At 46.3% G+C, this 57,671-nt stretch carries 49 protein-coding genes; 13 read left to right on the forward strand and 36 right to left on the reverse strand.

What is annotated here, in order from left to right; genetic code table 11:
* Positions 1 to 480: 480 nt before the first annotated feature.
* Positions 481 to 1,737 (reverse strand): tyrosine--tRNA ligase, encoded by a 1,257-nt coding sequence (tyrS, locus tag CES81_RS04780; protein ID WP_089089352.1) that lies wholly within the window; start codon positions 1,735 to 1,737, stop codon positions 481 to 483.
* A gap of 346 nt (positions 1,738 to 2,083) precedes the next feature.
* On the opposite strand from tyrS, the gene CES81_RS04785 reads away from it, so the two are divergent.
* The 4 genes from CES81_RS04785 (at position 2,084) to CES81_RS04800 (ending at position 7,859) form a co-directional block, all read left to right on the forward strand.
* A complete protein-coding gene (locus tag CES81_RS04785; RefSeq protein WP_180949730.1) occupies positions 2,084 to 2,875 on the forward strand; it encodes a YdcF family protein in 792 nt (263 codons plus the stop codon).
* 125 nt (positions 2,876 to 3,000) lie between these two features.
* Positions 3,001 to 3,900 carry a phosphogluconate dehydrogenase (NAD(+)-dependent, decarboxylating) gene (gene gnd, locus CES81_RS04790; protein WP_089120890.1) on the forward strand — a complete coding sequence of 300 codons (900 nt, stop codon included), beginning with the start codon at positions 3,001 to 3,003 and terminating at the stop codon, positions 3,898 to 3,900.
* A 110-nt stretch (positions 3,901 to 4,010) separates the two neighbouring features.
* Positions 4,011 to 7,097, forward strand: coding sequence for a YfhO family protein (locus CES81_RS04795; protein ID WP_180949731.1), 3,087 nt, complete (start codon positions 4,011 to 4,013; stop codon positions 7,095 to 7,097).
* Positions 7,098 to 7,193: 96 nt separating this feature from the next.
* A complete protein-coding gene (locus CES81_RS04800; protein WP_089120892.1) occupies positions 7,194 to 7,859 on the forward strand; it encodes a histidine phosphatase family protein in 666 nt (221 codons plus the stop codon).
* Between the two features lie 75 nt (positions 7,860 to 7,934).
* Here the strand turns inward: CES81_RS04800 and CES81_RS04805 are convergent, their stop codons facing one another.
* The 9 genes from CES81_RS04805 to CES81_RS04845 all read right to left on the reverse strand — a co-directional run bounded on the left by CES81_RS04805 (position 7,935) and on the right by CES81_RS04845 (position 16,585).
* Positions 7,935 to 8,168 carry a hypothetical protein gene (locus tag CES81_RS04805; protein WP_089089347.1) on the reverse strand — a complete coding sequence of 78 codons (234 nt, stop codon included), beginning with the start codon at positions 8,166 to 8,168 and terminating at the stop codon, positions 7,935 to 7,937.
* A 5-nt stretch (positions 8,169 to 8,173) separates the two neighbouring features.
* Positions 8,174 to 8,410, reverse strand: a complete 237-nt coding sequence (locus CES81_RS04810) for a hypothetical protein (protein ID WP_089089346.1) — start codon at positions 8,408 to 8,410, stop codon at positions 8,174 to 8,176.
* A gap of 197 nt (positions 8,411 to 8,607) precedes the next feature.
* The gene (locus CES81_RS04815) at positions 8,608 to 9,780 is read right to left on the reverse strand and encodes a MalY/PatB family protein (protein WP_180949732.1); all 1,173 of its coding nucleotides are present in this window, start codon (positions 9,778 to 9,780) and stop codon (positions 8,608 to 8,610) included.
* A gap of 43 nt (positions 9,781 to 9,823) precedes the next feature.
* Positions 9,824 to 10,687 (reverse strand): PfkB family carbohydrate kinase, encoded by an 864-nt coding sequence (locus CES81_RS04820; protein WP_089120894.1) that lies wholly within the window; start codon positions 10,685 to 10,687, stop codon positions 9,824 to 9,826.
* Between the two features lie 3 nt (positions 10,688 to 10,690).
* Entirely contained in the window at positions 10,691 to 11,197 is a 507-nt protein-coding gene (locus tag CES81_RS04825; protein ID WP_225356347.1) for an ECF transporter S component, read from the reverse strand.
* Between the two features lie 263 nt (positions 11,198 to 11,460).
* Positions 11,461 to 12,936: a glycoside-pentoside-hexuronide (GPH):cation symporter gene (locus CES81_RS04830; RefSeq protein ID WP_089120895.1), complete on the reverse strand. Its 1,476-nt coding sequence runs from the start codon at positions 12,934 to 12,936 to the stop codon at positions 11,461 to 11,463.
* Positions 12,936 to 13,202 carry a hypothetical protein gene (locus tag CES81_RS04835; protein WP_089089341.1) on the reverse strand — a complete coding sequence of 89 codons (267 nt, stop codon included), beginning with the start codon at positions 13,200 to 13,202 and terminating at the stop codon, positions 12,936 to 12,938. Before CES81_RS04835 ends, CES81_RS04830 begins: the two co-directional genes overlap by 1 nt.
* A 546-nt stretch (positions 13,203 to 13,748) precedes the next feature.
* A complete protein-coding gene (locus CES81_RS04840; protein WP_089120896.1) occupies positions 13,749 to 15,086 on the reverse strand; it encodes an aspartate aminotransferase family protein in 1,338 nt (445 codons plus the stop codon).
* Positions 15,087 to 15,154: 68 nt separating this feature from the next.
* Positions 15,155 to 16,585: an APC family permease gene (locus CES81_RS04845; RefSeq protein ID WP_089089339.1), complete on the reverse strand. Its 1,431-nt coding sequence runs from the start codon at positions 16,583 to 16,585 to the stop codon at positions 15,155 to 15,157.
* 231 nt (positions 16,586 to 16,816) lie between these two features.
* On the opposite strand from CES81_RS04845, the gene CES81_RS04850 reads away from it, so the two are divergent.
* Both CES81_RS04850 and CES81_RS04855 read left to right on the forward strand, forming a co-directional pair.
* Entirely contained in the window at positions 16,817 to 17,263 is a 447-nt protein-coding gene (locus CES81_RS04850) for an NUDIX hydrolase (RefSeq protein WP_089120897.1), read from the forward strand.
* 64 nt (positions 17,264 to 17,327) lie between these two features.
* On the forward strand, positions 17,328 to 18,176 hold the full coding sequence (locus CES81_RS04855) for an aldo/keto reductase (RefSeq protein ID WP_089120898.1): 849 nt from the start codon (positions 17,328 to 17,330) through the stop codon (positions 18,174 to 18,176).
* A gap of 92 nt (positions 18,177 to 18,268) precedes the next feature.
* Here the strand turns inward: CES81_RS04855 and CES81_RS04860 are convergent, their stop codons facing one another.
* On the reverse strand, positions 18,269 to 19,123 hold the full coding sequence (locus tag CES81_RS04860; RefSeq protein WP_089089336.1) for an SPFH domain-containing protein: 855 nt from the start codon (positions 19,121 to 19,123) through the stop codon (positions 18,269 to 18,271).
* 572 nt (positions 19,124 to 19,695) lie between these two features.
* On the reverse strand, positions 19,696 to 20,454 hold the full coding sequence (gene fabI / locus CES81_RS04865; RefSeq protein WP_089120899.1) for an enoyl-ACP reductase FabI: 759 nt from the start codon (positions 20,452 to 20,454) through the stop codon (positions 19,696 to 19,698).
* Positions 20,455 to 20,641: 187 nt separating this feature from the next.
* Here fabI and CES81_RS04870 point away from each other — a divergent pair, with 187 nt between their 5' ends.
* Entirely contained in the window at positions 20,642 to 21,283 is a 642-nt protein-coding gene (locus tag CES81_RS04870) for an SDR family oxidoreductase (RefSeq protein ID WP_089120900.1), read from the forward strand.
* A gap of 77 nt (positions 21,284 to 21,360) precedes the next feature.
* Here CES81_RS04870 and CES81_RS04875 read toward each other — a convergent pair whose 3' ends face one another.
* From CES81_RS04875 to CES81_RS04915, 9 genes are all read right to left on the reverse strand, one after another.
* Positions 21,361 to 22,659 carry a pyrimidine-nucleoside phosphorylase gene (locus CES81_RS04875; RefSeq protein WP_089120901.1) on the reverse strand — a complete coding sequence of 433 codons (1,299 nt, stop codon included), beginning with the start codon at positions 22,657 to 22,659 and terminating at the stop codon, positions 21,361 to 21,363.
* Between the two features lie 109 nt (positions 22,660 to 22,768).
* On the reverse strand, positions 22,769 to 23,476 hold the full coding sequence (gene deoD, locus CES81_RS04880) for a purine-nucleoside phosphorylase (protein ID WP_089089332.1): 708 nt from the start codon (positions 23,474 to 23,476) through the stop codon (positions 22,769 to 22,771).
* A 12-nt stretch (positions 23,477 to 23,488) separates the two neighbouring features.
* Positions 23,489 to 24,679 carry a phosphopentomutase gene (locus CES81_RS04885; protein ID WP_089089331.1) on the reverse strand — a complete coding sequence of 397 codons (1,191 nt, stop codon included), beginning with the start codon at positions 24,677 to 24,679 and terminating at the stop codon, positions 23,489 to 23,491.
* Positions 24,680 to 24,692: 13 nt separating this feature from the next.
* On the reverse strand, positions 24,693 to 25,343 hold the full coding sequence (gene deoC / locus CES81_RS04890; protein ID WP_089120902.1) for a deoxyribose-phosphate aldolase: 651 nt from the start codon (positions 25,341 to 25,343) through the stop codon (positions 24,693 to 24,695).
* 376 nt (positions 25,344 to 25,719) lie between these two features.
* Positions 25,720 to 26,268, reverse strand: coding sequence for a TetR/AcrR family transcriptional regulator (locus CES81_RS04895; RefSeq protein WP_089120903.1), 549 nt, complete (start codon positions 26,266 to 26,268; stop codon positions 25,720 to 25,722).
* Between the two features lie 98 nt (positions 26,269 to 26,366).
* Positions 26,367 to 27,590: an MFS transporter gene (locus CES81_RS04900; RefSeq protein WP_089120904.1), complete on the reverse strand. Its 1,224-nt coding sequence runs from the start codon at positions 27,588 to 27,590 to the stop codon at positions 26,367 to 26,369.
* A gap of 94 nt (positions 27,591 to 27,684) precedes the next feature.
* Entirely contained in the window at positions 27,685 to 28,476 is a 792-nt protein-coding gene (locus CES81_RS04905) for a DUF975 family protein (RefSeq protein ID WP_225356348.1), read from the reverse strand.
* A gap of 136 nt (positions 28,477 to 28,612) precedes the next feature.
* On the reverse strand, positions 28,613 to 28,939 hold the full coding sequence (locus CES81_RS04910; RefSeq protein WP_089089353.1) for an AzlD domain-containing protein: 327 nt from the start codon (positions 28,937 to 28,939) through the stop codon (positions 28,613 to 28,615).
* Positions 28,926 to 29,633, reverse strand: a complete 708-nt coding sequence (locus CES81_RS04915; protein WP_089089327.1) for an AzlC family ABC transporter permease — start codon at positions 29,631 to 29,633, stop codon at positions 28,926 to 28,928. The genes CES81_RS04910 and CES81_RS04915 overlap by 14 nt, the downstream gene beginning before the upstream one ends.
* 169 nt (positions 29,634 to 29,802) lie before the next feature.
* On the opposite strand from CES81_RS04915, the gene CES81_RS04920 reads away from it, so the two are divergent.
* On the forward strand, positions 29,803 to 30,813 hold the full coding sequence (locus CES81_RS04920) for an aldo/keto reductase (RefSeq protein WP_089120905.1): 1,011 nt from the start codon (positions 29,803 to 29,805) through the stop codon (positions 30,811 to 30,813).
* A 67-nt stretch (positions 30,814 to 30,880) separates the two neighbouring features.
* Here the strand turns inward: CES81_RS04920 and CES81_RS04925 are convergent, their stop codons facing one another.
* The 6 genes from CES81_RS04925 to CES81_RS04950 form a co-directional block, all read right to left on the reverse strand.
* A complete protein-coding gene (locus CES81_RS04925; protein WP_089120906.1) occupies positions 30,881 to 33,106 on the reverse strand; it encodes an alpha-galactosidase in 2,226 nt (741 codons plus the stop codon).
* Between the two features lie 319 nt (positions 33,107 to 33,425).
* The gene (locus CES81_RS04930; RefSeq protein WP_089120907.1) at positions 33,426 to 35,333 is read right to left on the reverse strand and encodes a sugar MFS transporter; all 1,908 of its coding nucleotides are present in this window, start codon (positions 35,331 to 35,333) and stop codon (positions 33,426 to 33,428) included.
* A gap of 132 nt (positions 35,334 to 35,465) precedes the next feature.
* A complete protein-coding gene (gene ppdK, locus CES81_RS04935) occupies positions 35,466 to 38,084 on the reverse strand; it encodes a pyruvate, phosphate dikinase (RefSeq protein ID WP_089120908.1) in 2,619 nt (872 codons plus the stop codon).
* Between the two features lie 336 nt (positions 38,085 to 38,420).
* Positions 38,421 to 39,032: a helix-turn-helix transcriptional regulator gene (locus tag CES81_RS04940; RefSeq protein ID WP_089089322.1), complete on the reverse strand. Its 612-nt coding sequence runs from the start codon at positions 39,030 to 39,032 to the stop codon at positions 38,421 to 38,423.
* Between the two features lie 227 nt (positions 39,033 to 39,259).
* Entirely contained in the window at positions 39,260 to 40,237 is a 978-nt protein-coding gene (locus CES81_RS04945) for an aldo/keto reductase (RefSeq protein ID WP_089120909.1), read from the reverse strand.
* Between the two features lie 240 nt (positions 40,238 to 40,477).
* The gene (locus CES81_RS04950) at positions 40,478 to 40,996 is read right to left on the reverse strand and encodes an AP2 domain-containing protein (protein ID WP_089120910.1); all 519 of its coding nucleotides are present in this window, start codon (positions 40,994 to 40,996) and stop codon (positions 40,478 to 40,480) included.
* Positions 40,997 to 41,497: 501 nt separating this feature from the next.
* Between CES81_RS04950 and CES81_RS04955 the strand changes: the two genes are divergently transcribed.
* Positions 41,498 to 41,956, forward strand: a complete 459-nt coding sequence (locus CES81_RS04955) for a MerR family transcriptional regulator (RefSeq protein WP_089089319.1) — start codon at positions 41,498 to 41,500, stop codon at positions 41,954 to 41,956.
* A 74-nt stretch (positions 41,957 to 42,030) separates the two neighbouring features.
* On the opposite strand, the gene CES81_RS04960 is transcribed toward CES81_RS04955, so the two are convergent.
* The 3 genes from CES81_RS04960 to CES81_RS04970 form a co-directional block, all read right to left on the reverse strand.
* Positions 42,031 to 42,984 (reverse strand): aldo/keto reductase, encoded by a 954-nt coding sequence (locus CES81_RS04960; protein ID WP_089120911.1) that lies wholly within the window; start codon positions 42,982 to 42,984, stop codon positions 42,031 to 42,033.
* A gap of 89 nt (positions 42,985 to 43,073) precedes the next feature.
* Entirely contained in the window at positions 43,074 to 44,036 is a 963-nt protein-coding gene (locus CES81_RS04965; RefSeq protein WP_089120912.1) for a beta-galactosidase small subunit, read from the reverse strand.
* Positions 44,017 to 45,912, reverse strand: coding sequence for a glycoside hydrolase family 2 TIM barrel-domain containing protein (locus CES81_RS04970; protein ID WP_089120913.1), 1,896 nt, complete (start codon positions 45,910 to 45,912; stop codon positions 44,017 to 44,019). Before CES81_RS04970 ends, CES81_RS04965 begins: the two co-directional genes overlap by 20 nt.
* A 279-nt stretch (positions 45,913 to 46,191) precedes the next feature.
* On the opposite strand from CES81_RS04970, the gene CES81_RS04975 reads away from it, so the two are divergent.
* Entirely contained in the window at positions 46,192 to 47,115 is a 924-nt protein-coding gene (locus CES81_RS04975) for an AEC family transporter (protein ID WP_180949733.1), read from the forward strand.
* 59 nt (positions 47,116 to 47,174) lie between these two features.
* Here the strand turns inward: CES81_RS04975 and CES81_RS13385 are convergent, their stop codons facing one another.
* Positions 47,175 to 47,423, reverse strand: coding sequence for a hypothetical protein (locus CES81_RS13385; protein ID WP_125924055.1), 249 nt, complete (start codon positions 47,421 to 47,423; stop codon positions 47,175 to 47,177).
* 137 nt (positions 47,424 to 47,560) lie between these two features.
* Complete coding sequence (locus CES81_RS04980; protein ID WP_089120915.1) at positions 47,561 to 48,223, reverse strand: DNA alkylation repair protein; 663 nt, start codon at positions 48,221 to 48,223, stop codon at positions 47,561 to 47,563.
* A gap of 219 nt (positions 48,224 to 48,442) precedes the next feature.
* Here CES81_RS04980 and CES81_RS04985 point away from each other — a divergent pair, with 219 nt between their 5' ends.
* Complete coding sequence (locus CES81_RS04985; RefSeq protein ID WP_089089313.1) at positions 48,443 to 49,129, forward strand: DUF554 domain-containing protein; 687 nt, start codon at positions 48,443 to 48,445, stop codon at positions 49,127 to 49,129.
* A gap of 157 nt (positions 49,130 to 49,286) precedes the next feature.
* The gene (locus CES81_RS04990) at positions 49,287 to 49,904 is read left to right on the forward strand and encodes a hydrolase (RefSeq protein WP_089120916.1); all 618 of its coding nucleotides are present in this window, start codon (positions 49,287 to 49,289) and stop codon (positions 49,902 to 49,904) included.
* A gap of 103 nt (positions 49,905 to 50,007) precedes the next feature.
* Here the strand turns inward: CES81_RS04990 and icd are convergent, their stop codons facing one another.
* The 4 genes from icd to CES81_RS05010 form a co-directional block, all read right to left on the reverse strand.
* Positions 50,008 to 51,288, reverse strand: coding sequence for an NADP-dependent isocitrate dehydrogenase (gene icd, locus CES81_RS04995; protein ID WP_089120917.1), 1,281 nt, complete (start codon positions 51,286 to 51,288; stop codon positions 50,008 to 50,010).
* Entirely contained in the window at positions 51,289 to 52,383 is a 1,095-nt protein-coding gene (locus CES81_RS05000; RefSeq protein WP_089120918.1) for a citrate/2-methylcitrate synthase, read from the reverse strand.
* Between the two features lie 16 nt (positions 52,384 to 52,399).
* The gene (gene acnA / locus CES81_RS05005; protein ID WP_089120960.1) at positions 52,400 to 55,030 is read right to left on the reverse strand and encodes an aconitate hydratase AcnA; all 2,631 of its coding nucleotides are present in this window, start codon (positions 55,028 to 55,030) and stop codon (positions 52,400 to 52,402) included.
* A 348-nt stretch (positions 55,031 to 55,378) separates the two neighbouring features.
* Complete coding sequence (locus CES81_RS05010; RefSeq protein ID WP_089089587.1) at positions 55,379 to 56,092, reverse strand: hypothetical protein; 714 nt, start codon at positions 56,090 to 56,092, stop codon at positions 55,379 to 55,381.
* Positions 56,093 to 56,607: 515 nt separating this feature from the next.
* On the opposite strand from CES81_RS05010, the gene CES81_RS05015 reads away from it, so the two are divergent.
* Complete coding sequence (locus tag CES81_RS05015) at positions 56,608 to 57,624, forward strand: ketopantoate reductase family protein (RefSeq protein ID WP_089120919.1); 1,017 nt, start codon at positions 56,608 to 56,610, stop codon at positions 57,622 to 57,624.
* Positions 57,625 to 57,671: the final 47 nt, after the last annotated feature.

The raw sequence follows: 57,671 nt of genomic DNA on the forward strand, positions 1-57,671 counted from the left end.
AGCGAAATTGACTTCGCAAATTACATTTGATATCAGCCGAAACTGATATACCCTGCACATTTGTGAAACAAAACTTTGTTCAGTTTTCAAAGGTCTACCAAGCAAATCCTTTTTCGAATCAGCTTTTTAATTGTACCTGATCACCTCAAGAAAGTCAATAAAAACTTTCTGTATCAACATTCCTTATCGAAATGTCTCTCGCTGAGGCAACTTATTAAGAATATCATCATCACCATCAATTGTCAACACATAACTTTTAAAACTTTGAACCGGTACATGTGCTTCACATCTCTCGCGACAACAGATAACATCATACCAAGTATTCCCGGCTTGGTCAATTACTTTTTTAAATTAATTAAAAATCAAGCCTGCCTCACTCTTTCAATAACCAGGTCTCGAAGATACAGCGATAAACAACTTCATATTAATAACAAAAAAATCGACTCGTTTTCACGAATCGATTCCCCAGTTAAAAGACTATTATTTAACTCTGGCTAAGAAGTAACGCTTCTTACCGCGACGTACAATCACAAACTTGCCATCAAAATGGGTGCTTGGATCAATTTCAGCATTGACGTCCGTTACTTTTTCACCGTTAATACGAATCGCCCCGTTATTGACGTCTTCACGAGCTTGACGGCGAGACGGTTCAATGGCGGTCACATCAACCAGCCACTCAACAATATTGCGCTTATCACTCGTTACATCAACTGAAGGCATGTTCTTGAAACCCTGTTCGATTTCACTAACGGATAAATTAGCCACATCCCCTGAAAAAAGTGCTTTGGAAATATTCTCAGCTTCAGTAACGGCCGCCTGCCCGTGGACAAATTCAGTCACTTCTTCAGCCAGCCGGCGCTGAGCCTCTCTTTTTTCAGGCTGCGTATCAACTTTCTTAGCTAAATCATCAATTTCATCCTGACTCAGGAAAGTAAAGTACTTCAAGTATTTAACAACGTCCCGATCATCTTGGTTCAGCCAGAACTGGTAGAACTCATAAGGTGTCGTCTTTTCTGGATCGAGCCAAACAGCGCCGCCAGCAGTTTTGCCAAACTTCGTCCCATCCGCCTTTAACATCAGTGGAATGGTCAGACCAAACGCCTTTGCTTCTGGCCCCTCAATTTTATGAATCAAGTCAATCCCAGCAGTGATATTCCCCCACTGGTCCGCACCCCCAACCTGAAGTTGAACGTCTTCGGCTTGATATAAATGAAGAAAATCAACTGACTGGAGGATTTGATAAGTAAATTCAGTAAACGAAATACCTACTTCAAGCCGTGAAGCAACGACTTCTTTAGCCAGCATGTTATTAACGTTGAATAACTTACCGTAATCCCGTAAGAATTCTAGCAGAGACATCTTTGAAAGCCAATCGTAGTTGTTAACGATCTTAAAGCTGCCATCCTGACCAAATAAATGTTCCATTTGTGCGGTAATGGCCGCTTCATTGTGATGAACTTGTTCCATAGATTGCAAAACACGTTCGGACTTCTTACCACTGGGATCCCCGATTGAACCAGTACCGCCACCGATAACAATGTAAGGCCGGTGTCCAGCTAACTGGAATCGTTTCAAAATCATAAAGGGAATTAGGTGTCCCACATGCATTGAATCTCCGGTAGGATCGATCCCTACATATAAACCAACCGACTTATTTTTAACCAAGTCAGACAGCCCTGCTTCATCCGTTTGCTGATTAATCGCGCCACGCCATTTAAGTTCATCTAAAATTGTCACAGTTAAACCTCCTCAAGATATTAAAAAAGTCCCCACCAGTCATTGACTAATAGGGACGAAATTGAATTCCGCGTTACCACCCAAGTTACGTTGCCACTATGGCAGCGTCGCTCGACATCGATATCGGCATGACCCGCCAGTGATTAACTGGATCGCTCCACACTGTAATTCGGTCAGCCGGGACGCTTGACTTGCAGCATTCGTCAAGTTTCTAAATCGTTGCCCATCGCCTACTTCGGTGCTTCATAGCTGTCATTAATACTACAAATCCTGTCAGCAAAAGTCAAGCTGCAGTCTGGGAGCCGTTTAATCTATAATAGAAGAAACAACCAAAGGAAGTGATTGTTTGCTCATCATTCTAACACTTATTACCCTGGCCAATTTGGCAGCTATCTTACCCTTAGTGCGGGGACAGCATGACCAACGCCTGGTTTGGGGGCCATTAATCAGCCTGCTGATCGTTTGGGATCTACTGATCTGCCTGCCGCTGATCATCTGGCCTCACCACACGCTAGCAACAGCTTTTAGCGTAGGCTTTTTAACTTGGTATTTAACTGCATCCGCCTACTTCTGGCTGACCAATTGGTATTACCGGCAGACAAGTACCCTAAAGAGACCCGACTACCTCATCATACTGGGTGCCAAGGTCACTTCAAATGGGCCTTCAAAAACGCTAGTCAGACGTCTGCAGACAGCACTTACCTTTTGCGTTTCACAGAAACAACCGCCTAAGCTGGTGTTAACGGGCGGTCAGGGTGGTGATGAGCCTCAAAGCGAAGCGGCTGTCATGGCTAAATATTTAAAACAGTCTCACGTTGACCCAAATCAGCTGCTGTTGGAGCAGCACGCTACTTCTACAGAAACCAACTTTAAGTTTTCAAAACAACTGATTGAAAACGATTGGCACGGGCCGGGTAAGCCCCGCATCCTGGTCGTCACCAGCGACTATCACCTCGTTCGCAGCAAGCTGTTAGCTTGGCGGCAGCGTTTACCGGTTCAGCTTTTAGGCTCCTGGACTACCACTGCCGCCCTGATGCCCGCAATAATGCGGGAAATAGCTGCTTTATTACTGCAATTAAAGTGGCCGTTAATCGTCATTTGGGTGCTGGGAACCCTACTCGTACAGGCCTTTGAATAAGTGAATTTTCACACATGAAAATAAAACTGTAATTTTTTTACATTTTCCCTTGCGAAAGTAAAGGGAATCTTATATACTAATCCTGTTGCAAAATTTCAGGTAAAAAGAAGCGAGGAGTTTTTCTGATGAAATTAGGTTTAATTGGATTAGGTAAAATGGGTATTCACTTAGCCCAAAACATGATTCGGCATAACAATGAAGTTGTTGGTTTCGATTTGAACACTGACTTAGTTGAAGAAGCAGCCACTTACGGCGCTGATAAAGCAACGACACTCAAAGAAATGATTGATCAGTTACCATCACCAAAGATTGTTTGGATCATGGTACCTGCTGGTAAACCAACTGATGCTACCGTTGACGACTTAGCCGGTGCTTTAGGCAAGGGCGACATCGTTATTGACGGCGGTAACACTTTCTGGAAAGATTCACTCCGTCACAACCGTCTTCTAGGCGCAAAGGGCATCCACTACTTTGACTGTGGCTCTTCAGGCGGCTGGAGCGGCGCCCTTAACGGCGGTAACTTCATGATCGGTGGCGACGAACCAGAAGTCTTCGAAACGATCCGCCCATTATTTGAAGATATCTCACAAAAAGATGGTTATCTCTACACTGGTAAAGCCGGTTCAGGTCACTACTTGAAGATGGTTCATAACGGTATCGAATACGGGATGATGGAAGCCATCGGTGAAGGTTTTGAAGTTCTCCAAGCCTCCGACTTCGATTATGACAACCGTGCCGTTGCTAAGGTATGGAACAACGGGTCAGTTGTTCGCAGCTGGTTAATGGAATTGGCTGAGGCAGCCTTTGAAAAGGATCCTAACTTAGATGCCATCAAGGGCCGTATGCACTCTAACGGTGAAGGCCAATGGACTGTTGAAGACGCAATGGACCACGCTGTACCAACACCAGTTATTTCAGCTGCTGTTATGACACGGTTCCGTTCAATGCAAGATGACACCTTCAACGGTAAAGTCGTTTCTGCCTTACGTAACGGTTTCGGTGGTCACGCAATGGACAAAAACTAATTTTAAACCAATGATGAAAAGGCCACGCAATTGCGTGGCCTTTTTTACTTCGCATCATCAGATTGAATATGCGATAATGAGTTATTACATCAAACTGGGGAGAGTTTACTTTGAAACATAAAACTAATCGGTTACCAGTGTGGTTCATCTACACACTGGCGTTTATCATCATCGCAGCGGTTTCCTTTGGTGCACTCCGCGCTACCGGCCACTCTACCATTTGGAATCTAGATGGCATTGCCCAGCACTACCCCATTTTAAAAGAATTCTACCGTATCCTGCAGGGTACCGCTCATCAATCGTTGTTTAGCTGGTCTTGGAATTTAGGCCTCGGTGCTGATCAAATGACCACTTTTGCCTACTACTTAGTCGGCGACCCGTTTAGTTACTTAATTGTACTATTTCCCGTCCACCAAATTGAGCTGGGCTATACGTTATTGACCATTCTTAGGCTGTACGTTGTTGGTCTCTCCTTTATCGTACTAGCCAAACATTTCCACTTTAAACCCGTTGGCCAGATTATCGGTGCCTTGATCTACACCTTTAACGGTTTTGCCTTCTATGTCAGTTATCACCACCCGTTCTTCTTGCTGCCAATGATTTTCTTCCCCCTGCTTTGCCTCACGGTTGACTGGGTCTTACAGGGAAAATCATGGTGGTGGCTAGGAACCATCACCGCGGCTATTTTAGTCTGCAACGTCTACTTTGCTTATTTAATGGCCTTTGGTGCACTGATTTTTCTGATCATTAGATACTGCGATTTAAAGCAAAAGGGTGCCCTGATCCCGAAAGTATGGCAACTATTGCTGCGCTTCTTAATGTCGATGGTCCTTGCGCTTCTGCTGGCCGCCGTTATTTTACTGCCGAACGTCATGGCCATGATGAACAGTTCGCGAATGGGCGGATCGATTTTTGCCAATAACCTGTTCTGGTACCCCGAAATTTACTACCGCACACTGCCTGATAACCTCCTAACCTCCAACGGTAATATCTACTACTGGGCATTGATCGCAACTAGTGGGCTCTCATTGATTGCCATGATTTGGACGTTGCGTCGGTTCAAACGTTATCTGGCGCTCAATATCACGTTGATTTTAATTGCACTTGGCCTGCTTTTTCCAGCCGTAGCTGCCACCTTAAACGTACTGAGTACCCCTTCCAATCGCTGGTTGATGATGGCTCAGTTAGTCTTTGCCTTAGTTGCCGCTACCTTAGTCGACCACCTGGCTGACTATAGCGTCCGGGATTTTCTCTGGCTGACCGGTATCATTGCTGGTTTAATTATCGTCATTTGGGTAGCCAATGGTTACTTATTTAAGTTTCGGCAGATTCAGCTGCTGACCTACCTGATCTTCATGCTGTTTGTTTGGCTGTTTAGCCTGCTGCTTTTAAAACCGCAACTTGCTAAACCGCTAAGATGGGGATTACTAAGTCTGGTGATGCTGAATGCCATCGCTACTGGGTTAAGCTTTTACGACGACAATTACAGTGGTGCCCCAGAAAATGAGCTCCCTGCTAACACTGCTAATCAATGGTCAAAATGGTACTACGACATTGCTGATCAGTACCTGCATCAGCATGATAAGCACTTTTACCGGACTTCCACGACTAACGATTACTATACAATGACAACCGTCGGCAACAACCTCCCGATGCTGCTGAACACGCACACCATCAGTTCGTACTATTCGGTTCAAAACGGTGATGTGAACCACTTCAATCAGCAACTCGCCAACGTTCAAAACAGCATGAACAACCCTACCAGTGAAGCCGACACCCGTGGTTCTATTCTTTCCCTGCTTAACGTAAAATACCTCTTTGCTCGGGAAGATGACATGCTGAATCATAAGGCGATGCCCTACGGCTTCCAGCAGTTAAAAACCAAGCGCGGCCAACCCGTCATTATTGCAGACCACCCGGTCTATACTGTGGGCAACGGAACTGGCACAGCAATTTTAAAGAACCGCTATGCCTTACCGCTGGTTTATACCCAAAGTTCGCAGATCACGCCAACCGTCTTTCAGAAACTAACCGCGCTGCAACGGCAGGAAGCCTTACTCGAAGGTGCTAGTGTCAAAAAAGCGGTCCCAGGAGTGGCAAAAACACAGCCGAAAACCGCAACTCAGCACGTGGGCTACAAGGTTCAACTAACCAGTCTGCCGGTCCTGAAGATCCCGGACTTGATCAACTACCGGCTGCAGCATAATACCAAGCACTCCCAATCAGCGGCACTGGGCAAACAGCCTCTCCCCCCTAAGGAAGCGGCTAACTACGCTGCGGCAACCGGCCTTGATAAGCCTTCAACTAAGGCGGACAGGCTATTAGCCCAAAATCAAGTGATTATCGATAACAATACTGAAGCCAACCGAAATGGCCTTCACGAAATGACCAGCGACGTACTTGGGCAGCAGCAAACCTACGCACTGAAGCTGAAGCACCCCAAACAAGTCCAAGGCAGTGAACTTTACTTGGACCTCTCCGGCATTTCAACTACTTTTCCCGATACTGCCAAACGGCTGAATCACTATGCCATGAAAGCTAAATTTGCTGGTACGCCGCTGCCGAAGGGCCAGCAGAAAAATAACTGGCGGACGATCATTAACAACCCCCTCTTTAATGCTTACACGATGACCATTAAAACCAGCCGTGGCAAAACGGTCTACAACCAGTTTGGTATCAATAACCTTTCCGACTACGAGCCTAAAAACCACCTGCTGATCAACCTGGGTTATGCCACTCATTTGCGGAAGACCATTAACCTTTCATTTACTAGTGCGGAAAAAATTCACTTCAAGCACGTTAAAGTCATTGCCGTCCCGTACGCTGCCAAATATCGCCAGCAAACGACCAACCTGCAAAAGACCGGTCTGCTTCACCAGCACGTCACTAACAACGAGGTCAGTGGCACTTCTGTCGGTGCCGGCAAGCGAATCCTCACTACCAGCATTCCTTACAGTAAGGGCTGGCAGCTGAAGATTGATGGGCAAGCGGCAAAAACACAGCTGGTTAACTCTGGATTTGTGGGTGCCACCCTTCCGAGCGGTACCCATCGAATCAAACTCACTTATCGTACTCCCGGGCTAAAAGCCGGCTTCTGGTTATCGATCATCGGCGTGACCTTAGCAGTACTGTCCGGCGGTTGGCTGATGATTAAGCACCATGCACGTCAAAAAGCTATTTCCCCCCGGCGTCACTAACCGTTAAAGCGGATCAATCAACGTTTGGAAAGGCTTGCATAAATTGATATAATGAACGTGAATGAAACATATTTTTGCATTCTGGGAGGGTTTACTGTGAAAACATTTACTGCGTACTTCGTTCGGCACGGGCAAACAATGCTGAACCACTATAATAAAATTCAGGGCTGGATCGATTCCCCACTAACTGAAAAGGGAATTGCCGATGCTAAACGTGCCGGCCAGCAGTTAAAGAATATCGACTTTGCTGCTGCGTACAGCAGTGATTCGGGCCGAGCAATTGAAACGGCGTCTTACATTTTAAAGGCCAATAAGGAAAACATTAATATTATCAGTTACCAGTATCCCGAATTTCGTGAGCAGTGCCACGGTTACTTCGAAGGTAACGATGCTAACCAAATGTGGCAGTTTGTTGGTGAACAGGTTCAGTTAACTTCTGAATCCGCCGTGCTGGGTAAATACGGCTTGGAAAAAGCCCGCGACCTGATCCACAAAGCTGACCTTTATGGTGAAGCGGAGAGCAACGCCATGTTTTGGGAACGGCTAGACCGTGGCTTTAATAAATTACGTGACAATACCCATGACGGCGACCAAATACTCGTCGTCTCACACGGTATGACCATTCGGTCGATCATTGACCGCTACGCACCCGAACTGGATGAAGGGGTCCCGACCATTAACGGCAGCATTTCAAAGTTAACCATTACGGATAACGATATCAAAGTCGACTTCTTTAATAAAACCGATTTTGTTGCCAAATAATGAATTTATTTATTTCACCAAAAGAAGACCTGCTAGCCAGCTTGCAAACTGGTTAGCAGGTCTTCTTTTTCTGATTTAGGCTTCAGCTACTTGACGCTTCTGAACCGCCGTTTCAGCCTGTGTCTTCACTTTGCTTTTGGCAACCACTACCCGGCCCATTAATTCTGCCACCTTAAACCGGTCGCTGGGATGATGATCCATCACGGTTACCATCACGGTACGTTCATAAATGTGTTCCACTCGCCCCACAAAACTGCAAGTAAGGTTACCATTGGGTTCACAGGTTACGATATCATTGATTTTAATCATGTTGATCATCCTTTCCGTCGTTGGCACTGAACGATTGTCATTGCCTTAGCATCATTTGCTTCAACTACCAGTTTATATTGGTTCTGTTCAACTATGCGGCGATCATGAAAGTGAAAGTTCATCACCTCAACGACAAGCCGACTGCCAAATACTTGATTTACCCGACCAAGAAATGGCTTACTCATTTCTGCATGCTGACATCTTACTAGTCGACCTGCACTGATTTCAGGTGCTTCACTCATTCACGCCGCCTCCTTTTCTTCTATGTATTTAAATTATCAAACCAATAAGAAATAGTTTCGAATAAATTATGAACATTCCTTGAAACCGTTTTACAGTTCAATGACAAACCAGACATAAACTAAAAAATGCCTGATTTACGGCTATATCAACCGAAAAATCAGACACTCTGTTTATTATGTTTTATTTATATTAAACGCTACTTTTTTCTTACAGCTTGATCAAAAGTCTTCAGCCGATGCATGGCATCTTCCAAAACTGATCGATCCACCGCAAAGTTAAGCCGCATGAAGCCACTGCCCGTTTTGCCGTAATCAATGCCCGGATTCAAGCAGAGATGACCAAGTTCGCGGAGCTTTGCGTCAAGTTCATCATCCGTGAGACCATAGGCCATAAAGTCCAGCCACATGAGATACGTTCCTTCTGGGTACATTGGTCGAATCATGGGAATGTTCTCCCGCAAGTATCCATAGGCGAAGTTCCGGTTTTCTTCTAGATAACCGTTCACCTCCGTTAACCATTGCGCACCCTGTTCGTAAGCAGTCCGTGTGGCAACTAAACCCAACGTGTTAACTTCTTCAGTAGCTTCAGCAGCTGCCGCTTGTTTAAGCGTGGCCAATAGTTGTGGATTTTTAACCGCCAAGAAAGCGCACTTCAGCCCCGCCAAGTTAAATGCTTTAGTGGCTGATTTCAAGAGTACTGTCTGGTTAACAGCCTCTTCACCCATTAAATCAGACAGCATTGAAACGGGCCGATTATCGGAAAAAACAACGTCATCATGAATCTCATCTGCCAGCACCAAAACATGGTGAGCATTAGCAATATCTTGAATCCGCTGTAATTCTGTAGTGGTCCAGACACAACCGCCAGGATTATGCGGGTTGCAAACGACAATTGCCTTAGCCTGAGAATCACTCATCACCTGGTCTAACCGGTCAAAATCAATCACATACTGCCCTTCCCGCTGAACGAGCGGAAATTCAACAAACTGACGCTGATTATTGATCACTAACTGCCGGTATGGTGGGTAATATGGCGACATCACAATAATACCGTCATTAACTTGGGTCAAATGGCGAATTGCCAATGACAGTCCGACTGCAATACTTGGCAGCATAATCAGCTGCTCGCGTTTAAGCCTGACGCCGTGTCGTTCTTTTTGCCAGTGAATAATGGCATCGTAGAACCCCGTGCTTGGCATGATATAACCCAGCACTTTTTTATCTAAGACCCGCTGAATCGCTTCTCTAATGAACTGAGGGGTCGCAATATCCATATCAGCAATAGTCATTGGTAAGAGTTGATCATCGTTCTTAGTGACTGACCACTTCACGTTATGATCCTGCCGTCGATTGACGTTAGTATCGATCATATGCAGTTCCTCTTCTCTCACATATTGATTTGAATCCATCAGCTTACGGATCAAGCTGGGGCATGACTTCTTGTGCCAGCCAAGCCAGCAAAAGACTTAGCTGCATGCCGAAGCGGCGTTGATAACCAGCCTCTGACGTTTGATCCAGAGAAATCGTATCGCCCTTTACCGCAAGCTTAACCGCGGCATCAAGGTCGACGTCATGCACGAGAGCAGCACTTAGTAACGCGGAGAAAACATCACCGCTGCCGTAAAAGTGTCCTGCTCTCAGCTTTGTAGCAATCGTGTGCTGTTTGCGGCCCTCCTGATAAGCAGTTAAAATCTCACGCTCACTAGGAATACCCGTGATCACAATCTTTGTTTTATCGCCGACCAGCGTGTTTAAGGCAGCAAACACGGCTGCAATATCAGCTCGCTTAGGCTGATGAGCATTTATTGGCCGGTCAGCTAATAATTGTGCCTCAGTCCAATTAGGCGTAATCACATCCGCATGGCTCACCAGTTTGCGCATCAACGTGACATAGGTTGCTGGTAATCCCGGATAAAGCTCCCCATCATCACCCATTACGGGGTCAACGATCAGCGGGTGCAACTGCTGAGCAACGACTAAGTGCGTTAACTGAAAGAGTAAATCAGTTTGTCCCACATAGCCAATCAGCCCACCAGAAAGCTGAATCTTTTCACGCTGCCAGTGCGCCATGGTCTCCTCGACCCAAGACGCTGAGTACTGTTTTGCGGGAGTACCGAAGCCCTCCGTCTGTGTAGACAACACCTGAGTTGGCAAAATTGCTGCTGGTACTCCCAGAGCTGCCAAAATTGGCACGGCAACACCCAGGGACATCGTACCGATAGCAGAAAGGTCTTCAGCAACTAAAAATGGCTGGTTGTGTAAGGCTCGAGCTAGCATTGACTAGCCAATCAACCTGGGTAAACGGCTTTCCAGCGGAATGGAAACCACGTAAGCCACAACACCGCCAACAATTCCCTGAATAAAGTTGGTTGGCACACCGATCAAGCCGACTTTAAACCCGTAAAGTAAACTATCCGTTGCCCAATAGCCTGCTACCATGACGAGCACACCAATGGTCATAGCAATGATCTTGGCCGACTTTGACTTCTTACCGCCGATCCAGCCAGCGACAAAGCCTTCAAGCCCGTGAACAATAAACGAAAAAATCATGTATTGCGTGTATCCTGAAATCAAATCAAGCAGTAAGCCGCTAAAGGCCCCAACAACTGCACCCTGAGTTCGACCAAGTAGAAGTGCCGCAATAAAGATCCCCGCATCACAGAGGTTAACGTTTCCGTGTGTCATGGGAACCGGAATTAAGAAGAACCTTGAAATGACGACGGTTACAGCAATCAGCATTGCTAAGTAAACTACTTCTCGGGTTGAAATATGGCGTTTCTTTTCCATTCTGCTTCGCTCTCTTTTCTTCATAAATTTTAATCCACTTATCACATTACATGCACATTACACCACACATGTCTTTAAAACACAAGGCAGCATCCTTTTCCTATTATAGCAAGCCTACACAGCTATTTGTACTAATTTCATTTAAAAATGGCACAATTGCCTCATCTACTCCTAATGGTTCTCAAGCCCGAATTGTCACGTTAAACAAAAAAAGCCGTAATGCCACCATCTCTGTAGTGGTCATTACGACTTTCAATCAACGTTTATTGTGCGTCAGGCGCATCGTTAGAAGTTTTACCTTCTTTAGCAGCCTTTTCAGCTTTTAACTTCGTTTCAAGTTCGTCGACAATTTGCTTATGCTTGTCTTCAGTCAACTTAACTTTCGTGTAGTAGACGAGAGCGGCAACGGCAACCAAAGCCATTGGGCCGAAGAACATGTAAGTCTTAAAGCCCATCAGTTGTGCGTGGCTAATGCTGCTTGGCGCAGCGTTACCAGTCATACCTGAGTGGACGGCGGCGATACCGACAACTCCGTTAGCAACCGCACCGGCCAGCTTATCGATCAATGGCCGAATAGAAAGGGTAACGGATTCGTTCCGAGTACCGTTCTTCCATTGACCATATTCAACACTATCAGTGATGGTCATCAATGCGGCCAAGAAAATCATTGGGTATGGGAAGAAGAAGACGGCGACGGAAACTAATACGGCGAGTAAGCTGTGTCCTGCAAATAAGAACAGAATATAGCCGACTAACATCATGCAAATACCACCGACATAAATCGCTTTCCGGTGAACTTTCTCAACAATCACTGGGAAGAGTGATACGGAGATAACACCTAAGACCGCCATGATCCAGCCAGCAAAAGTGAATTTGTTTGACTGACCCAATACATAGGTGAAGTAGTAAGCCAATAGTGAGTTAGTAACAACGTAACCTAAAGCAAATAGGAAGTATGAAGCTGCCAACCACATCAACTGGTCGTTTTTACCTAACGCTTTGAAAATACCAATCACACCAGTACGTTCGGTGTTTTGACGAATTAAACTCGTATTTTCATGAGTTCCCAAGGCCGTGCATAAAGCACCACCAAATGAGAAGATTGCAATGACAACGGCAAAGCCAATCCAACCGGCTTGCGTCTTCGTTTGACCACTTGTTCCTGAGAACACGTGTGAGAAGAACACAATCAGTGGGAAAATCATAATTGGAACCGCTTGGGCACCAATTGTTGACCCTAAACGACCAGTCGTACCAAAGTTATTACGAACCTTTTCATCAACACTCAAAGCAGGGAGCATCGACCAAAGTGCGATATCTTTAAACGAGTAGAAGACATCCATGATGACATAACAAATACCAAACAAAACAACGTAAAGCATTGGGTTTGAATTAGTCAAGCCACCAAAATCCGTAAAAATAAGGACTAAGAAAATAGCACTGATCCCAGCACCAACAAGCAACCATGGCTTAAACTTACCATATTTGGTCTGGGTGTTATCAATAACCCCACCAATGATTGGATCAAACACGATTTCAACTAACCGAATGATCATCATCATGGTAGTGATAATCAGAATCATATGAGACTTGACACCTTTAGCAGCCCCATTAAATAATTCACTGGTAATAAACAACATCAAATAAGTACTTAATGTCGCATAGAACGCATCATGCCCGAAGGCCCCTAATGCGTATGATGTATACTGTTTAGCATGACTTTCTTTTTTTTGTTCCATTATTCGCCACTCCCTGAACCTTCGTAACGATGCTCAATAATCTTAGAGAGAATCTTACTACGCTGTTCGGACTTAGCAACATCAAATCGAGTCTCTTCGAGATCATTAAAGTCTTGTGCCAACAACAATGCTTCCAAATAAAGCGTTAACTGACGCTTGATATAAATCTTATCTTCTTCGTCATCGCGCTTCGGATTACCACCAAGAACCGCTTGTGCAAATGCTTCAGGACTTAGTGTGATCTTATCACTGCTCTTACTAGCCATTACTCATGCCTCCTAAGTTTTGGCTGTTCGATAAAAACAAACGATAAAATAAATAATCAGGATATATTTCAAACTCAACAATCGTCATTTGTTTTTACAAACACAGACCAATTATTTTTGCTACCCTTCCTCGATAGCCTACGGACATTCTAGCACAATTTGCCGATGACTGTAAACGCTTACTTAAATTTCAATAAACTTTTACCCAACTTTTAGTCAATTTGTTGGTAAAAATCCCTTTGTACGGGTATATCAAGGCCTTTTCAATCATAAATATTTTTTATTTAACGCTGAAAGCGCGGCTGCTTTCTATGAAAGATCTGAAAACGACAAGCCGCGACATCACTCGGTAGATTCCAGGATTTAACACCCCAAAAAGTTCTTCCGATGGTCTTGCTTGGGAGACGCTTTGGGGTGTTAAATGGCCGGAAGTAGCCGAAAGTAAATCTTAAACTGTGTTTTAGTTAAGAAACCTGATTGCAGGTTTCTCAATAGCGACTCATAGCACAACCTCTTGTCCTTGTGCTAACCTTCCTCAATGACCGACTACCAGCCAATTTCATCAACATTACTAGGCAATGAAAGTTTGTCCGCTGCTAGTTCACTAAAAGCTTGATCAAGAATCTTAAAAGCCGCTTGAAGCTGTTCATCGGTAATGACCAGCGGTGGCTGAAATCTTAATACATTTGTTTTTAAAAAGATCATGATCGCACCTAATTCAAATACCCGATAAACAAGCTTAGCGGTAGCTTCAGAATCCGGCTTGCCCGTCACCGAATCAACGATGTCAATACCGCCATCAAGGCCGTACATCCGCACATCAGCAATAAAACTGAACTTTTGCTTTTCGTCTTCAAAGAAGGCCGCCGCTTTTTTACCAAGCCGAATACTGCGTGCCAGTAAGTGTTCGTCTTCAATTACATCAATCGTTGCCATAGCAGCTGCCGCAGTCACTGGATTACCGGCTGTCGTATAGGCGTTTGCGGGCGAATCCAGGGAATTCATGATTTCCCGACGGCCAATGACCGCACTCAGGGGTAACCCTGACGCAAGTGATTTACCAACTGACATTAAATCCGGTTCCAGGTCAAAGTGCTGAATTGACCACCACTTTCCCGTCCGCCCCATACCTTGATTCACTTCATCAACGGCAAATAAAATGCTGTTTGCCTTGGCAAAATCATAAACTTGGTGCATAAAGGCAGCTGGTGCTTTAACAATACCGCCGTCGCCTTGAATGGGTTCAATCAAAATAGCCGCTACTTCTTCAGCAGGTAAATAAGTTTCAAACGGCAACTTAAACGCGTCAAACATACGGTTCACAAAAGCCGCTTCCGGTTCACCAGACAGCCGTTTCCATGGATCCGGATACGGTACTTTGATAATATCTGGCAGTAACGGGCCAATTTTCCTGCTCATATTCAAGCTAACTGACGACAAGCTAAGTGACCCGTACGTTGAACCATGATAGGCACCCGTGAAACTGACGATATACGGCCGGCCCGTATAAGCGCGAGCAAATTTAATAATCGCATCATTGGCGTCGGAACCCGAGTTGCCCCAGCCAAGTGCAGTTGGTCCGCTAATCGGGGCTAACGCCGCTAAGCGCGGGGCAAGCTTAGCCGCGGGATCATTGGCAAAGTATGCTGGTGTGTACTGCAGCAATTTAGCTGCCTGGTCTTGAACCGCTTTAACGACGTGGGGATGTGAGTGCCCGGTGTTGGTTGCCGAGGCACTGGCTAGCAGATCAATATAAGTCTTGCCATCAGCATCAGTAACGGTGGCCCCCTTCCCAGACTCAATCACGATGTTGAAATACTTCACCCGCGCTGCTTTTGACAGTGCCGGTGCTTCGGCGTTTAAGATACGCTCATTTTCAGTCATTTTCATTCCTCCATAACAATAGCTGAAATAAAGGCCCCAAAAAGCAGCGCTTTGGGGTCTTCATTTTACTATTTCTGTGTTTTATTCAATGACGAGTGCTTCGTCCCGTAGAACAGATAAACCAGCAGACCGCAGACAAACCAGATCAAGGCGTAAATTTTAGCGTCTTTATCAAGTCCCCAGAACACTGCTAGTGCACCTAAGAACGCAATGAACGGCAATACTGGATAAAACGGCATCTTAAACGACGGATCCGGGATATCCTTTCCTTCGCGAGGACGCAGTTTATAGATTCCCAATGACACAAACATAAAGGCAATCAAAGTCCCTGCAGAAATTAACTGTGACAGGAATGCAAATGGAAACAGCGACCCGATGACCACACCGACAATAGTGATGGTTGATAGCGCATGGTTGGGCAGCTGTTTATCATTCAAAACTCCCAGCCACTTTGGCAGCAGGCCGTCACGTCCGAATGAGTAAACCAATCGTGAACCAGCCAGCATCATCCCGATTAACGCCGTAAACATCCCTACGACAGCAATTGCTTGAACGACCGTTGCAACCAAAGTATGACCACTTTGGCGAAGTGCCCAGCCAACGGGTTCAGCGTTATTAGCGTAATCACTGTAATGGAACATCCCAACCAGTACCAGTGAAACGGCAACGAACAAAAGGACTGCAATCACCAATGACCCCATAATCCCACGAGGCATCGTCTTTTGCGGATCCTTGGCTTCGGCTGAATTAGCAGCAACGGAATCAAACCCGATGTAAGACAGGAAAATCATTGAAACACCGGCGTAAATTCCTTGCCAACCACCGAACTGATTACCGTTAACAACTTTATGAGCCGGAATAAATGGAACGTAGTTTTGCGGATGGAGTGCGGTAGCCCCAACCACGATAAAGAGTAAAATAGCTAAAACCTTTAAAACAACTAACGTATTTTGAACACGAGCGGCTGTAGAAGCGCCTCGTGAAAGGAGAAAAGCAACCATCAACACAACGACAACCGAGGTGATATCAATGATACCGCCATTAGTTCCGAATGGATTGGCTAGCGCTTTAGGAAAGGTGACGCCCAAGGGCTGAATTAAACCGCGAAAGTTAGCGGAAAGTCCTGAACCAACGAAGGCCACCGCAATGAAGTATTCGGCTAACAGCGCCCAGCCGGCAATCCAGCCAAACCCTTCGCCGAACACCACGTTGATCCACGAATAAGCGGATCCGGCAAACGGCATTGCAGCAGCCATTTCAGCGTATGCAAACGCAACTAAGCCAGCTACCACTGCTGCAGCTAGAAACGAAAGTGCAACGGCTGGGCCAGCATGTTGGGCAGAAACAACACCAGGCAAGGTAAAAATAGAAGTGGAAACGATTGTTCCGACCCCTAATGCCAAGATATCCTTAACCCCCAGTACACGGGCTAAATGAGAGTCCTTGTCCTGATATACGGCCGGATCTTCCTGACGTAAGAATTTACTCTTCAAACTCATATAATTCCTCCTGTAGCGGTAATAAGCCGCCTATGTATTTAAACCTTTCAAACCATTCCTCCAGGGAACATTAGAAATAAATGAGTATATTTTAACAATTATTTTAATATTGTGCAAGTCTTTTCCGGCTCTTCAGCGCTCACGAAACTTAATCAAAGCGCTTTAATTTACAAGTGATTTCACCCATAATAGGATTAATATTAAAGGTGACTACTTTTATGAGGTGATCCTATGGGGTATATTCTAAATTTAAGAAAACAGGTCGGCCATGAACCGCTAATTTCAACCGGATCAGCTGCCCTGGTCTATAACGCCAGTGCGCAGTTATTGTTTGTTCACCGCAGCGACACTCATTTATGGGGACTGCCGTCCGGGTCAAAAGAAATTGGTGAGTCGCTGGCAGAAACCGCCAGTCGGGAAGTATTCGAAGAAACCGGCGTGCACGCCGTCAACTTCAAATTTATCACCATTCTGAGCGGGCCGTCGATGGCTTTCCGCTACCCAAATGGGGATCAAATTGATGCGGTAATTGCGGTTTATCAAGCTTTTACCCAGGACCAGCAACTCACCCCTCAAACTGGCGAAACCGACAAAGTGGCCTTTTTCAATCTTGATCAGCTGCCAGCACAGGTCACCGATTTTTCACGCCAAATTTTAGAGGCAGCTGAGTTGGTATAATGCTGCTAAAAATTCTACAATAAACATTGAGTGTATGATTTCTAATCATGAGGAGGACGATTTGATGCAAACAGTCACCATCGCAGGCAGTGAGGTTCCCGCCATTGGGCTGGGTACTTGGAATATGGGCGATGAACCTTCGTTACAAACACAGGAAATTAACGCGATTCACGCCGGCTTAGCAGCTGGTGCAAAGGTCATCGATACCGCAGAAATGTACGGTTCGGGCCGGGCAGAAACGTTAGTGGGCAAAGCCATTAAAGACGTTCCCCGCGACCAACTGTATTTAATTTCAAAAGTGTTGCCGACCAACGCTTCCAAAAATCGTATGGAGCGCAGTTTGGATGCCAGTTTAAAGCGCTTGGGCGTCGATGAAGTTGACCTTTATCTCTATCATTGGCGCGGCCAGATCCCGCTTTCCGAAACGGTCGCTGAATTACAGCGGCTAACCACCATTGGTAAAACAAAGGCCTGGGGCATTTCAAACTTTGATGTCACTGATCTTGAAGAACTTTGGCAACTACCTGATGGCCCCAAAGCGGCCGCCAATGAAGATTTGTTTAATTTAGGCAGCCGGGGTGTAGAATACAGCCTTTTGGGCTGGCAAGCCGACCACCATCTACCATTTATTGCGTACAGTCCCGTTGGTGCTCCGGGTCAGTTGGATACCCATCTGGGAAGCGATCCAGACGTTCTCAAAGTTGCTAAACGGCACCATGCCACGGCTTATCAAATCCTGTTAGCATGGGTCGTTTCCCACCAACAGGTTCTGGCAATCCCGCAAAGCAGCAATCCCGATCATGCAAAGGAAAACGTGCTAGCTGGTGATATCCAACTCACCGCTGATGATAGGCGGGTTTTGGATAAAGCTTATCCGGCACCAACCGAAAAACTGCCCTTAGACGTGCTGTAAAAAGGGCAATAGCGATGAAAAAACGCATTAGCCAGTTTCGACACTGGTTAATGCGTTTTTTGATATCCGATTTGATTATTACGTGTATCTCTCTATTCCGTTTCACTCGTACTAATAACTGGTTGCGTCCCACGTTCTGAAATGATGGTTACCATCACGTTGTTAATCAATTGTAGTTTCCGGTCATCGGTCAGCTTTAAATCCGTATCCTTTTCTAGCCTTGCAATGGCATCTTCGGTAATTGAAACCGCCCCGTCTACAATGATTTTCCGCGCTGATAAGATAGCGGACGATTGCTGGCGCTGTAACATCGCACTGGCAATTTCAGTTGCGTAAGCCAAGTGGGTCAGACGCGTTTCCATCACTTTAACACCGGCAATTTTAAGCCGTGATTGCAATTCTTCGGTTAATTTATTAGAAACTTCGGTGGGATTGCTGCGCAGGGTTAAAGTTTCCTGATCGTTAAAGGCATCGTAAGGAAATTCAGAGGCCACGTGTCGGATAGCTGACTCACTTTGAATCTCGACAAACTGTTCATAATCATCAACATCAAACAAAGCTTTACTGGTATCAATAACTTTGAACACGATGACCGCCGCAATTTCAACGGGGTTACCGCGAGAGTCATTAACCTTCAGCAGGTTGCTATTAAAGTTACGAACCCGTAATGAAACCGTCTGTTTATTGGTTAATGGGACGGTCATGAATAGGCCCGCCGTCCGAATCGTCCCGATATACTTGCCAAAGAAAGTCAGCGCTTTGGCCTCATTTGGTGAAATAATGGTCAGTGAACTGCCGCCAACCAAGGCAATCAGGATCAAAACAACACCCGAAATAAGGCTAACTGCCGTTTCCTGTGTAAGTAGCCAAGCGCCACCCACTAAAAGTAAAATTGCCACGATGAGTCCGAGATACCCGTTAACGTGAAAAACGTTTTTTTCAGTCATGGTAAACCTCCTCCAATCTGTTGCGTTTATTATACTTCAACGACATTAATTTTTAAAAAAAAGGCTTTTCGAAGTGTAAATTCTTTGCTTTTTTAATTTTCAGATTATAATTTGGTTAGAGTGAACGTATTGAGTACTGCTCCCCCTACCCTTCAACTAAAAAAAGTTGCGCAGTGACTCCCGCTTGGTACGCTGACTCACCTACTCACTAAAGAATTGGGTAGTTACTCGTCTGGCGAAATCTCTCCGTTTCGCTGGATTTTTTAGTGTGTGAAAATCAGCGTATAGATAGCGGAGCATAAGGCCCCACAACCGAATTCCCCGAACTTGGGAATTTGGTTGTGGGGCCTTATGTGCAGCTGTCTGCTGATTTGAACACGATTCGGCTACATAAAAGTGGTGCACAGTTGAATTTTCCTCTCTATAAAGTAAACCGGTATTCCCCGAACTTGGGAATTGGGTGGAGGGGCCTTATGTGCAGCTATCTGCTGATTTGAACACGATTCGGCTAGATGAAAGCAGTGCGCTGTTGCATATTTTCCTCTGTAAAATAAACCGGCAACCTCCGCTAATTAAATCAAATGGGTACCTTTATCAACGTAAACCGTATCCCCGACCAATCCGGTGCTGAGATCACTCAGCAAAAACGCCGCTGTATTACCGACTTCTTGAATCGTCACGCCAACTCCGTTAACCGCCCGTTCGTTGGAAAGACTGATTAATTTACTGTAATCCTTAACCCCGGTAACGGCCAACGTCTTGATCGCACCAGCAGAAATGGCGTTAACCCGAATGTTTTGACTCGCTAAGTCACGGGCAAGGTAACGCACGGTGGCTTCCAGCCCGGCTTTGGCAATCCCCATAATGTTGTAGTTAGGAATGGCCCGTTCAGAACCCATGTAAGTCAACGTCACGATTGAACCGCCTTCGTTCATGATTTTGCGGCCGTACTTCGCTACCGAGATCAGCGAATAGACACTGATGCTCTGTGCTGTATTAAAGCTCTCCAAACTAGCATCGGTTGTCTCACCCTTTAAATCCTCAGGATCGGCGTAGGCGATAGCGTGAATGATCCCGTCAATCTTACCGACTTGCTCATGAATCGAGTTGAACGCACTTTCGACGTTCGCAGGATCACTAACATCGCAGGGAACTTTCGTGACGCTATCGTCAATAAACCGGTTTAAGCTCTTCAGCATCCGATCATTTTGGTAAGTTAAAATGATTTCCGCACCCTGTGCCTCTAACGCTTGAAAACAGCCATAAGCCATACTGCGCTTATTAGCTACCCCCATGATCACAATTTTTTTACCCGTTAAAATGCCACTCATGACAATACCTCTTTTGTTAAGATTTTGAAAATGAATAATGCCATTAACTACTTTTGCTATAATACCCATTTTACCTTATCTAGACGTTCAAAAACAAGTGGCGGACAACGCCCCCATATCTGTCCGTTAAATTTTATGCACAACTCATTATAATGAAACTTGTAAATCAGATAGGAGTGAATGAAAAATGACAAAGGTATTAATTCTAGGTGCAAACGGTAAGATTGCTAAGTTAGCAGAGGCACAATTATTAGCGCAAACGGATCACCAGCTGACCCTGTTCCTGCGTCATGCCAATCGTCTGAGTGTTTCGGATACTGCCCGTGAAACGGTGGTCGAAGGTGACGCCACGGATCAGGCTAGCTTGGAAAAAGCCATGAAGGGCCAAGATATCGTATATGCTAATCTGGGTAATCACGATATTGAAAAGCAGGCCAAAACGGTAGTTGCTGCTATGAAAGCAGCCGGATTGAAGCGTTTGATCTGGATCTCAACTCTGGGAATTTATGATGAAGTGCCCGGCAAGTACGGTCAGTGGAACCACCAAATGCTGGATGGCGGCTATTTGGAAACCTACTCCGCAGCTGCTAAAGTCATCGAAGCTTCCGGTTTGGACTACACCTTAATCCGTCCAGCCTGGTTATCGAATAAGGACATTGTCAGCTATGAGACAACGCAAAAGGGTGAGCCGTTTAAGGGTACCGAAGTCTCCCGGAAAAGTATTGCCGACTTTATCGTCTCTTTGATCAATGACCCAACTAAAGAAATTGGTCACTCAGTAGGTGTTGACCAGCCCGGAACTGATGGCGACAAACCGTCGTTTTATTAACTTTAAATTGAACTGAACCAAAATAAGGACTAAGGACGGCTGAAGCGCCGTGCTTAGTCCTTATTTGTGCAGTTAGCCTATTTTACGATCTCGTGAATCAACGTTATCGGTTCAGCTGAATCAGCAATTTCGATATTGTCGTACAGCAGTTCTTTAACTTTTTCAATATCTTCCTGGTTGGCATAAATGGTTAATAACGGTTCGCCTGCTTCAACCGGGTCACCGACCTTTTTCTTAAGTTCGATACCAACCGCGTAGTCCAGCGGATCATCCTTGGTCTGCCGGCCGCCGCCAAGCAGCATGCTGGCAATGCCGATTTCATCAGCGGTCATCTGGGCAACCACCCCGCTGGATTTTGCTGGTAAATCGATCTTGTACTTGGCCTGCGGCATAATCGTTGGGTCATCCACCACACGTTCGTCACCGCCCTGGGCAATGACCATCTGACGAAAGCTCTCCAGCGCCTTACCGTTAGCAACGACTTCTTCGAGCATCTGACGTGCTTCCGCCAGCGTTTGGGCCTTTTGGGCTAAAACTACCATCTGACTACCAAGGGTCAAGACCAAATCGGTAATATCCGCTGGTCCCTGTCCCTTTAGAATATCAATGGTTTCTTGAATCTCCAAAGCATTGCCGACCATCCGGCCCAGCGGCTGATTCATGTCAGAAATCAGTGCCATACAGTCCATGCCGGCATTTTGACCGATGGATACCAACGCCTTTGCTAAAGCACGGGCTTGCTCTTCCGTCTTCATGAAAGCACCGGAACCAGTCTTAACGTCCAGTACCAACGCATCGGTTCCCGAAGCAATCTTCTTGCTCATAATGGACCCCGCAATGAGCGGAATGGAATCAACGGTATCCGTCACGTCTCTTAGGGCATATATTTTTTTATCGGCTGGCGCAATGTTACCCGTTGCGCCAACAATGGCTAAGTGAATGTCTTTCACCTGCTGCTTGAACTGTTCTTCTGACAGCTCCACTTTAAAGCCCGGAATCGCTTCCAATTTATCCAAAGTCCCACCAGTATGGCCAAGTCCCCGACCAGAAATCATGGGAATCGGAATCCCCAGCGCCGCAATCATCGGGGCTAACGGCAGACTGGTTTTATCACCCACGCCACCCGTAGAGTGTTTATCCACTTTAATCCCAGGAATGTCTGATAAGTCAAGCTGATCACCAGATTTCAGCATCTGCATCGCCAGTTCAGCCTGCTCACCATCCGCCATACCGTTAAAATAGATGGCCATCAGTAAGGCACTGGTTTGGTAATCAGGAATACTGCCATCCACCACACCATCTACGAAAAATTTGATTTCGTCATTGGTTAACTCGCCACCGTTTCGCTTGTGGTCAATCACATCTACCATTCTCATTATGAGTTCCTCCTCAGATCATTAGTCTCACTTCATTAACAGAAAGGGGCGGCAGTTAGACGCCCAAAAAGCCTAACTGCTACCCCCGTTTTATATCGTTGAATGCAACTTATAGTTTAATGGCCGTTTCCAGTGCCACCGTCATCATTTCACTAAACGAGCTCTGACGATCTGCTGCTGAGAGTGCTTCACCGGTGGTCAGATTATCACTAACGGTATTGATCGACAGTGCCTGAACACCAAATTTTGCAGCCAGCATATACAGCGCAGCGGTTTCCATTTCCGTTCCCAAGACGCCATAATCGATCAGTTGCTGATAATCGATCTCATCATTATAGAAACGATCCGCACTAAAGATATTGCCGACTTTGACGGCAACACCCGCATCTTTAGCTGCTTGATAAGCCGTTAACAGCATATTGAAATCAGCAGTCGGTGCATAGATTACCCCAGCTTTAAACGTATTTTGAATAATGGCAGAATCGGTACTGGCTGATTCTGCAATCAGGATATCGCGAATTTTTACTGATTCACCGAAACCGCCGATGCTGCCGATCCGCATCAGATGTTTGACACCGAAAAAGCGAATCAGTTCGTTCGTGTAGATTGAAATCGACGGGATCCCCATACCGGTTCCTTGAACGGAAACTTTATGGCCCTTATAGGTTCCGGTATAACCAAAGGCGTTTCGGACTGAATTATACTGAACCACATCGTCTAAAAAATTATCCGCAACGTACTTTGCGCGTAAGGGGTCACCCGGAAGCAGTACCGTTTCAGCGATATCGCCCATTTTAGCACCAATGTGTGTACTCATAATCTCTTCCTCCTATTCCAATGCTTCTAAGAACGACGTCCCAGTTGCATTGCCGCTAACATTAAAGTTATCCAGAATGGTGGCACCAAAGTCCGCATACGTGCGCCGAATACCCAGGGAGCCGTTTTGCTTGAACTGCGGTGAATAAACTAGGAGCGGCACGTATTCACGAGTATGATCAGTGCCTTTGTAGCCGGGATCGTTACCGTGATCGGCCGTGATCATCAAGAGATCACCGTCCTGCAACGTGGCTAACAAATCTCCCAACTGTTCATCAAAGGCCATCAGTGCCTTGCCATAACCTTCTGGGTTTCGACGGTGACCATACATCGCATCAAAATCAACGAGGTTGGTAAAGCTGAAACCGGTAAAATCCTTTTCCGCGTTCGCCAGCGTGTGTTTCATGCCATCGTCGTTACTAGTGGTATGGACACCCTCTGTAATGCCTTGACCAGAGAAAATATCGTTGATTTTCCCCACTGCTAAAACGTCTAGCCCGGCATTCTTAAGCCGGTCTAAATCCGTTTCACCAGTCGGGGCTAACGTAAAGTCATGCCGGTCCGATGTCCGGGTAAAGTGATCTTTATCTGGTCCAACGTATGGTCTGGCAATGATCCGCCCAATCCGGTATGGCTTATCGATCGTAATCGAGCGTGCATACTCACAAATTTTGTATAATTCTTTCAGCGGAATAACGTCCGTGTGAGCAGCAATCTGCAGAACCGAATCACCAGAGGTATAGACGATCAAATCCCCGGTCTTCATCTGCTGTTCACCATAGTCGTGGATCACTTCAGTGCCGGAATAGGGTTTATTGACGATCACGTGCCGACCGCTAAAGTCCTCAATTTTTTTAATCAGTTCAGCTGGGAAGCCCTGCGGAAAGAATCCAAGCGGTTCGGTGACGGGCAAACCCATCATTTCCCAGTGACCATCCATACTGTCTTTGCCGACTGAAACCTCATGCATTTTGCCAAAGTAGCCGATCGGATTGCTAGCGGGTTCAACCCCCTTGATTGGATTATCAGGACGAATGTTTGATAGTCCCATTTTAGCTAGGTTAGGCAGGTGCAGCTTTCCCTGATAAAACTCCCCGATGTGGCCAAGCGTATCCGCGCCCACATCATCAAATTTATTGGCGTCGCTGGCTTCACCAATTCCAACAGAGTCAATGACAATTCCAAATATTCGTTTAAAAGTCATGGTTGCAACCTCCTTAACCTTCTGTCACAATCTTGACGCTGGCACTGGCACCAATTCGGGTGGCACCGGCATCAATCATGGCTTCCGCTTCCGCTTTAGAATGAACACCGCCGGAAGCTTTCACGCCTAATCGGTCACCGACAACCTCACGCATCAGCTTAACGTCTTCAACTTTGGCGCCTGCCGTTGAGAATCCCGTAGACGTTTTCACAAAGTCGGCCCCGGCCTTTTCCGCCAACTGACAGGCCCGAACTTTTTCATCGTGCGTTAGCAGCGCGGTTTCAATAATAACTTTAAGCAGCTTACTTTCGCTGTGAACGGTATCCGCCAACGTTTTGATATCAGCTAGAACGGCATCATCATGACCAGCTTTAAGTTCACCGACATTGATCACCATATCCAGCTCGTCAGCGCCATCTTTAATGGCCTGTTTAGCTTCAAAAGCCTTACTTTCTGTCGAAGTGGCCCCCAGTGGGAAACCAATCACAGTACAGGTGTTCACGTCCGAATCCTTTAACGCAGCTGCAGTGTGCTTGACCCAATAGGGATTGATACATACTGAAGCAAAGTCGTACTTAATGGCTTCTGCAATAACTTTATCTACATCCGCCTCAGTGGCGTCCGCGTTTAAAATGGTGTGGTCGATATACTTGGCTAATTTCATGGTAGGCACTCCTTCATCAATATTATGAATGCAATTAGTTTACTGTAACCGTTTTCATAATATCATGTCACCATTCTCGTGTACACGAATATGCTAAAATATAGCAAACTTTGTGCATTTTCTCATTAGTTGTTAAGAAATTTTGAGGCCGTGACATAACTCGGTAGATTCCAGAATTTAACACCCCAAAGCGTTCTTCCGATGGTCTTGATCGGGAGGACGCTTTGGGGTGTTAAATGGCCGGAATCTGAGTTATGGAGCGGGTTAAGGCTATATTAAAGGCGTGAACAAAAGTAAATCTGACGTTGTGTTTTCGTCAAGAAATTAACTGCTATCCTTATCGATATAGACTTAAGTCACAGGTCCTTACCTTTGCTTAATACTGTTTTGATTGAAACAAACTGTCGATTTCCCCAATGGCTGCTTCCAGCTGCCGATGGTTGATTTTCTCCGTTCCTTCAATCACGTACCGTTCTAAGATTCCCATTAACATGCCTTCGATTGCACCGATCATAATATCCCTATTACGCGAACGCTGAATAAACGCAATCACCGGATCATTCTGCGAGCCATTAGCAACCCGCCGATTGATCAGTTCCCAAAGGACCTGGTTCAAAATTTCGTGAAGGTCTGAGCGGCTCTGCCGGCTTGGGGTCAAATTCCTTAAAACCGGCCAATAGTCCTCAACATACTCAACGAACTGAATTAACAACGGCTGGTCGGGCACCCGTTTTTGGATGGTATCTTCGATTTCTGCCATCAATAAACTCTTCTTATCATCAAAATAGCGATAAAACGTACTGCGAGTGATAAAACTCGCTACCGAAATTTCTGAAACACTAATCATGTCGTACGGCTTCTCACTCAAAAGCTCTAAAAAGGCACTTAATATCTGGCGCCGAGTTCTCTCCTGTGCTTTACCCATGGTTAATTCTCCAATTCTCTCTTAATATTGATTGCCATTATCAATCAATTCTAGGGGAATTGTACTCATTTCGTTACCGTTATTCAAGCAAAATGCCCTTAATCACGGGCTTTCTTCACTGATTTATAATCTGCCCTATAAGCCCAGATGACGATCCCCAGGTTAATAAGAACTAGACCAGTCGTCATTAGAAAGACGTAACGATAATCCAAAACACCCGCAACTCCAGCTGCCAGCATCGGCCCAATAACCGAACCAATTGCTTGAGCAGACTGATTATAACTAAAAATCCGACTCACTGATTCCTTGGGTGTTGCTAGCGTCATCACCGTCTGTGTGATTGGCAATAAGGCGGCATCCGAAATACCCACCAAGAATCGGAGAACACCCAAACTCGTGACACCTTGAACGAAAAACATGGGCAAAAACATGGCTGCACAAAAAATCAACCCGCCAACCAGCACTTTCCGCGGACCAATGTGATCGCCCAAAGCCCCTAACCGTGGTGCCGCAATTAGCGTTGCAATCCCGGGTAAGGCAGCAATCACCCCACTGATCAGGGCAACGTTCCCGTGATTATGCATCAGTTCTTTGACGAATAAACTAATGATCGGGTTGATTGAAGTGGTTGCGGCTTGAATCAGCATTGAAGAAATAATCATGGCCCAGACTACCCGAACGTGTTTAATTCCGGTAAAAGCACTTCGTTGCGCATACTTCGGGTTTTCCAAGGGGTGAAAGTCTTCCTTGACGAAAAACAGGGTGACAAGAGAGGCAATCAGCATCATGCCGCCAAACATGAAAAACGGGATGCGATAACCAAATATCCCAGCAATATAGCCCCCAATGATGGGACCTACCAGCATACCGCCCACACTACCGGTCGTTAACGTTCCCATTGTTTGACCGCTTTTATGCGTTGGTACTTCACTGGCCATTAACGCGTAGGCGTTATTAATGTATCCCGAAAAAGCCCCCTGAATGACGCGCAAAGCAATCAAAACCCAAACGGTCGGTGATAGCCCCGTTAAGGTAGCCGTAATGGTCATTCCAACAGCTGCCCGCATCAGCATCGGCTTTCGGCCAGTCCTATCCGCTAATTTTCCCCAGAAAGGTGACACGATTGCTTGACTAAAAAACGTCCCGGAAAATGCCAGCCCAGCATACAGCGTTAATTGCCACTTTGGAAAATTGCCCATTTCACTGATAAACAGCGGTAAAAACGGCAGGCTCATGCTCGACCCGGCACCGGTAATAAAATTGCCCAGCCACAGTGCGTACAAATTACGCTGCCACTGTGGCATTTTTTCTACTTTTGACATCAAACCATCCTTAACGTGTATTTTGCTACTTCATATTTTAGCACTTCAGCTCATCAAAAAAAGGTGCTGTAACAGCACCTTCATTCACATCTTATTATTCATCGTGTGACTCATCATCGGAATGCGACTTCGCATCCGGATAGAAGGTTTCCGTTGGTGCAGAACTAGCATCGTGCGCATCAGTTTTATCATCGGGTGTGATGACCGTTGGCCCGTCATCCGGCGCTTGAGTTCCTTCAGAAGCCAAACTGACATAGAAGTTAGCAAGGGTCTGATTCATATAAGGATAAACCCAGATAATCGGGATAATAATGAGGCAAGTTAAGCCCCAGCCAATAAAGCTCAAACCCATTACGAAATATTCCCACTTGTGGCCATCCATCATTGTACGACTCAGCGTGATAGCTTCTAAAAAGCCGATTTTTTTGCCCTGATCTAAGTAGTCGCGATAAATAAAGATTGCCTGAGAATAAGCTAAAGCTTTAATGATCCCGGGAATCATCAGCAACAGGCTCCAGAGAATTGTAAAAATACCCGTTAAAACAATCAGCACTAACGAACCCAGAAAATAACTGCCACGGTTAAAAATCGTAAATGACTTGCTAACGGGTTCCGAAAATTCGCCCACCCCACGCTGCAGGTCGATCATGACAAAGGAAACCCCAACTGCTAATAATGATGACACCAAACTTAACAGATTCAGCCAGCTGCTGCCGGCGTCATTGCCTGCCATGTTAAAACTGATGTTTCCAAAACCAACTGCTAAACCTAAAATATAAATGGGTAAAAATAAAAGCAGGTAAAAAGTAAAGTTAGTGTCTAAATACCCCCGAGCATCACTTTTCAGCTTTCGGCGTCGACTTGCCATTGTTGCCTCTTCCATCATAAAATACTCCTCTCGAATTTATCCGTAATCCTAAATAAGTTCAAACGGAACGGACATTCCTTCGAAAGTATACTAATATTACAGGAATGTGTCAATTTGGGATTGTTTCAACGACCAAAAAATGACTACAATCAATTTAGCCAAGGACATTAATAACTGCCAGTGAAATCACACCAACAATCACGATGACCAGCAGGTTTTTACTGATCACCGCACTGATCAAAGTTGGAACGCTAGCAAGTATGTTGGGCACATTAAGACTCGGTAACTGCCCTAAATGCTGAATAAACAAGCTTTCCATCCAAAGAGCTGACATAATACAGATCGGCACAAAGCCGAGAAAATTAACCACGATTGCAGGCAGTTTAAACTCTTTTAACAGCACAAATGGTACCACTCTGGATAACCAGGTGACTAAACCGCTACCTAAAATCACTAGTAAGACATAGCTACTTAGCGACATGCTTCAACACCACCCCAAATCCGCAACCAAGTAACGTCACGATTAATAAAAGACCATTTTCTGGTAACCATTTCATGCCAACGTACATGAATACTGCTACAAACAGAACAACTACCAGTTGGATCGTCAGCTTAATGGTTCGATCCGAAATCATCTGCAAGTACAAAAGACCGATGAACATGGCGACTAACGCAAAGCCGAACCCGTATTTTTCGGGATTGCTGATCAAATTACCCAGCATGCCGCCCACCGCGGAAGTACCTCCCCAAACGAGGTAGGCAAATAAATTGGCCGTATTCAGCCACTTAAAATTAAGCTGATGCTCAGTATAATTGAGCTTGTTCATACTCAGCGCGAAGGTTTCATCCGTTAGCAAGCTGCCGGCCCAAATATTTTTCAGCATGCTTTCATGCGATAAATATGGTGCCACCACCATACTCATTAATATCATCCGTGCATTTACCAAAAAAACTGACAGCACAATGGAGCCAATTCCGGCGTGCATTGCAACTAAACTGACGATGACAAATTCAGCCGAACCCGCATATGTAATTAAAGACATCAGTAGTATTTCTAAAATACTCAAACCATTTGCACGAGCCGTGATACCAAAAGCGATTGCAATACCTATGTAGCCAAAAACGGTGGGAACCGTTTCTCTGAGCGCCGACCTGGCATCTAAATCCCCCGTCATTCTCATCATCTCCTCATTTTATTACATATCTTAAATCATACGGGTTCACTATAAGCGTGTCAATAACCGTTTCACCGGTTTTTATTTGCCTTTAATCCAGCTTTCATCTCCATCTTAAAAGTGCGTTATAATGAAATCGTTTACTGATCTAATTAGGAGGTAATTTTAAATGTATGAAGCAAGCCCTAACCGCTACGACAACATGGTCTACAACCGACTTGGCGACAGCGGCTTAAAGCTATCTGCCATTGGTTTAGGCTTCTGGCATAACTTTGGTTCCGTCGATGCTTACGAAAACATGCGCACCATTGTCCAGCAAGCGTTTGATTTAGGCATCACGTACTTTGATTTAGCCAATAATTATGGTCCTGAACCAGGCAGTGCCGAAGAAAACTTTGGCCGCATCATGGCGACCGATATGAAACCCTACCGTGACGAAATGGTCATTGCCAGCAAAGCTGGTTATGAAATGTGGGATGGCCCTTACGGTAACTGGGGTTCCCGCAAAAGTATCATGGCCAGTGCTGACCAAAGTCTCAAGCGCATGGGATTAGACTACGTGGATATTTTCTACAGCCACCGTCCCGATCCCGAAACCAACGTTGACGAAACTGCTCAAGCCTTAGATAGTTTAGTCCGCGAAGGTAAGGCACTGTACGTCGGCATTTCCAACTATTCCGGTGCGCAAACTGAAGCGATCATTAAGTGCTTTAAAGACATGCACACGCCGTTCGTGGTTCACCAACCACGCTATAACATGTTCAACCGCGGCATTGAAAAAGATCTCTTCCCCGTTTTGAAGAAGTACCATAAAGCCGCTGCCGGTTTCAGTTCACTGTGCCAAGGCCTGCTGACCGATAAGTACCTCAACGGGATTCCCAAGGATTCACGGGCTGCCAAATCAACCAGTCCGTTCCTTGAACCCAGCCAAGTTGAGCAAACCCTTAAAACGGTTAAAGCACTCAACGAAGTGGCTAAGTCCCGTCATCAAACCCTGGCTGAAATGGCGTTAGCATGGAACTTACGTGAACCAGAACTGGCTTGTGTCCTAGTTGGCGCCAGTCGGCCGCAGCAGCTGGTTGACAACGTCAAAGCCCTGGATAACTTAAAGTTCTCCGATGAAGAACTGGCTAAGATCGATGATATTTTGAGCAAACAGCCTGCCGTTGATTGGGCCTAAACCTTTTAAATTAAAAAATAAGTCATAAAAATCCGGTTATCAGTGATTGACTGACAACCGGATTTTTTTATTGAACAGCGTCGATCATGAACCTGCGTGAACTGAAGTCCGCCGAGTTCTTAACGGCCGCGGTATCGTCAAACTCACTGCCGATAACTATCCCGGCATTCATGAGTTCATCACCGTAATACGTCTCCGTACTGTCATTGACCCGGTACTGCTTATCGGGATCAAGTCCCCTGAGATACAATCGCTCGTACGGCGCGTTGGGGTGGTTCAAAACTTGATATCGGGTAGCAATCGCATGCGCCTGTTGTTCATCGACGACCAGCCAGCTCATAACGTTGCCATCACCGTCAAACGGGCTGTCCATCCGGTACAATTTACCGAATTGATACAATGAGCGGTGCTGTTTATAGAAAGCCACCTGTTTTTTGACCTCGTCAGCTTCTTGATCAGACATCTTCGAAATATCTAGTTCGTAGCCAAAAGCGCCGTAAAAGGCTACGTTAGCACGGGTTTCTAGTGGCGTGATCCGCCCCGTCTGCTCGTTAGGCACCGCTGAAACGTGTGCGCCCATCATGGCCTGCGGGTAACCGTAGCTGGTGCCGAACTGAATCTTCATTCGCTCAACCGCATCCGTGTCATCACTCGTCCAAGCCTGCGGTGCGTAATACATCATACCTAGATCAAACCGGCCACCGCCTGACGCGCAGGACTCAAATAAGACATCTGGGTAGGCCTTCGTCAAGCGCTCATACAGGTTATAAACCCCAAGAATATAGCGGTGTGGCATTTCCAACTGCCGGTCAGCTGGTAACGCTGTGCTGTACATTTCCGTGATGTAACGGTTCATGTCCCACTTAATGTAATCGAGCTTGGTATCCTGAATCACTTTGCTCATCATCGCGTAAATCGCATCAACCACTTCTGGGCGGCTAAAGTCCAGCACATACTGGTTACGACCGGGTGTGGCGCGCCGCTTTGGGACGTGAATCAGCCAATCTGGATGTTTTTGGTATAACTCACTATCCATGGAAATCATTTCCGGTTCAAACCAGAGGCCAAACTTCAAGCCCAGGTCATGGACTTCATCGGCAAAAGCGCCGACCCCGTTTGGCAGCTTCTTCGGATCGACGAACCAATCGCCCAGCGATGTGTGATCATCGTTTCGGTGACCAAACCAGCCGTCATCCAGCACAAACATTTCAATGCCCAGTTTCTTAGCCTGTTTAGCAATATTAAGCAGCTTTTCATCGTTAAAATCAAAGTAAGTTGCTTCCCAGTTGTTGACCAAAATTGGCCGTTCCATCCGCCGGTATTTAACGTCGACCAGGTGTTCACCGTAAAACGCCGCCATCTGCTGACTCAGTTGATTCATCCCGTCAGGTGTGTAGGACATGACGGCTTCAGGCGTTTGAAATGCTTTATCCGGGGCAAGCTGCCATTCAAATTCCGCTGGATTAATGCCCACCAGCACACGGCTGACATTCCACTGGTCAACTTCAACTTGGTCTAAGAAATTCCCGGAATAAACCAGGTTAAAGCCAAACACTTCTCCACGATCATCGGTCGTCTGAGGTCGGGCCAGCATCATGAACGGATTTTGCTGCGGACTGGACGTTGTCCTGACCGAATCAATCGCCTGAATACCTGACCGCAGCGGCGTTCGTACCAGGTGCCGTTCACGTGCCCAAGTACCAGCGAACTGAATCAAATCATACTGTTTATCCGGTAAATCAAGCTGAGCACTGAGCGCAGCGTTCAAAGCGACGGGTTCTACCCCGTGATTTTTGAAGTTCGCACTGCGCACAATCACGTCTTGGTGGGGGAAAACAGTGTAGTTAAGCTCCAGATCTAACTGAATTAGTTCATCGGTCAAATGAACGATAAGCGTTTCTGCCCCATCGTCCGTATCGTCAAACGTTGATGGCAGGCCGGCCAATCGCTGCTTCCCCTGTACGACTTCATAGTGGTCGTATTTAAAATCGGTAATGCGGCTGCCGTTAGACTGGGTCACCTGATAGGCCGGTCGGCGGAAATCGCCGGTTCCCGTGTCTGAATATTCCTGTTTCAAATCACCTATCTGAAAACGAGGTTCATCGAGTGAATACGCTGGGGTGTCCGTTTTTAACTCTCGTTTCAAAAGTTCATTGTATTGGGGCTTAACGTGAATTTTCTTACCATAATATACCTGACCTAAGATGCCATGTGCTAATACCTGAAAAATATAACTCGTGTGGTCCGTTTGTAAATGGAATGTTTGGTTGGTTTCGTCAACGTGAATTGCCAATGTTGATGACTCCTTTCGAGTGCGATTAGCGGCGTACTGAAACGATACCGTTGCTATTATTGTAGCGCTTTCATTTTACCTAGTCGAACTAAAGACTTTCTTCTTACCTAGCCTAAACGTGTTCTCCAAGGCAAAAATCTGCATGTAGTGGGCTAGGGACACAATCCCCAAAACCAGGGATTGCTTGCGTTTTTCTCTTACCTAGCTTAAACGTGTTCTCCAAGGCAGGGTCCTGCGTGTAAGGCCAGGGCGACACAAACCCCAAGCCCATGGGTTTATGTCGCCCTGGCCTTACACTCCGGTCCCTAAGCGCCTTGGTTCACACTCTTATTTTTGCCACCCCCTCCCCATGCTTTACCTGACCACTTTTTGTCTCTAGTTCAAACTTTGCTGCCTTATCCGTGATCACCATCATTACCGTATCATCATAACCCGCCTTTTTAATCGCCGGCTGCCAAAATTCTATTAGTAAGTCACCCTTTTTCACTTTTTGGTCCTGCTCCACATACTGGACGAAGCCCGTCCCCTGCATATTGACCGTGCCGATTCCAATATGAATCAACGTCGCAACGCCTTGCTCTGAGACCAACCCGATGGCATGCCTCGTTGGAAACGTCACCTTGACCGTACCGCTAAACGGTGCGTAGATTCGTCCGTCCGCCGGTTTGATGGCGAAACCCTGCCCCATTTTACCGGAAGCAAAGTTGTCATCCGCAACCGCACTAAGCGGTTCAATCTCACCGTCGATCGGCGCCGCATACTGATCACTCACATCACCATTAGCAGCGATGAAATCCACGTCCTCACCGAGTGTTTTTTCCCAGGTTTTTTCTAATTCTTCAACGATTTGGGCGTGTTGCTTTTCATCCAACGTCACTTTTTTAAAGAAGATCAGCGTTCCAATCAGGATCAGTGCTGCCGGGAACCCAAACATCATTAATTTAAACACCATGTGACCGTGCGCAGTAATATCCGCGGCTGATGCCCCAGCGGTCATTCCAGCCCAGACCGCCGTTAAACCAACGACCCCGTTAGAAATAGCCCCGCCCATCTTATCGAGTAAGGGTCTTACCGATAGGGTCAACGACTCATCCCGATGACCAAACTTCAACTGACCGTATTCAACGGAATCGGTAATGATCATCAAAACCACTAAGAAAATCAGCGGCTGCGGAATATAAAACAGCACCGCAGCGGTCAATACGAGCGGTAACGAACTTCCCGCTAATAAGAAGATTACAAGAGCAATGATCATGACCGAAATGGAAATGAAAAACACGTTTCGCCGACTAAATTTCTTAGCCATTGGCGGAAAGGCAATCACGGCGAAAACCCCAATAACCGCGTTGATCGAAGCTAAAATACTGAACTGCGACGCATCGCCTAAAATATAGGTGAAGTAGTACAGTTCCAGTGCGTTGGTGATCTGCATACCAGCCGTATACAAAGCATACGTTAGCGACAGCCACATTAATTGATCGTTTCGCGTCAGCACCTTCAGTACACCACGGAAAGTCGTTTTTTCTTTGTTTTTACGCAGCTCAGAATTCTTTTCCTTGGTTCCTAGGCCAACAACCACGGCAGAAATAAAGGAAGTGGCAGCCACCACTAGCGCAAAGGCAAACCAGCCGCGATTATCCCCCTGACCGTTATTGGAAACTTGAGAAAACATCAGCACGATCGGCATCACCATGACCCCCACAATGTTCGCCCCAATGTTTGACCCCACCCGGGCGAAGGTCGCCGTTTTTTCCCGTTCGCGTGAATCAAATGACAACGCGGGAATCATCGACCAGAAGCCAACGTCTTTAAAGGAATAAAAGATATCCATCGTGATGTAAAGCAGTGCAAATACAATCAGGTATAGGTACGGATTCGACGTGTTCAGTCCACCCATGTTGGTGAACAAAACCGCAATGATGACCGCACTGATGAACCCGCCACCAACGATCCAGGGCTTAAAATTCCCCCATCGAGTAGACGTATTATCGATCGTATTGCCAATAAACGGGTCAATCGCCAGTTCCACGAATCGCAGAATAAAAATAATCAGCGTAATATAGCTGATCATTTTAGCGTTCATCCCACCACCGCTCTTATCAAATAAGTGAGAAGTGACGAACATGATGAAATAAGTGGACAGTGTTGCGTAAAACATATCGTGTCCAAAGGCCCCAAAAGCGTACGATAGTCGTGAAGTTAAGACTGACTCTTCCTTTTCTTGCATGATACTGCTCCTTTAATTAAGCGTGGGCTGCAACTCATCGGCAACCATCACGTTGATTATTTGTAGTTTCGTAAGCGGTTTTAATAAATGCTAACCAATAATTGCTACCGGGCATATACCCAGTACTTACCGCTACGACTTTTGTTTCAGCGCTGCCTGTGCTGCGGCCAATCGGGCTACTGGCACCCGATAAGGCGAACAGGAAACATAGGTGATCCCGATGGCATTGAAAAAGTTGATTGAGGCGGGATCACCACCGACTTCACCGCAGACCCCTATTGGCAAAGCCGGTTTCGTTTGACGGCCCTTTTCAATGGCAATTTCCATTAATGCGCCTACCCCCTCAATATCAACCGTTTGAAATGGATCGGCTGGTAAAATCCCCTGTTTGATGTATTCCGGCATAAATGAACCCACGTCATCACGCGAGTAGCCAAAGGTGAGCTGCGTCAGATCATTGGTCCCGAAGCTGAAAAAGTCTGACACTTCAGCAACCTGGTCCGCAGTGACACAAGCCCGCGGCATTTCCATCATTGTACCCACCGCGTATTTAAGGTGAAGATCCGATTCGGCCACCATGGTATCGATCTCATCCGTAACGAGCTGACGCACCCATGCCATCTCGCTTCTTGAGTCAGTCAACGGAATCATGATGTGAGGGTGCACTTCAAGCCCCTCATCATGCAACCGGATGACCGCCTTCATAATGGCTTTGACCTGCATTTGATAAATATCTGGGAAGGTTACTGCCAGTCGGTCTCCCCGGTGTCCCAGCATGGGGTTGAGTTCCTTAAGCGCGCTCGTCCGTTCCCGTAATTTCTCAGGTGCCAAATGGATCTGCTGAGCAACGGCTTGAATCTCCTCTTCATCATGCGGCAAAAATTCGTGCAGTGGCGGGTCCAGCAGCCGAATGGTCACTTCTTTGTCCCCCGCTAGCTTGTACAATTGGTAAAAGTCTTCCTGCTGCATTTGCAGTAACTGCGCCAAGGGTTCCGCCCGCCCTTGAGCATCTTCAGCCAAAATTAACCGGCGCATCTGAACCAGCCGTTCCGGTTTGAAGAACATGTGCTCGGTCCTCGTCAAACCGATCCCATCCGCACCGAAATCTAACGCTTTTTGGAAATCCTGCGGCGTATCCGCATTGGTATAAACCCCCATTTGAGCAACGTCTTTTGCCCAATCCAGCAGAACGGATAACTCACCCTTGACCCCGGCAGAAGTGGTCTTGATCTGACCAAGGTACAATTCCCCAGAAGTGCCGTCAACCGAGACCCAGTCACCTTCGCTGATCACTTGGTCGCCAACTTTGGCAACTTTAGCCGCGTAATCCACGGTGATTTCATGTGCCCCAACAACCCCCGTGGCGCCCATCCCCCTGGCAACCACAGCTGCGTGAGAGGTCATGCCGCCCCGCGAAGTGACGATGGCTTGACTGACAATCATCCCGTCAATGTCTTCCGGTGAAGTATCTTGTCGAATCAAAACGACCTTTGTACCATTGTCGGCCGCTTGCTTCGCATCTTCAGCGGTAAAGTAAGCTTGACCAGTAGCCGCTCCCGGTGACGCCGGCAGCCCCGTTGTTAACGGCGTTTGCTGTGCTAGTACCGCCGGGTCAAATTCGGGATGAAGCATTGCTGAAACGGATTCAGGGCTCACCCGCAGAAGCGCCTGAGTCTTAGTGATCAACCCTTCAGCAACTTGATCCACCGCAATTTTGACGGCAGCATAGGGTGTTCGCTTGCCATCACGTGCCTGTAAAAGAAATAACTGGCCGTTTTCGATGGTAAACTCAAGATCCTGCATATCTTGGTAGTGATTTTCCAGCTTTTCGGCGATGGTCATCAATTGATCATAAATCGCCGGCATTTCTGCTTGCAGCACTTCAATGGACTGTGGTGTCCGAATCCCCGCAACAACGTCCTCCCCCTGAGCGTTGAGCAAGTATTCGCCGAAAACTTTTTTCTCACCAGTGGCAGGATTGCGGGTAAAAGCAACGCCAGTGCCCGATCGATCACCCGCATTACCAAAGACCATCTCCTGAACATTCACAGCGGTTCCCAGTGACTCCGAAATATGGTTTTGCTGACGATAAACCTGCGCGCGGTGATTGTTCCACGATTCAAAGACGGCGTTGTTTGCAGCTAGAAGCTGGTCTTTCGGCGATTGTGGAAATTCCCCCTTCCCGGCTTGCTGATAAATAGCTTTAAACGCCGTCACGATTTGCTTCAGATCGGCCGCCGTCAGCTCTAAATCACTCTGATAGCCATGGGCTTGCTTGGCCGCGGTTAAAACCTGGTCGAAAGTGGCTTCTTCAATGCCATAAACGACGTTGCCAAACATGGCTAACAAACGTCGGTAGCTGTCGTAAGCAAAGCGTTCATTATGTGTCAGCGTCGCCAAAGCAGTCACCGTTTGATCGTTCAGCCCAATGTTTAAGATCGTGTCCATCATGCCGGGCATAGAAATTGCCGCACCCGAACGGACCGAAACTAATAGTGGTTGACTGGTGCCGTTGAATTGTTTGTGGGTCATCTGACTCAGATGATCCAACGCCCGGTCAAGTTCCTGCAGCAAACTCTCACTCAGTGCGTGGGTTTGCTGGTATTCATGACAAGCTACCGTTGTGAGTGTAAAGCCGGGTGGCACTGGCAGACCTAAACGGGTCATCTCAGCTAAATTAGCACCCTTACCACCTAACAGGTCACGCATCGACATGTTGCCTTCTGAAAATTCATAGATGAGTTTTGCCATATAACCACTCTTTCTCGTAAATAAAACGTTATATTTGTTCGATTTATAATGTATATTAAATAATTTTTGATTTCAAGCATTATTATTTCAGAAAGCCCAGTTATCCCGGCTAATCAACATTTGAAAATATACGAGTCCGTTTTCCCCAATTTAAAATGCCATGAAATTCCCGCTCCATAACGTCATACTTCTTTTATTAAGAGAAATAATACTATTATTTTTCTTAAAGAATGACTGTACCCCAAATCGTGTCCTAGCCGTTTAAACTAAATGATGCCTATTCCGGCAACTTTGTCGGAATAGGCATCATTTAGTTAAATTTTGTCACACGTTTAATTACGCTTGTTCAATAAAATGCTGAAAAATTCGGTTCTTGGTAATCCTTCCAGTGACCCTTTGCGGCGCCTGCTGATCCACTACTGGTAACGAGTCTACCTTGTGCTTTAGGAGCAGTTGGCCGGCCTTCTTCACCGTTGTGTCAGCCGTCACCGTTATAATATTAGGCATCCGGGTCATAATCACACTCGCCAGGATGGCTTCTGGATTCGAATTATTGAAACTCGCCCTTAACAAGTCCTTTCGTGAGATCAGTCCCGCCAAGTGATCTTTTTGATCAACCACGAGCAGTGTCCCCACATCCCGCAGGAACAGCTTACTGATTGCCTCCTGCAGCGTTGCGTCATCCTTGATCGTTATCGCTGGCTGCATAATGGCAGAAATCGGCTTTTCGTATAAATTGGTATAATCAACACCCGCGTGGCCATCACCGCGATAGACGTAACCCACTTTGGGGCGTGCAGTCAGCACTTCAACTGCCGTGAGCAACCGTAGATCTGCACGAATGGTGGGTACGCTCAACCCTAGTTGATTAGCAATTTCTTCGCCAGTTAACGGGCTTTTTGCTTTTAGCATCTGAACAATTTTTTGCTGCCGTTCTGTAAATTCCATTGGTTCATCCCCCACCTATGCTCTGATATTTATGACTATATTATATCACTAATATGACGTGATAATAGACAATATCCTGAACCATTTTACTAAAAAGGCGGGCTGGTGTGAGCCAGTAACCCGAAGTTTTCGGTATTGATCCAAAAAAATACCCCATCCGGCAATTTTGTCAGATGAGGCATTTTTTAAACGAGATTAACCCCGTTTGTTTTTCAAAACGATTCAGATTACCAGAGATAATCAACCGGATTCTTAAGGTACTTATCATAGACATCCTGGACGATTTGCATTTGTTCAGGCTTTAGGGCCGGCAAATCTGAAGCTACCGTGTTACGTTCGATCTGATCTGGTGAACTAGCTCCCGGAATGGCTGCACTCACCGCATCAAACATCAGAATGTAACGCAGTGCCAATGCAGCTAAGTTATCCGTTCCAAGACGCTGCTTTAATTCTTGAGCAGCTTTGACACCGGTCATGTAATCAACCCCAGAGAAGGTTTCACCCTTATCAAAGAGTTCACCATGACGGTTAGTCGTTCGGTGATCTTCCTTACCGAACTTCGTATCAGCCGTAAATTTACCGGTTAACAAACCACTTGCTAACGGTACTCGGGCTAAAATACCAACGTTGTTTTTCTTCGCTAGGTCAAAGAAGAGTTTCGATGGGCGCAAACGGAACATGTTGAAGATAATTTCAACTGCTGAAACGTCATAATCCATTGCTTTAATGGCTTCTTCGACCCGTTCAACACTGACACCGTAGTTCTTGATTTTACCCTCTTTTTTTAGTTTATCCATCGTGAAGAAGGTTTCAGGTGTGTAGTAGATGGACATTGGCGGGCAGTGAAGTAATACCAGATCCAGTGCTTCCAGACCCATATTCTCCAAAGATTCGTCAACGTAACGTGTTAGGTGTTCGGGGTTAAAATGCTCGGTGCTGAGAGGTTCTTCTTTACGACCAATTTTAGTTGTAAAGTGAACGTCTGGATGGGCCTTAACAAACGCACCAACTGCTTTTTCACTGTTGCCGCCCTGATAGCCGTCAGCAGTGTCAAAGAAGTTGACGCCTTGTTCATAAGCCTCTTCCAAAGTCGCCGTGGCATCCTTAATGTCAAATGGCGCACCCCATTTACCGCCAAGTTGCCAAGTTCCTAAAGAAATATCACTAATATTAAAGCCGGTTTTCCCTAGTGTTCGATAATTCATAGTTAGCATCCCTCCGTTACACAATTTATTTGTAACCATCTCAATTATAGAAGTTAGAGTGGGGTATAAGTCAAGATACTGTGTGAAAAAATCAACGAGGACTTCAGGAAACTCATGATCCAGTTACTCGTCTTCTCAACGTAACGGTTAATGCCAGCAAAAAACGCGGGATCATCAGCAGCTTGGCTGTTAGTCTCGCGTTTTTTCTTTTATGTTTTCGTAAACCTCTAACTTATCGTGTTATACGCTAAACTTTTCGGCTTCAGCTTCGGCTTCCTTAGTTGGCTTATCCCGCTTGATACCAAGGTACAATTCTTCAGCTTCACGCCGTGCCTCAATGGCTTCATTGATCGTCTTAAAGCTTTTCAATAAAACGTATTTATGATCAATCATTAACCGTGCGAACCATTTACCCGTCTGCCGATCATAAGAAACACCAATGACACCGCTTTTATTACGGGCTGATTCTGAAATTGAACTCAAAGAAATACCATCTTCATTTCGTAACTGATCGGATCGCCCCATATAATCAACGAACTTAGCGTTCTTATAAACCCGCTGACTTGATAGGTCACGTCTCAAACAGCCACAGCTTTTGGTAATGCCCGAACGCAACCGGACACCATCAACAATCGTTTTATTACCGCAATCGCACTGGCAAAGCCACATTGCATTGGAGTTTGCGGGATTATTCCCATAGTATTTCATGACGACTAACCGACCAAAACGCTGGTTGGTTAAATCAATTCTTTTGCTCATCTTTGTACGCCATCCTTTAAATATTCTAATTTTGCTTACTAATCTATTATTAGAATATCCCCCCAATTGGCAAATTAAATATTTAATATACCAATGATATCTAAGGATAATAAGCAGCTGAAAAACCATTACTTTTTAATGATAACTGTTTCACATACAGATTATAAAGTACCAATCAAAAGATGTGATTTTAGGAAAGAATTAACCCTCACTAAACGCATTATCATCGTGTTCGATGAAGTAATTGTATCATCATTCTATGAAAATTTGGAGTAATTTCTCTCAAAATGTTGTTCTTCACAATTATTGGTACAAAATCTAATATTTGTTCATAAAAAACGTGCAACGGTTAGTCAGAAATATCACCAAATACCTTTTTTAAATCAAATATTCCAAAAATATTCTTTACCCCTGCTTATTTAAGCCGACTGTATTTCACCGCAAAAGTGGGGCCAAATAGCGTATACTCTAACTATTATCTATGAAAAGAGGTTTCAGACAATGTCATACTCAATTAGCCAAGTGGCTGATAAAACCGGCCTGAGTGCCTTTACCTTACGATATTACGAACGTGAAGGCCTGCTGCCGCTTATCAAGCGTAACTCGTCCGGCCGCCGTGAATTCTCTGACGCGGATCTGGATTTCATTGACTTGATCACCTGCCTGAAGGATACCGGGATGTCACTAACTGAAATTCGTCACTTTGTGTCATTAACGCTGCAGGGTGATTCAACGTTAGAAACCCGTCTTAATATCTTCAAGCAGCAACAGCAAGCCGTTCGTCGGCAAATCGAACAAGCCAACCAGCATTTAGCCAAGTTAGAGTACAAAGTCCGTTTCTACACTGCCGCCTGCGAGGCAGGTACTGAAGCCGCCGTTTCGGGCGATTGTGAGCTGCCGGGTCAACCCATTATCATTGACAACAGCCTACGAATAAACAAAGCTCACACTTCAAATTAAATCAAAGGGGCATCAACCAACTTTCCGCAGAAGAAGATTGGTTAATGCCCCTTTGATGATTTAAAGATTTGATTTTACGGCAATGTATTGCCCGCAGCAAAGTAAACGTCGTACCACTCTTGCTTTGTCAATTCAACATCAGCACCAGTAATACTCTCTTTAAGGTGATCCTGGTTCATCGAACCCAAGATAACCTGCATATTTGCTGGGTGACGTAGGATCCAGGCAGTAGCAATGGCATTCTTTGTTACACCCTTTGCGTCAGCAAGTTCCTGCAACTTGGCATTTAAGTCCGGGAACTTAGGGTTATCAATAAATGGCCCTTCGAACATCCCGTATTGGTATGGCGACCAAGCTTGGATCGTCATGCGATGCAACCGCGAATATTCAATAATTTCGCCATCATGGTTAACACTGCGATCATCGCTCATATTGACGTGAAGGCCGAAATCAATCGGACCGGTATGCATGACGCCAAATTGCAGCTGGTTGACCATCAGCCGTTGACTAACGGCTGATTGAAGTAAGTCAACTTGCATGGGATTGCAGTTTGAAACCCCAAAGTGACGAACCTTACCAGCTGCTTGCAGTTCATCAAAAGCAGCTGCCACCTGATCGGGTTCCATCAGTGGATCCGGTCGGTGCAGTAAAAAGAAGTCCAGGTAGTCGATCCCCATCCGCTTCAAAATACCATCAACAGCGTCAAGCAAATGTTGCTTAGAGAAATCGTACCGCTGACCAAAAACGAGGTCACCATGACTACGCTTAGGATCCAGCACGATACCGCCTTTCGACTGAATAATCAGGTCTTCACGCTTAACGCCCGATTTCTTCAAAGCCTGACCAAAGATTTCTTCGGACTTGCCCCCACCATAAATATCGGCAGAATCGATAAAGTTGACACCCTTATCGGTAACGGTGTCCAGTACCTTAGCGGCGTCATCAACATTGAGACTTACCATCCGCATAATACCCAGTGCGACGGCAGAAGCCTGTAAACTTGTGTTGCCTAATGCTACATTCTTCATCTTAATATAATGCCTCCTTTTAACAGTTTCTATTATAAGTGTTTAGTTAGAAAAAAGAATAAAATTTTTTATAAAATGGCTTGGTGAAATTACGCACCTTGAATGACAAACGAGAATGAATGATCCTCTTCAGCTGAAACGTGATACTTTTGTTCAACATCTGCACCCCAGCTGTCAATGCCGCCAACGCCACGAACGGCGCCAAAAACGGTGAATACTGTACGTCTTGGTGCTGGTAATTCCTCAATATGGGTGGCATTTTCTAATTCCTCAGCCGTGTATGGCAGACAGCTGAAAGCAAACGATTGTCCCGCTTGCGAAAAGGTGAGGTTAAATTCATGGTTTGAATGATCGGTATTATCCAGCGTCCGGTTACGGGTCACGGTCACTTGATTAGTCTGCATGTGCATGCCGCACTCTTGAGGAACCAAATACTTAGTGACTGGCATACCATCTACAGTGTAGTTACCTGTCACACCGCCAGCCATCCGGTCAGGATAAGTCTCCCCTGAAAGACCATCGTAGTTAAACCGTTTAGCTGCGGTTGGCATAATGAAGCGTAACCCTAGCGCAGGTAATTCAGGCAAACCAGCTTTGCCATGGTAGTTGACGCTGACCTTAATTTTGCCTTCGCCGTTGACCGTATAGGCTGCAGTCACCGTTGTCGCTGGTACCGTTAAGGTTTCATACGTGAAGGTAATTGTGACGTGATCAGCAAATTCATGGTCGCTGTAGCGATTATTTTCGGGTGAAATCGGCAGCTTGATTGGCTGATCGTTAACGGCTACCGCAATATCGGTACACTTCAGAAACATATCAGTTCCCAGCCACATAGCTGATTTAACGGAAAAACCGTTACCACGGTCATTATCAGTAGTTGCTCGCCAAAATGTTGGTTTAGGTGTGCGGTACAGCCATTCTTTACCATGCTGCACTAACGATTCCATCCCGCCGCGTTCATAACTGAAAATGTAGCCGAAACCTTCACCGCGCAAGCCTAACGTTGCGTCACCATAAATAATTTGAACTTGTTTAGTTGATGTGTTTGCCATAATAGTACTTCACCTCCTGGAGAGCTGGTTTTGGTGTCCGGTCAGCAAACAAAAGACCGTCGCCAGAGAATTCATAATCGGAATGACGGTCATCAAAGTCACCGCCATACCGCAGAACCGCCTGCCCTGTCACTTCATCTTTCACTTCGATTGCCTGGTCAATAAAGTCCCAAATAAAACCGCCTTGATACATTGGATACTTGTCGATCAAGTCATTATAAGAAGACATGCCGCCCAGTGAATTACCCATATCATGCATGAATTCACAGTCAACAAACGGCTTTTTAGGATCATTGTCCAAGTACTTTTCAATTTCCTTTGGCGGATCGTACATCATACTTTCCATGTCGGAGATCTGGTCTTCATATGCCCGGTTGCGGCAGACCCCTTCATAGTGGACCAAGCGGGTATCATCGTGCTCCTTATAAAAGGCATTCATGGCCGCAATATCGTCGCCGGCATACGCTTCATTCCCCAGTGACCAGAAGAGGATCGCGGTATGGTTCTTAAAGACTTCGTAGTTGCTGCGAGCCCGGTCGACAACGGCTTCACGCCATTCCGGCAGCGAACCCGGTACGTTATAGGAAGGCTCAACGGCCCCCATCTTTTGCCAGGTTCCGTGTGATTCCAAGTTATTTTCAGCCATCATGTAAATACCGGCCTCGTCACACATGTAGTACCATTCGATTCGGTCTGGGTAATGACAGGTTCGGACAGCGTTAATGTTATTTTCTTTAAAGGTCTTTAAATCATGTTTCATGTCCGCTATGGAAATGACCCGGCCTGACTTAGCGTTCCATTCGTGACGGTTAACCCCGTTCAAAATGATTCGCTTGCCATTGAGCAGCATGATCTTGTTCTTCATTTCAACGCGTCTGAAGCCGAACTTATAAGGCACAATTTCAACAACTTGTCCCTGTTCATCCAGCACCGTGACCTTTAGCTGATACAAGTACGGATCAGTATGCTGCCACAGACGCACGTTTGCAAACTGTTCATGGTTAATTTCAATTTCATCATTAACGGCCTTGGTTGTCTCAAATAACTGCTCACCACCAGCATCCGTAATGGCTACTTTCACACTGCCCTTAGCGTTGCTCTGCCGGTTCAATTTTAATTTGAGACTAAAGTCCCCGGTGGTCATGTCATCCGCCAAGTTACCAATGATCCGCATATCCTGAACGTGGACTGCCGGCTCACCGACTAACCGAACACTGCGGAAGATCCCCGAAAAGCGGAACATATCCTGGTCTTCAATAAAGGCTGCCGTGCTGCGTTTGAAGACTTCAACCGCAATCAGGTTTTCGCCGTCTTTTAGATACGGCGTTAAATCAAACTCAGACTGGGAAAAACTGTCTTCAGCATAACCAACGAACTGGCCGTTAAGCCACAAATACATGGCCTGTTCAACACCGTCAAACTGGACGACTACCCGCTGTTGCTGACGCAGTGCTGGATCCAGCGTGAAGGTTCTCAAATACGAACCCACGTAGTTGTCTTCACCGTCGCTGAACATGCCTGCGCCCTTTTGGTCCTTGCCTAAAGCATAGGCTGGCCGCCGGTACATCTTACCTTCCCACGGGTAGGTCGTATTAATGTACTTCAATCGCCCATAACCCGCGATTTCAATGTGCTCCGGTACCGTAATGGTATCAAATTCACTATGGTCATAATCCGGCGCGTAAAAACCAACCGGCCGCTCGCTAGGCTGTTTAGCAAATTTGAATTGCCACGTCCCGTCAAGCGACTGGGTAAACTGACTCTGACCAGCGGCTAAATCAGCTTCGCTCTGATAAAAGCGGTGGTCACTATGAGCTGGCAGTTGATTGACCCGAAAAGTCTGCGGGTCATCCAACCAGCTTAATTCTGGTTTCATCATGAATCCCTCCTTATGCAAAGGCGTTTTATTAAGCGCTTACAGAACCATGATAAATGATTTTGGGTTCACATAACAGCCTCTTTAACTAAAATTTTACTGATACTTTAATTTACTGAAACGTCATTAATCTCTGTTATCCTAATATATACTATGTCGATTGCATGCCTCACTCGTTCTACCAATCACCTACCCGAAAATAGCTGGCAAAAGAGACTTACGAATTCCGTCATTAAGACCTATAATGAAACTTATCTGTATACGAAGGAAGGAACTGTTGTGACGATCGTAAGGATCATTTTTGGCCAAACTGCCATCATGTTTCTGATCATGCTGGTTGGTTTTCTCTGTTTTCGAGTCGGCTTAGTCGACGAATCTGGCAGTCAGCAAATTTCTAATATCGTGATTTACATATCGAACCCCGCGTTACTGCTAAATTCATTTATTGGTAATCTGAAAGCATCACAAATGATCGATGGCTTGTACGCCTTGATCATTTTAACCGTGATGATGCTGGCAACCATCGCTGTTGCCAAACTGATCTTCCGAAAGCCGGAACAAATGCTGATTCGCTTCGCCCTGATTTTTGCTAACCTAGGCTTCATTGGTCTGCCGCTTTCAAAAGCCGTACTGGGAACGGGCAGTATCTTCTACATGAGCATCTTCGTTGGGGTCTCCAACTTCTCACTGTGGACCTATGGGATCTATATGGTCTCCGGCGACCGCCGTACGATTCAGCTCAAACGGCTGGCAGTCAATCCGGCCATCTTAGCCCTGATCTTTGGCCTGCTGTTTGCTTTAACCGGCGTTAAATTGCCAAGTGTTCTGGGGACCGCCGTTTCCGACTTAGCTGACATGAACTTACCGCTAGTCATGATTGCCATGGGATGTTATCTAGCACAGGGCGATGTCCGCAGCGCCCTCAAAAGCAAGGCACTCTACCAAGCAGTCGGTGCCCGCCTGATCATTGCACCGTTGATCGTGCTGGCCATTTTACAATTTATCCCCAATCAATTCATGATGGTCAAGGAAGTGATTCTGCTAGGGCAGGCAACACCCGTGGCCGCGCTAATGGCCATCTTCAGCAATACGTTTCATAAGAATTCGCTTTTCAGCACTACCGTTGTGGGCTTAACCACCCTTTGCTCCTTAGTCACGATCCCACTATTCATGGGACTGGCACAATGGCTGTGGCATCTCTAACGGAAACAAGTAAAAGCGCTCATTTGACCGAATCGTCAAATGAGCGCTATTTTAATGTCTTATTCGGTGATGAAAACGTACTGTTCCAAGTCTTCCAACCAATAAGTACGCACTTGTTCTGGGTGGTAGCAAACAATGTCTTGTAAGAAAACGTTGCCGATTAAGGTGTAATAAATCTCTTCAAGGTCGTTGCAAGTCTCCAGATAACCGATATTTTTACGGTGTCGAAGGCTTTGGCTTGCTTCTCTCCAGCTGTCTGGAAGAGTGGTTAATCCATATTGACGAGCCAAGTCGCGCCAACTTCTCATTGGTACAACCGGCGCCTTTGTTGCTATTGCACTTTCAGGCAAATTAAGTCAGTCCTTTCCAGGAAATAAGGATAACACTGATTGAAATCGATAGCGGTTATATTTTAATGAGAATTTTGACTCCCGCTGGTTCCCGTTCAATGACTGCCGCGTTTAAGGTACTTACTGCCTTCACTGCTGGCTAAGCGGCTCAATTCATGGGTCTGAATAAATTGACTCACCCACTGCGGATTGACTTTACTGTAGTTTCGCAGCGCCCAGCCAATGGCCTTTTGAATGAAGAACTCAGGTGTCTCAAGGTCGGGTAAAATGGCTGCCGTCAGCATCTGGGTGTCGGTGTTTTCCTTTTCCATCAGCTGTAGGGTGATGGCAACCCGTCGCATCCAAAAGTTAGGCTGGCCGTTAAACAGATCAAACACCGCGTTCTTATCCGTTGGGTGGAACCGAATATAATCGCCAAAGCCTTTACGCAGCGCATCAACCGAATCCCACCAGGCTTTTTGAGTGACTAACGAAGCAAGCTGGCTCACATCATCCAGGGTCATCCGCTTCACGTTGGCCACCATCAAATCAATGGCAACGTACTGATACTCCCGCTCAGAGCGCTGATAAATGGCTGCTATTCCGGCAAGCAGTTCTGGTAGCGTGACGGTCTTACTTTGACTGATCAGCCCTTTAGACTGCCGTTTACGTTCAGGTGTTTTAAGGCCGGAAAAGCTAAATTGGTCGCGCATGTAGTGCGCCATGGGTCCACTTAATTTTGAATCACCCACTAATTCAAACTGGTCAAAGATCGTCATTACAACACCCCACGAAAAATTTTGTTCATCGAATCTCCTCCAATTTCAGATCAAACACTCTCGTCATCAATCATTGTACCAAAGGTCCAGAATCGATTGTAGCATCGTGCCTGTCCCACTTGCTGGTCACCTCTAAAGAAGCTTGCAAGAAGTCTCTAAAACAATTATGATAAACAAATGTACATATTTATTATTTTTTAATCTTAAGGGGAAATCCATATGATCTTATTCGGTGCGTTAGCAAATGGCCTCGCCGTTGCCTTAGGCGGCAGCGTGGGGTTAATTTTTCAAAAAGGCATCTCAGAACGTGTCAAAACGCTAGTGACCCAGAGTTTAGGTATCTGTGTTGCTTACGTCGGTATTAGCGGCTCACTGAAGGGAACCAATACCGTTTTCGTGGTGCTTTCCATGGTGATTGGCGCCGTTCTGGGTGAGCTGATTGACTTCGATCGTCAGTTTAAGCGGTTTGGCGACTGGTTAGGAACCTTATTCGGTACGAACAGTAATAATCATTTTTCAGAGGGCTTTGTCACTGGAACACTGTTCATCTGCGTGGGTGCCATGGCCATTGTCGGTTCGCTGCAAAGCGGTATGACGGGTAATAATCAAGTCCTGTACACCAAGTCCATGATCGATGGTATTTTTATTCTGATTTTGTCCACAACGCTGGGGTTAGGCGTGGCCTTTTCGTCCATTTCAGTGGTCCTCTACGAATCAGTTTTAACCTTGCTGGCCAAGTGGGTGGCGCCGTTCTTCACCCACCCAGTGATCAACGAAATGACTTGTGTTGGTTCGCTTTTGATCCTGATCATCGGTTTAAACATGCTTAAGCTGACTAAGATTAAAGTGGCAAACCTGCTGTTAGCACCGTTTATACCAATCTTGCTATACGCTATTTTTAAATAGCCCAATCAGGTGAACCGCGGTTACCGGGGCACTTGCGAGTTAAGCCGCGCCTAGTTTTGACACTCATACTAAAATGTCCCAAATAGGTCTTGTTACTTTGAATCGCCCGCCCTCCCGATTATACTGTGCGTAATTAAGAGGAAGGGAATGACTTCACATGACAAGTTACGCACCAAGGGACCCGAAAACGGATCGGCTGTTGACACCAGAAAACAGTGTTTTTGCTATTATTGACTATCAATCCACGCAAATTAATTCAATTGAATCGATGAACCGCTATCAGTTAGTTAACAACATCGTTGCCACTGCTAAACTGCTGCAAGCTTTCCACGTGCCCGTGATTCTTTCAACGGTAAACGTTGCTAGCGGCCGTAACCAGGATACGATTGCTCCCCTCAAAGACGTTTTGGGAGACACGCCTTCCTATGACCGGACCGCTATCAATGCCTGGGAGGATCGTGAATTCAACGAGGCCATCACGGCCACGAACCGTCGTAACATCATCATGGCGGCACTGTGGACTGAAGCCTGTTTAACTTTTCCCGCCCTTGATGCCATGGCTGAAGGCTACGAAGTATACCCGGTTGTCGATGCCGTCGGCGGTACCAGTCTGGCTGCCCACGAAGCCGCGTTACGCCGTATCGAACAGGCGGGTGCCCACCCCACCTCCTTCTCACAGCTGGCGTGTGAACTGCAACGTGATTGGAACCGGACCGAAACTGTGCCGGCTTTCTTAGAAAATATGATTGCCGCGGGTAAGTTTCTAAAGCTGTAAAGATTGCCACGACTCTTTTAACGGCAGAACCACAAATAAGACCTCTTCCGCTACCTAACGGAAAAGGTCTTATTTGAATAATGATACTTTAAGTTAATTCAGCTTAGTTTTTTTGAACTGCGTCGCTAATTAATCGTGCTACGTAATCGCCAAACTCGCTGGTACTTAGGACCGTTGTGTCAGCCGTTTTAGCAAAATCGACCGTCACGTGGTGCGACTTGATCGCCTGTTCAATGCCGCTGCGGATTAAGGCTGCGACTCCCGACCAACCTAGATAATCAAACATCATGGCACCCGACAAAATAATGGAAGTCGGGTTCAACTTGTTTTGGCCGGCAAACTGCGGTGCTGTCCCGTGAGTCGCTTCAAAGATGGCGTGCCCGGTTTGATAATTAATGTTGCCGCCAGGGGCGATGCCAATACCGCCAACTTGTGCCGCTAAAGCATCCGAAATGTAATCGCCGTTTAAATTCATGGTGGCAACCACTTCAAAATGCTCAGGGTAAAGTAGGGATTGCTGGAAAAAGTTATCGGTAATGACATCGTTAACGATCAGTTTTCGTTCATCCCGCGCAGTTTGATACGCCTGCTGAGCAGCTTGCTCTCCCTGGTCGGCCTTAATTTGCTCATAGCGATTCCAGGTAAAGACTCTGTCCCCGTACTCTTCGGCAGCTTCGTAGCCCCACTTTTTAAAATTACCCTCGGTTTTTTTCATAATGTTGCCCTTGTGAACCAGGGTCAGGGTGTGGCGGTCGTTTGCCAGGGCGTAGTCAATCGCGGCGTTCACCAGCCGGGTCGATCCCTGCTTAGAAATCGGCTTAATGGCATACGCGGCGCTATCCGGAAACCGCACTTTGCTTAACTTATCCTGCTTAGCAAGCAGCTTTTCCCACTCTTTGGCGTCTTCAGTACCAACGTCACTTTCGATACCAGCGTAAATATCTTCCGTATTCTCCCGAAAAACATCGATGTTGACGTTCTCGGGATGAACCACTGGTGACGGAGTTCCTGGATAATAAGTGACCGGACGAAAGCAGGCATACAGGTCCAGTTTCTGACGTAACGTGACGTTAATTGACCGGTGGCCAACGCCGATGGGGGTCGTTAACGGCCCCTTGATCCCAACTAAGTCCTCGCGCAGCGTTGAAAGCGTCTTGTCCGGCAGCCACTGACCCGTTTCCTGATAAGCCTTCTCGCCCGCTAATAGCGGTAACCACTTGACCTGTTTTTGACCGTCATAGGCTTTCTGAATCGCTGCATCAAACACGGTCTGTGCTGCTTGCCAAATTTCGGGACCGATACCGTCCCCCTTAATAAAGGGGATTACCGGATTATTCGGAACTTGAAGCTGACCGTTTTGCATCGTCACTTTTTCTTCAGTCAATTACATTTCCTCCTTATCAGCACGGTAATGGCGGTTCGTCTGTCCAACGTATTCGGAAGATGGCCGGATCAGACAGCCCTCCGCCTGCTGCTCAGTGATATGTGCCAGCCAGCCCGCTGTACGGCAAGCCGCAAACATCATTGTAAAGGTCTTTTTATCCAGGCCGAAGCAGTGGTAGATCAGCGCCGTATAGTAATCAACGTTGGGGTGAAGATGCGTTTTTTCAAACATATAGTCCCTGATCTGCTCCTGCAGAGCGAAGTAGGCATCATTATCCGTTTCGTGAGCAATCTGACGGGCGATTTCTCGCAGAATTGTTGCCCGCGGATCCCCATTTTTATAGATCCGGTGACCAAAGCCCATAATTTTACGTCCCGTAGCCATCTGGTCGTTCACGTATACCGTCGGCTCCTGACCGGTTTGACGAATGGTTTCCAGCATTTTAAAGACTTTTTCGTTGGCACCGCCGTGCAGCGGCCCCTTCAAGGCACAAACAGCTGCGGTCAAACACGAATAGTAATCCGCTTTAGTAGAGGCAACCACTCGTGCGGTGAAGGTCGACGCGTTGAACTCATGATCAGCATGCAGCACCATCACCGTATTAAACATGGCGACTCGTTCAGCAGTCGGCCGCTTCCCGGAAAACAAGTAAACAAAGTTTTCAACGACCCCCCAATCAGAATTGGCGTGCAGCACCGGCTGATCGTCTCTGATTCGAATGATTGCCGCAATCGCGGTCAGCATCTTGCCTAAAATCCGTGGCGGATCATCGCGTTCAACGTCATTAGTAGTCCCCAGAAGAGAAACCGTCGTTCTCAAAATACTCATGGGATGCTGCGGTTCCTTGGCGATCCGAGTCATCAACCGTATCGTTTCGTCCGGCAGCACCATTTTCGATACCAGCAGCTTTCGAAACGCCTTTAATTCGTCAGCACTAGGCAAGCGGGTATGCCACAGCAGGAAAACGACTTCTTCGAACGGCGCGTTTTGCAGCTCCTTGATTGGATAGCCTGCATACGTTAAAACCGCGTTTTGCGTTGAGCTAATTTTAGTCTGATCAACAACAACACCATCTAACCCTTTTGGTAATTTCATGTGATCACCTCTAATATCAATCCTTGTTTTGACGATCAGCAGATACTTTACTCGTCACGATCATTGGCATAATGCCGCCATTTCTGTAATAGTTCCAGTCCGCCGGTGTATCAAAACGCACGACCGCGTCGAACTTGGTTTGCTTCCCCGCCTTCTGCGCGGTCACGTGAGCCACTTGCCCATCGATATCGATTGAGAAGGTTTCCGTGCCGTCAAGCCCTAACGATGCCGCGGTTTGACCCGGTTGATACTGCAGCGGGACAACGCCCATCATGGCTAAATTAGCACGGTGGATCCGTTCAAAGCTTTCGGCAATAATGGCTTTGACCCCCAGCAGTTTGACCCCTTTAGCAGCCCAGTCGCGGGACGACCCCATACCGTAGTCTTTTCCCGCCAGTACCACTAAGCCGGTATGATCAGCGTGGTATTTCTGTGCCGCTTCAAAAATGGTCGTTTCTTCATTGGTTGGCAAATAGCGGGTAAAGCCCCCCGTTTTATCGGGAGTTAACTGATTTCTCAAGCGAATATTGGCCAATGTGCCACGCATCATGACTTCGTGATTACCACGCCGTGAGCCATAGGAATTAAAGTCTTTCGTCGCGATTCCTTTCGATTTCAAATATTTACCGGCGGGTGTTTGCGCCCCAATAAAACCGGCTGGGGAAATATGGTCGGTCGTGATCGAATCGCCTAACTTTGCCAGGACTCGCAGACCGGAAAAGTGCTGACTGCCGGCTTGCCCATCGAAAAATGGCGGCGAAGCAATATAAGTTGAGCTGTCATCCCACTGGTAAGTTGGTGACTCAGGTGCCGGCAGTTTATCCCAGGTCATATTCTGACTCAAGATGGACTGATAGTTCTTTTGAAATTCCTTTGGCTTGAGGTAGGCTTGCTCCAGTTGCGTCACTTCCGCATCTTTAGGCCACAGATCCTTCAGATATACCGGGGTGCCGTCCTTAGCGGTACCCACGGGCTGAGTCGTGAGGTCAATGTCACAGGTTCCCGCCAACGCGTAAACCACGACCAATGGCGGTGAAGCCAAGTAGGTATCCTTGATCAGTGGATTGACCCGGCCCTCAAAGTTACGGTTACCGCTTTCGACCGCTGTGATTGGGTAAGGTGCATTGGTCAGGCGCGTTTGAAGATCTTCTTTCAACTGTCCCGAGTTGCCAATACAAGTGGTACAGCCGTACCCGACCAGGTTAAATCCCAGCTTATCTAAGTATGGCTGAAGTCCCGCAGCCGCCAAATACTGAGTCACCACTCGTGATCCCGGTGCCAGCGAAGTTTTAACATAGTCCGGTACCGTTAGGCCAAGTTCAACCGCCCTTTTGGCAACTAAACCAGCTGCCAACAGCACTTTGGGGTTCGAGGTATTCGTACAGCTGGTAATGGCCGCAATCCCAATTGATCCAACCCGAATACTGAACTTTTTACCGTCGACCGTTACCGGGTAATCAGGCATCTTCCGGCGATCATCAAACTGTTTGGGCATATTCTTAAGATAAACCGTATCCTGCGGCCGGTTAGGCCCTGCTAAACTACTTTGAACAGTTGTTAAATCAAGTGATTCATTCTCGCTATAACCTGGAACCACCTTGTCGTTATAGAAAAGATGGTTAGTCTTTGCATAATTTTCCACTAATTCAATCTGTGCCTCAGAACGGTTGGTCAGCTTGAGGTAATCAATGGTTTGCTGATCGATCGGGAAAAAGCCGCAGGTTGCACCATATTCCGGTGCCATATTGGCAATCGTTGCCCGGTAGGCCAGGGGCAGGCTCTTAGCGCCAGCACCGTAAAATTCAACGAACTTGCCGACAACGTTGTGTTCCCGCAGTAGATGCGTCAACGTCAGTGCCAGGTCAGTTGCCGTGATCCCCTCGCCTAACTGACCAGTCAGCTTGACGCCCACCACCTTTGGCATGGGCATATAAGTGGCTTCACCCAGCATACTGGACTCGGCTTCGATACCGCCGACGCCCCAGCCAAGAACACCCAGTCCGTTGATCATCGTGGTGTGGGAATCGGTCCCCACCAGCGTGTCAGGAAAGGCTTCATAACTGCCATCCGCCAACTTTTTGGCGTGAATAACGTCTGCGAGGTATTCCAAATTAACCTGGTGGATGATTCCAGTATCCGGCGGGATCACCGTTAGGTTTTCAAAACTGTTTTGGGCCCACTTTAAAAAGGTATAGCGTTCACGATTCCGCTTAAATTCTTGCTGAATGTTAAAGGAAAAGGCCTGCTCATTACCGGCATGATCAACTTGCACTGAGTGGTCGATCACCAGGTGAACCGGGACTTCCGGATTAATCGAACTGACGTCGCCGCCTCGTTTAGCAACTTCATCACGCATCGCTGCCAGATCAACTAACGCTGGTACACCCGTGAGATCTTGGAGGATCACCCGTTCCGGTTGGTGCGGGATGTCCTCGTCATGGTGGTGATCCCAGTCAGCAAAACTAGCCAAAACCGGCTTTCTTTCGGGATCTTGGTCAGCATGGCGTAATGCTTCTTCCAGCAAAATCCGAATGGTATAAGGCAACGTTTCGGCACTTTGCCCATGGTCCTTTAAATAAGCATCAATGTTGTAAAAGCGGTATGACCCACTCGCTAAATTCAGTTGCTGCCGGTACGATTTATTCATCAAAAAGCCACCGTCCTTTAAACCTGTCAATGAATCATTAATCATTTAACCTAAAGTCCGAATAATTTGCGATATCCCCAATTAAATTGTTAACAACTCATTCTATTTTAATTGTATTCTCATTTATATTTAATCTAGTCGCAGTCATAACCTTTGTCAAGAACTATCTGCATCATGATACCTTTGGTTGGCTAAAAATTTAAACTTGCTAGCTTGTCTATTATTGCCAATAAAGCGGCTTAAATGGGGACGGAAAAAAGCACCTCACTCTTCTATCGATTGAGGTGCTTTTTCTTAATTAAAATTAGTATACCAATTAGTTAAAAAACGTTAAACCTGAGTATCTTTTTAGTCTTTAGGGGCTACAGCACTATCAATCAGCTCTACTTTAACGCCCCGTTTGACTAATTTAGCCCGACCAGCAGTGACAAATCGGCTGCGAATACTTGGTTTGGTGAGCTCGTAAACTTGTTCAAATAGCTTATTTAATACCTGAAGCGCATCATCACTGCTATCAAAGCCAATTGCCAACGTTTTTTCCTTCAGCGCATTATACTTCAGCGTTTCAAATTTGACCTTGTTTTTCACAATTTTTAATCTGGAAAAATCATAAATGCCATTTTGCCGCAGAAGAAAATGGTAGAGTTCCCGCTTAGTACGCTGAAAAACTTCAAATTTGGAACCCTTGCTGAGAAAGACGTACTGGCTCTTACCCGCTTTTGTCTTCAGGGTATCGCCCTTACGTAACGTAAAGTTCCGCAAGTTTTCGTATGACCCCGTAGACACATTGACTTGATCGGCAAAAAAATCGGCTGAAAAACCGGAGCCCGCGTCAAAATCAATGTTTACACTGGTCGTTTTTTTCTTATCGTGCGCGACGAAAATTTCACTATCATCGTATGGCATCCTAAACGTACCATCTAAGTCAACGTCTTGAATATCGCTCAAGTGCCTGGACAGCGAAACTTCAGATGGTTCGTTCAAATCAATAATCTTTGCAAACTTATAACCCTTTTGATGTTTAATAATCGGGATTGTTAACGTTTCAGACTTACTTGTCATAAGCTCACCCTTCTTAAAAATCATGATTGTTAGCTACATTTTGTCCTATTTAAGCCTAGCACATAGCGCCTATAAATAACACTATTAGATCATAAATTCAGTTCTGCGGCTACTTTTACAGGTGAAATGAGAGAATAACATGGTCTAACTAAAATGGCAAAAAGATTAAAATTTAGTTTGACATTCCACATTTTAGTGTTATTATAATCACAACTTGATAAGCAAATGCGTTAACGAGGATAACGTTGGTACGCCCTAAGCGAGTTCGGTCTGGTGTAAGCGAACAATTGTACTGACAAATCACCTCCAAGCATTTTTGATGAACGGCGACTAGTAATCAAAGACGGAGTCAATCTCCGATATCAACTTGGATCTGTGTTAGCAGATCGTAAGTTTCACTTGGTGACGAGTGGAAAACATAAAGGTGGTAACGCACACGTGCCCTTTAAGTCAGAGATGGCTTAAGGGGTATTTTTGCTTTTAGAGTCAAATACATATTTAAAGGGGTAATACATATGAAATTCACAGTTGTAGGATCAGGTGCAATGGGTCTGCGGTATGGTGTTTTATTACAGGATGCTGGTAACGAAGTTGACTTTGTCGATGGCTGGAAGCCTAACGTTGAGAAGATGCGCGAACAGGGCGGTGTTTATGTCTCTCGGGATCACGAGGATAAGCACCTCGTTCCCGTCAACGTTTACTATCCGGAAGAATATGACGGTAACCCCGATTGCTACGTTTTCTTCCTTAAACAAATGCAGTTGTCAGATATGCTGAAGCGTTGCGAACACTTCTTCAAGCCTAATCAGTACGCCTTTACCTGCATGAACGGGATGGGCCACGTTGAAAAGCTGCTGAAGTACTTCAAGCCAGACAAGCTGGTTGCGGGCACCGCACTGGTTGCCACCGTTTTGAACGGTCCTGGCGACGTAGACTTTATCGGTAAACGCGGCGCTGGGTCGATGAACCTGGCTAACTACACCGAAAAGCCAGACGAATTTACGCATCAACTGGTTGAACAGCTTGAAAAGGCACAGTTCCATCCGAACCTCACCACTAACTTCCGTGGTACTTTGATGGCTAAAGTGGTCTTTAACTCCGTTGTTAACACCCTTTGCACCATGTTTGAAATGACCATGGGCGAATACGCCGCTTACGATGGTGCTAACGAAATGAGTCAGCAGCTGATCGATGAAGCCTATGACGTTTGTGAACGTGACGGCGTCCAGATGCTCAACACACGCAAAGAAGAACTGGACAGCATCAATTACGTTTCTAAGGTTGCTAACCCGCTCCACTACCCGTCAATGTATCAGGATATGCATAACTACCGGCCGACCGAAGTCGACTATATCAACGGCTACCTGGTTAAGCTGGGACAGAAGCATAACTACTTTGCTAAGACCCACGCTTTTCTGACCCACGAGGTTCACTTGGCAGAGCTTGGCAAGCAGCGCGAACTCAAGCAAATGCGCGAAGAAGAAGCCGCACCGGAAACGGTGGTTGAACAGCAACGAGTTGTTGGAAGGTGATCTTTTGAATCAGAAATAATGAAGCGGTGAACCTCAATCCAAGAGGC

It is taken from the genome of Secundilactobacillus pentosiphilus (genome assembly GCF_002217985.1).
Taxonomy (GTDB): Bacteria; Bacillota; Bacilli; order Lactobacillales; family Lactobacillaceae; genus Secundilactobacillus; species Secundilactobacillus pentosiphilus.

What these genes read in the sequence shown, in the direction of transcription:
- gnd (WP_089120890.1), top strand. Translation starts at nt 3,001, where the DNA reads ATGAAATTAGGTTTAATTGGATTAGGTAAAATGGGTATTCACTTAGCC.
- CES81_RS04805 (WP_089089347.1), bottom strand. Translation starts at nt 8,168, where the DNA reads ATGATTAAAATCAATGATATCGTAACCTGTGAACCCAATGGTAACCTT.
- CES81_RS04810 (WP_089089346.1), bottom strand. Translation starts at nt 8,410, where the DNA reads ATGAGTGAAGCACCTGAAATCAGTGCAGGTCGACTAGTAAGATGTCAG.
- CES81_RS04815 (WP_180949732.1), bottom strand. Translation starts at nt 9,780, where the DNA reads ATGATCGATACTAACGTCAATCGACGGCAGGATCATAACGTGAAGTGG.
- CES81_RS04820 (WP_089120894.1), bottom strand. Translation starts at nt 10,687, where the DNA reads ATGCTAGCTCGAGCCTTACACAACCAGCCATTTTTAGTTGCTGAAGAC.
- CES81_RS04825 (WP_225356347.1), bottom strand. Translation starts at nt 11,197, where the DNA reads ATGGAAAAGAAACGCCATATTTCAACCCGAGAAGTAGTTTACTTAGCA.
- CES81_RS04830 (WP_089120895.1), bottom strand. Translation starts at nt 12,936, where the DNA reads ATGGAACAAAAAAAAGAAAGTCATGCTAAACAGTATACATCATACGCA.
- CES81_RS04835 (WP_089089341.1), bottom strand. Translation starts at nt 13,202, where the DNA reads ATGGCTAGTAAGAGCAGTGATAAGATCACACTAAGTCCTGAAGCATTT.
- CES81_RS04840 (WP_089120896.1), bottom strand. Translation starts at nt 15,086, where the DNA reads ATGACTGAAAATGAGCGTATCTTAAACGCCGAAGCACCGGCACTGTCA.
- CES81_RS04845 (WP_089089339.1), bottom strand. Translation starts at nt 16,585, where the DNA reads ATGAGTTTGAAGAGTAAATTCTTACGTCAGGAAGATCCGGCCGTATAT.
- CES81_RS04850 (WP_089120897.1), top strand. Translation starts at nt 16,817, where the DNA reads ATGGGGTATATTCTAAATTTAAGAAAACAGGTCGGCCATGAACCGCTA.
- CES81_RS04855 (WP_089120898.1), top strand. Translation starts at nt 17,328, where the DNA reads ATGCAAACAGTCACCATCGCAGGCAGTGAGGTTCCCGCCATTGGGCTG.
- CES81_RS04860 (WP_089089336.1), bottom strand. Translation starts at nt 19,123, where the DNA reads ATGACTGAAAAAAACGTTTTTCACGTTAACGGGTATCTCGGACTCATC.
- fabI (WP_089120899.1), bottom strand. Translation starts at nt 20,454, where the DNA reads ATGAGTGGCATTTTAACGGGTAAAAAAATTGTGATCATGGGGGTAGCT.
- CES81_RS04870 (WP_089120900.1), top strand. Translation starts at nt 20,642, where the DNA reads ATGACAAAGGTATTAATTCTAGGTGCAAACGGTAAGATTGCTAAGTTA.
- CES81_RS04875 (WP_089120901.1), bottom strand. Translation starts at nt 22,659, where the DNA reads ATGAGAATGGTAGATGTGATTGACCACAAGCGAAACGGTGGCGAGTTA.
- deoD (WP_089089332.1), bottom strand. Translation starts at nt 23,476, where the DNA reads ATGAGTACACACATTGGTGCTAAAATGGGCGATATCGCTGAAACGGTA.
- CES81_RS04885 (WP_089089331.1), bottom strand. Translation starts at nt 24,679, where the DNA reads ATGACTTTTAAACGAATATTTGGAATTGTCATTGACTCTGTTGGAATT.
- deoC (WP_089120902.1), bottom strand. Translation starts at nt 25,343, where the DNA reads ATGAAATTAGCCAAGTATATCGACCACACCATTTTAAACGCGGACGCC.
- CES81_RS04895 (WP_089120903.1), bottom strand. Translation starts at nt 26,268, where the DNA reads ATGGGTAAAGCACAGGAGAGAACTCGGCGCCAGATATTAAGTGCCTTT.
- CES81_RS04900 (WP_089120904.1), bottom strand. Translation starts at nt 27,590, where the DNA reads ATGTCAAAAGTAGAAAAAATGCCACAGTGGCAGCGTAATTTGTACGCA.
- CES81_RS04905 (WP_225356348.1), bottom strand. Translation starts at nt 28,476, where the DNA reads ATGATGGAAGAGGCAACAATGGCAAGTCGACGCCGAAAGCTGAAAAGT.
- CES81_RS04910 (WP_089089353.1), bottom strand. Translation starts at nt 28,939, where the DNA reads ATGTCGCTAAGTAGCTATGTCTTACTAGTGATTTTAGGTAGCGGTTTA.
- CES81_RS04915 (WP_089089327.1), bottom strand. Translation starts at nt 29,633, where the DNA reads ATGACGGGGGATTTAGATGCCAGGTCGGCGCTCAGAGAAACGGTTCCC.
- CES81_RS04920 (WP_089120905.1), top strand. Translation starts at nt 29,803, where the DNA reads ATGTATGAAGCAAGCCCTAACCGCTACGACAACATGGTCTACAACCGA.
- CES81_RS04930 (WP_089120907.1), bottom strand. Translation starts at nt 35,333, where the DNA reads ATGCAAGAAAAGGAAGAGTCAGTCTTAACTTCACGACTATCGTACGCT.
- ppdK (WP_089120908.1), bottom strand. Translation starts at nt 38,084, where the DNA reads ATGGCAAAACTCATCTATGAATTTTCAGAAGGCAACATGTCGATGCGT.
- CES81_RS04940 (WP_089089322.1), bottom strand. Translation starts at nt 39,032, where the DNA reads ATGGAATTTACAGAACGGCAGCAAAAAATTGTTCAGATGCTAAAAGCA.
- CES81_RS04945 (WP_089120909.1), bottom strand. Translation starts at nt 40,237, where the DNA reads ATGAATTATCGAACACTAGGGAAAACCGGCTTTAATATTAGTGATATT.
- CES81_RS04950 (WP_089120910.1), bottom strand. Translation starts at nt 40,996, where the DNA reads ATGAGCAAAAGAATTGATTTAACCAACCAGCGTTTTGGTCGGTTAGTC.
- CES81_RS04955 (WP_089089319.1), top strand. Translation starts at nt 41,498, where the DNA reads ATGTCATACTCAATTAGCCAAGTGGCTGATAAAACCGGCCTGAGTGCC.
- CES81_RS04960 (WP_089120911.1), bottom strand. Translation starts at nt 42,984, where the DNA reads ATGAAGAATGTAGCATTAGGCAACACAAGTTTACAGGCTTCTGCCGTC.
- CES81_RS04965 (WP_089120912.1), bottom strand. Translation starts at nt 44,036, where the DNA reads ATGGCAAACACATCAACTAAACAAGTTCAAATTATTTATGGTGACGCA.
- CES81_RS04970 (WP_089120913.1), bottom strand. Translation starts at nt 45,912, where the DNA reads ATGAAACCAGAATTAAGCTGGTTGGATGACCCGCAGACTTTTCGGGTC.
- CES81_RS13385 (WP_125924055.1), bottom strand. Translation starts at nt 47,423, where the DNA reads ATGAGAAGTTGGCGCGACTTGGCTCGTCAATATGGATTAACCACTCTT.
- CES81_RS04980 (WP_089120915.1), bottom strand. Translation starts at nt 48,223, where the DNA reads ATGACGATCTTTGACCAGTTTGAATTAGTGGGTGATTCAAAATTAAGT.
- CES81_RS04985 (WP_089089313.1), top strand. Translation starts at nt 48,443, where the DNA reads ATGATCTTATTCGGTGCGTTAGCAAATGGCCTCGCCGTTGCCTTAGGC.
- CES81_RS04990 (WP_089120916.1), top strand. Translation starts at nt 49,287, where the DNA reads ATGACAAGTTACGCACCAAGGGACCCGAAAACGGATCGGCTGTTGACA.
- CES81_RS05000 (WP_089120918.1), bottom strand. Translation starts at nt 52,383, where the DNA reads ATGAAATTACCAAAAGGGTTAGATGGTGTTGTTGTTGATCAGACTAAA.
- acnA (WP_089120960.1), bottom strand. Translation starts at nt 55,030, where the DNA reads ATGAATAAATCGTACCGGCAGCAACTGAATTTAGCGAGTGGGTCATAC.
- CES81_RS05010 (WP_089089587.1), bottom strand. Translation starts at nt 56,092, where the DNA reads ATGACAAGTAAGTCTGAAACGTTAACAATCCCGATTATTAAACATCAA.
- CES81_RS05015 (WP_089120919.1), top strand. Translation starts at nt 56,608, where the DNA reads ATGAAATTCACAGTTGTAGGATCAGGTGCAATGGGTCTGCGGTATGGT.